The organism is Buttiauxella izardii, assembly GCF_003601925.1.
Classification (GTDB): Bacteria; Pseudomonadota; Gammaproteobacteria; order Enterobacterales; family Enterobacteriaceae; genus Buttiauxella; species Buttiauxella izardii.
The window spans coordinates 1-50,885 of sequence record NZ_QZWH01000030.1 but is presented as its reverse complement, the minus strand read 5'-3'; the positions used below and the strand labels follow the sequence as shown (position 1 = coordinate 50,885).

The window sequence follows — 50,885 nt, the reverse complement described above, 5'->3', positions numbered from 1 at the left end:
AACTTGCCCCGAGATGAGTTCTCCCTGACTCCTTGAGAGTCCTGAAGGAACGTTGAAGACTACGACGTTGATAGGCTGGGTGTGTAAGCGTAGCGATACGTTGAGCTAACCAGTACTAATGAACCGTGAGGCTTAACCTTACAACACCGAAGGTGTTTTGGTTGAGAGACTAAGATATTTGATTTTCAGCTTGAACCGAGATTTTAAGTTAATGGTTACAGATAAGACTGTGACGGTTGATGAAACAGAATATGCCTGGCGGCACTAGCGCGGTGGTCCCACCTGACCCCATGCCGAACTCAGAAGTGAAACGCCGTAGCGCCGATGGTAGTGTGGGGTCTCCCCATGCGAGAGTAGGGAACTGCCAGGCTCCAAATAAGTGGAAAGCCCTGTACTGACGTACAGGGCTTTTTGCTGTCTGCGATTTGTGAAATTTCCTCGCGATACACTCCAAAAGATTAGCTTGCTCACAATTTTTTAAGTAACTACATTGAAACAGATAACTCTGAGTCGCATCTGTTTTATCTCCTGCTTTACTGGATCTTTGGGCCTTTGCCTATTCAGGAAGACAGGAGAAAATAAAATGACTGAAATAGCAACAACACATCAGGATAAAGCAGCACTTACAGGTTCAGATACACGCCGTCGTATTTGGGCAATTGTAGGGGCATCGTCAGGGAATTTGGTTGAGTGGTTTGATTTCTACGTCTACTCATTCTGTTCGCTTTATTTCGCACACATATTTTTCCCTTCAGGTAATAGCACCACTCAGCTTCTACAAACGGCAGGTGTATTTGCCGCTGGTTTCTTAATGCGCCCAATTGGTGGCTGGTTATTTGGCTATATTGCCGATAAACATGGCCGCAAAAATTCAATGCTAATATCGGTTTGTATGATGTGCTTTGGTTCTTTAGTTATCGCCTGTTTACCCGGTTACTCAACGATTGGTACCTGGGCTCCGGCGCTACTTTTACTGGCTCGCTTATTTCAGGGATTGTCTGTCGGAGGTGAATATGGAACCAGTGCCACATATATGAGTGAAGTTGCGGTAGAAGGCCGAAAGGGATTTTATGCTTCCTTTCAGTATGTAACGCTTATTGGCGGGCAACTGTTAGCGCTTTTAGTTGTCGTTGTGCTACAACAGGTTCTCAGTGAGGGCGAGCTACGTGAATGGGGATGGCGAATTCCGTTTGCGCTTGGAGCTGTGCTGGCTGTGGTCGCACTGTATCTGCGCCGCTCGTTAGATGAAACCTCAGACAAAGCGACTCGGGAACATAAAGATGCCGGGACATTGGGCGGGCTTTGGAAAAATCGCCGTGCTTTTATTATGGTTCTCGGTTTTACTGCCGGTGGTTCGTTAAGTTTTTATACCTTCACGACTTATATGCAAAAGTATTTGGTTAACACTGCCGGGATGCATGCAAATACTGCCAGCGCATTAATGACCTTCGCATTGTTTATATTTATGTTGGTACAACCTTTCTTTGGGGCGTTATCAGATAAGATTGGCCGTCGCAATTCAATGCTCTGCTTTGGTGGATTAGCGACGATAATGACCGTACCAATTCTTACCGCCTTACAAAACGTCACCTCTCCCTACGCGGCATTTGGCCTTGTCATTTTCGCAATGCTGATCGTCAGTTTTTATACATCGATTAGTGGAATTTTGAAGGCTGAAATGTTCCCGCCTGAAGTCCGGGCTTTAGGTGTTGGTTTATCTTATGCAGTCGCAAATGCGCTGTTTGGTGGTTCCGCAGAATACGTCGCGCTGTCCCTCAAATCCGTAGGAATGGAGACGGCATTTTTCTGGTATGTTTCCGGAATGGGAGCCCTGGCATTCCTGGTGTCGTTACTACTGCATCGTAAAGGGAAGGGAATAAAACTCTAATTCGCTAACTGCCATATTGCATAGCCGGTGGCAGCACCGGCTACATCCCACGTGAAATCTTTCCAACTCCAACCGCTCCCAGCCTCGCGGCTATCCCAAAGCTCTTTCGTCGCACCAAGACTTACGGAAAATAAGAATCCAAAGTTTGCGCTACGGGAATCGCTCCAGTTCTGATGGTGTCCATATTCATTCCCTGCAGCGGATAGAATTGCCGAGGCGATAAAGTGCTGAGCTTTATCTTGCCCGTGCCATTGGTCTTGCGCCATATGGCTACAGCCGCTGAGTAGGAATACAGATGGGAGTAAGAAACGGAACATTCACTATCCTCTGACGATAAAAAACCCTGCAAGCAGGGTTTATCAGTATAGCGATGAACTACAGAATACGGCTGATTAACCGGTCGATACGGATTCGGCGCAGGCGGCGAATGAGCTTACGCACTTTTACGGGATATTCCGCAATACTCTGCAAATCACGATAGTGTTGAACGACAGTCGTATGAGTGCGGATCAATTCCAGTTCATGATCGCGTTGTGTCGTGAGCTCATGCTTCGGATCATGAATCAGAATCGCATTCTCCAGATCCAACCGCCATGCTCTTGGGTTCAGGTTATTCCCCGTCAGCAACATCCACTCGTCATCAACCCACATACCTTTCAGGTGGTAACTGTTATCTTCATCTTTCCACAAGCGCACAATTAATTGCCCGCTATTAACGTAATATTGTAAACGGCTAAGGAAGCGGCGAAGGTTTATTTCATAGAGATAAGGTAACGCGCCGATTATCTTAAATGGCTGATCTTCTGGAATATAAAAATCATTCGCCGTTTTGTCACCGACGATAATTTCGACCTGCTTACCTTCACGAAGCAGCTGGATAATATTACGTACCAGCACCGCCGGAAGGTTGAAATAAGGCGTGCAGATAACAAGCTTTTGCTCGGTGCACGGCATCAAATGATAGATAGTTTTATTGAGCAAACTCGTTTTGCCCAGGCCGACTAAAGGCGTAACGGCAAGCTGCTCGTTATCGGCATTTCCCTGAAAATGGAAACTCGCGTCCCGCAATTCCTGGCGGAATAAACGAATATCGTTTTTAATCTCAGGGCTTTTTGGTCTGTGCTGTCTATCGAGGCGATGTACCGCGCGTCCGCGCACCAGATTTTCCTGCATCCACTTATACATAATGTCGGAAAGCTGCGGGTTACAGATAACCTGATAACGGTCATAACGATATTTATCATGCTGATGCAGATAGACATCATTCACACTAGCACCGCTATAAATCACGCAATCATCAACGATAAAACCTTTGAAGTGCAGAACGCCCAACGCTTCTCGAGTATTCACTGGCACGCCGTGAACCGGGATATCGACACCGGGATGTTCCTCGGACATGCGATGATACCAGTCGGCGTTCGTGTTAGTCGCAGCGGCTCCAATTCGGCCACGCTGCGCACGGTGCCAGTCAACCAGAATGGTCACTTCGATTTCCGGGCGTTGCTCTTTTGCCTGGTAAAGGGCCGCTAACACTGCTTGACCCGCATCATCTTGCTCAAGATACAGAGCAACAATACAAATGCGGCGAGTTGCACCAGCAATTTTTTGCAGCAGGACTTCACGGAAATCCGCTGGGGAGAAAAGGGTCTCTACATCATCAACTGACTGAGAAAGCTTCGGCAATTGGGCAAGGTGTTGTTGATGTTTATTGCGTTTAAATTTAGACAACATCACAGTGCGTATCTTCTCTATTCATTGGATGGCCTTCTGCAAAATCCAGACGTCAGAACCTGCTGATAATACCACTACTGACCCGCAAAGTGAGTAAGTTTTCCAGTACCTTACTCACGAATCCATGCTTTTTATCAATGGAAGAGTCAGGCTGACAATGCCATCTTCGAGTTGTATATCGACATCGAATCCCAGTTTTCGAGCCAATGAGACCATGCCACGATTATTTGGCATCGTAATACCGTTCAGACGTTGAAGCCCATGTTCGCCCGTATAGACGATAAGCTTTTCCAGCAGTCGACGGCCTAATCCCAGTCCTTTTAAATCTGAACGTACCAACACGGCAAATTCAGCATCAATGTTATCGGGATCGGAGATTGCTCGCGTTACGCCGATGATCTCATTAGCGCCATTTTGTTGCCGGACAGCAACGAAAGCCATTTCTCGATCGTAGTCGATCTGGGTCATGTTGGCTAAGTCTTCATGGGTAAATTCGTTGATCTCACTGAAATAGCGGTAATAAAGATCTTCTTTGGTCACCAGGGAAATAAACTGTTGGAGCAGCGGTTCATCTTCCGGAAGGATCGGGCGAAACAGGCACTGTTCGCCATTCTTGAGCACCACATTTTCTTCAAGCTGATATGGATAAGGGCGGATAGCCAGCCGTGTTTCCGGGTCGCCCTCGAATTCACCGAGTTGCAATGTGACATCCAGCAATGTGAATTCATTTCCAGAAGCGAGAAGCGGGTGAATATCCAGGCGGCGGATTTCCGGGCAATCGACTATCAGGTTTGAAACCTGAACCAGAATCTGACTGATACCAGGAACGTCCAGAGGGCGTAATGCGCTGCGCCCACGAATTTTACCACTTTTAATCGCCTGGATAACCAGATAGCGAGCGAGGTTCATATTCAACGGAGGTAATGCGACAACCGCTTGCTGATCGGGTCGCCACTCAACGCCGCCTTCGCCCAACATAATCAATGGTCCAAACACGGGATCATGTTCAACCACGATCCTTAGTTCCTGAGCACCAGCGCGATTTGCCATGCTTTGTACTAAAAGCCCGTGGATACGAGCTTGCGGCCAGGCCATCTTTACACGGTCAACAATGGCATCAGCGGCTTGCTGAACCTCTGCGGCGGTTCGCAAATAGAGCATGACGCCCTGAACTTCAGACTTATGAGGGATATCTGGAGAACGCAACTTCAGCGCAACGGGATAACCAATTTGTTCAGCAATATGCACCGCTTCTGCGCTATCGCCAGCAATCCAGGTTGGCAGAGTATTTAATCCATATGCTTGCAAAATAGGGCGGACTTCATGAGTGTCGAGAGAGGTCGCACCTTCATTCAACGCTTGCTGGATAAGTTGGTGTGCCTCACTGGCATTTGCTTTCAGATTGGCAGGCAACGCGGGTGTTTCACGCAGTTGTTTTTGATTTCGACGATATTCCACCATGTGCATAAAAGCGGTAACCGCACCTTCAGGCGTTCGATAGGTGGGTATGCTGGCATCACTGAATAACCGCCTGGCTTCCTGAGACGAAAACTCACCGCACCAGTTGGTGATTAAAGTGATGTATTTCCCACGCGGATGTTTGCGGATTAAGTCGATCAGCGCGGTAGCGCTTTCAGTACCTGGAGCCGCAGCACTCGGCGCATGGATAATCATCAGCGCATCAAAATCCTGGCTATCAAGCAAGATCTCCACGGCGCGAAGATAACGTTCAGGAGTCGCGTCATCACGTAAATCTAATGGATTACCACTCTCAACACTGACGGGTAGAGCACTTTTCAACTTGCCGAGGATTTCGTCATTCAACGTTGCCAGCTTGCCATTACGTAACCACAATTCGTCCAACGCCAGTGCGGCTGGAGCGGCACCATTGCTGATAATCATTAAACGCTCGCCGCGAAGCGGTCGCATATGGCTTAACGTTTCTACTGCCGAAAATAACTCATGCGTGTCCTGAACCCGTAACAAGCCTGCACGCTGAATTGCGGCATCCCAGGCAGCATCAAGGCCAGTATGTGTTTTCAGCAGTTCTTGCGCTCTGGCACTGCGGCCGCTTTTAATCACCAGAATGGGTTTGTTACGTGAAGCACTACGTGCCGCAGACACAAAACGGCGTGCATCGCTCAAATGTTCGAGATAAAGCAAAATGGCGCTGGTTTTAGTATCGCGAGCCAGGTAATCAAGCAATTCATCAACGTCAATATCAAGGCTATCGCCCAGCGCGATGAACCATGAGAAGCCCATTTCACGTTGCTGCGCCCAGTCCAGAATGGTGTTGGAAACGGCGGCTGATTGCGAGATGAAAGCCAATTTACCTTTTTGGATGGGAACCGGTGAGAAGCTCGCATTGAGGCCCTGCCACGGAGCAAGTAAACCCAGGCTGTTTGGCCCAAGTAAACGTATTTGCCACTGTGCAGCGCAGGCCAATAAATCAGGTAATTGCTCAGGGGGAGCCGAGAGAATAATGCAGGCTTTGCAGCCTTTCTCACCAAGCGATTGCAATAATTCCAGGTTACGTTTTGAGTGAGTGCAGATGACAGCGAGATCGGGCGCAAAGGGAAGGCTTGGAATATCTGGCCAGGCCAACACGCCGCAAACCGCTTTATGGCTCGGCGTCACAGGCATTACCGGGCCATTAAAACCGCCAGCCAGAAGATTGCGCATCATTAAATAACCTGCGCGGTCTGTTTTTGCAGAAGCTCCGATTACCGCTATTGATTTGGGGCGCAGTAACGCCTCCAGCCCACGTTGACTCATAGCTCTCTCTCCTGAGAATTAACTCAGTGAGTTTAAACGCTTTCTGGTTCCACTGCTGTGATGCTGGATTGATGATGAGGTTTGCCTGCCAGATACCGCTCACGAAACAGCGTGAAATGTTCGGTCAGGCCAAGGGCTGCTTGTTCATCATCTGCCAGTGCGAGCAATGCCGCAGCGACTTCAGCGGTGCAATATTGCCCGTCAGCATGAGGAACACGCAGGCGATAGGCCGAAACAATACTCAAATCGACTGAAATCACCGGCAGACTATCGAGGTAGGGGCTTTTGCGGAACATCTTGCGTGCTTCGGTCCATGTGCCATCAAGCATAATGAACAGTGGAGGCTTGCCTGATTTTGGCGGAGTCGTTAGCACTTCGCGGCCTTCACTTGCATAAGATGCGGGGAAAACCACCATCGGTTGGTAATCCGGGGAGCTGACTAAATCGATCAGAGCCTGCGGTGGTTCGGTCCGTGACCACTGAAAGGCTTCAGTATCCGGCAAAATATCAGCAATTAATCGCCCGGTATTGCTTGGCTTCATGGGTTCTGTATCGAACATCACCAGGCAAAAACGGCTGCGTGCATTCTGGGGTTGGAGTGTTTCGCACAGGCACTGTTTTAGCGGCAGCAGGCAACGCTGGCAACGGCGTATGCGATTACCACGAGCAAGAAAGGGACGAGTTGCACGCGCCAGGCGTTCAGCGCGAAGACGTAAGACGGCGTTTTCAGTCATCAGATAAACAAGCTTAAAAACGCCATTCTAACGTAGATGATTTCACCAGGCACATTAAACGTGTCCGTGAACTTAGATGTTTTCGTTTAACCAGCTATCAAACGGAGCTTTTGGCATCGCGCCGTTGAGCATGTCGACCATTTCACCTTTTTTAAACACCATAATGGTTGGAATGCTGCGGATACGGAAACGAGCGCTCAGCTCAGGTTCTGCCTCAGTATTCACTTTGACGAAACGGACTTTGCCGCTGCGCTCTTCGGCCACGTCTTCGAATATTGGCGCGAAGTTTACACAAGGGCCGCACCATGGCGCCCAAAAATCGACAACAACCGGCAAGTCGTCTTGCAGCAATTTATCGAGCGTTTGGCTGGTGGCATTGATGACCTCACCGTCAAACAGTTCATGACCACAACGACCACATTTGGCACCGTCGTCAATACGTTCTTCGGGAATGCGATTTATGGCCTGGCAGGCGGCACAAACGGTATTCATAACTAACCTCTTAAGGATGTATCGTCCAACAATGACGATATTCACAAACAATGTTTCTTGTATGTTAAATATTATCGGCGATTAATTAACTGCCAGCCAAGTGATTTATTCGATGAATACAATAGTTATTGGCTTTCGAGCAAAGTTAATGGCTAACCAGTGCCACATCGGGTAATCTGCGCGCCACGCGCTCAGCCAGGTGGAGAAAAGCATGAACGACGAATTTAAAGGTAAAAGCGGCAAGGTCAAAGTGATGTATGTCCGCGGTGACGATGACAGCGAAAAACGCAGCCAAAACCCGCGCACAGGTAAAGGTGGTGGGCGTCCGGCAGCAGCGTCACGTGGTGAGGGCCGTCGTGGTCCACGTCGCGATGATAAACCTGGCGCAGGGCGCGATCGCAATCGTAGCGACGATCGTGACGATCGCGGGGATAACCCGTGGCGTACCGTTTCACGGCCACCAAGAGAAGAAACATTTGAAGCGGGCGAACAAATGGGTGCCAATGGCAGACCTATTGTTGACCCAGAAATCATCCGCCGCCAGCGTGCGGAAGAAACGCGTGTATACGGTGAGAACGCTTGTCAGGCTCTGTTCCTGAGCCGTCCTGATTGCATCGTTCGCGCCTGGTTTATCCAGAGCGTAACCCCACGTTTTAAAGAAGCACTGCGTTGGATGGCGGCAAACCGTAAAGCCTACCATGTGGTTGATGATGCGGAACTCGTTAAAGCATCTGGTACTGAACACCACGGTGGCGTTTGCTTCATCATTAAAAAACGTCGCGGTATCACCGTTGATAGCTGGTTATCTAAAGCGGGTGATGAAGATTGTGTTCTGGCGTTGGAAAACGTAGCTAACCCGCACAACCTCGGCGGCATTATGCGCAGCTGTGCACACTTCGGTGTGAAAGGTTTGCTGGTGGAAGACGCAGCAATGCTGGAGTCCGGCGCTGCAGTTCGTACTGCCGAAGGCGGCGCGGAACACGTTGAAGCGATCAGCGGTGAGACTTTCAACGAAGGTCTGGAGCAATTCCGCAAAGCTGGATATGCAATTGTCACAACATCAAGCCACAAAGGGACTCCGCTGTTTAAAGCTGAGCTGCCTAAGAAAATGGTTCTGGTATTAGGGCAAGAGCGTGAAGGCGTTTCTGATGCGACATTTGAAAGTGCTGACATGAGCGTTGCTATTAACGGCACCGGGAATGTTGAAAGCCTGAACGTTTCAGTGGCAACCGGTGTGTTGTTGGCTGAATGGTGGCGTCAGAACAAAGCGTAATGCTTGTGAGTGAACGCTTTAAAGAGCCAGCGAAAGCTGGCTTTTTTGTCTCTTTATTCTGGTAAAACGGGCATCCAGTCAATGGCGGCTTGGCTTCGTTCAGTCAGATACTGATTGGTTTTAGAGAAGTGCCCGCAGCCGAGAAAACCGCGATGTGCTGAGAGAGGCGAAGGATGAGGTGCCTGCAATACGTGGTGGCGGTTGCGGTCAATAAAGCTTCCTTTCTTCTGCGCATGCGATCCCCACAGCAAAAAGACGACGCCTTCGCAGTGTTCGTTAATTAGCGCAATCACTTTATCGGTGAATGTCTCCCAACCTAATTTTGCATGTGAGTGCGCGTTACCCGCCTCGACAGTGAGTACCGTGTTGAGTAACAGCACGCCCTGACGCGCCCAACTCTCCAGATAGCCGTGGTTGGGTTGCACAAAATCGGCAATGTCACTCTGCAACTCTTTATACATATTCTTTAAAGAAGGTGGCACTGCAACACCAGGCAGAACAGAGAATGCCAATCCGTGTGCCTGTCCCGGGCCGTGATAGGGATCTTGCCCAAGGATGACCACTTTCACATCAGCCAGCTCGGTAAATCTGAACGCATTGAACACGTCTTTCTGCGGAGGATACACCGTGACGCCAGCAGCGCGCCGTTCAGCAACGGTTGTCAGCGTATTAATGAAATAGGGTTGTTGCTTTTCTTGAGCCAGCACATCGTGCCAGGTGAGTGCGTTAGTCATCTCGCTCTCCTGCGATTTGGAATGTGACTAGCTTAACGGCTTCTTTCTCTTAAACAAAATGGATGAGTTGATGATGAGACTCAAACCTAAAAAAAGTTGAAAATTTACATAATTTTTAATTTTAGCTGGCTGCGCTAAGTTGATGTAAAACAAATAAATGATATCATAGGCACATTGATGGCATGGATTTAATTGATTTAAATCAAAGTTTGAAGCCAGTTTGGCTAGTATAAAGATCAGTAACGCAACAATGGTTTTACCAATGAGCCAGTTTATGGCCCGAAATAGAATCACAAAATTAGCCCATAGGGAGAAATAAAATGATTACTGGTATCCAAATTACTAAAGCTGCAAATGATTCACTCCTGAACTCTATCTGGCTGCTGGACAGCGAGAAAGGTGAAGCGCGTTGTGTCTGTGCTAAAGCAGATTTCGCAGAAGACGAAATTGTTCCAGTAAGCAAACTGGGCGAAATTGAATATCGTGAAATCGGTGTGGAAGCAAAACCTGAAGTTCGTGTAGAAGGTGGTCAGCACCTGAACGTGAACGTTCTGCGTCGTGAAACTCTGGAAGATGCTGTTAAACACCCAGAAAAATACCCACAGCTGACTATTCGTGTGTCCGGCTATGCAGTGCGTTTCAACTCACTGACTGCTGAACAGCAGCGTGACGTTATTGCTCGTACTTTCACAGCAAGCCTGTAATTTATAAGCTGTAATCCCGAAAGTACAAAAAGCCGGTGGCATCTGCCTCCGGCTTTTTTTATGGGTTTGATTCAGTAAGTGTTATGAAAGCGTTAAAACCCAAGCTCAAAGCATAAAAAAACCGCCTCATTTGAGACGGTTTTCATAGTGGCTGATGAATTATTCAGCTGACTCGGTTTTCGCGCTGCTTGGTTTACGGCGTTTACCGACATTCTTCTTATCGCGCAGACGAACTTTCACACGCGGTTTCTCTTTCTCGTCTTTTTTCTTCTCTTCACGCTTAGCGAGCACTTTCTTCGACGGCTTGCCAGTGAGTTTCTCACTTGGTGCGCGGGTCGTTGGGCGCAGCTCATCAATCACGCGAGATTTCATTGGTTCTTTCATATAGCGAGTGACTTTGCCGAGCAGCAAATGGTCATGCGCTTCAACCAGAGAAATCGCAGTGCCTTTGAGGCCAGCACGGCCAGTACGTCCGATACGGTGCAGATAGGTATCAGCAGTACGCGGCATATCGAAGTTAAACACGTGGCTGACTTCTGGAATATCAATCCCACGCGCGGCAACATCGGTCGCAATCAGAACGTTCACGCGGCCATCAGTCAAACGCTTGATAGCTTCGGTGCGTTTCATCTGCACCATTTCGCCTTCGAGATAACAGGTGTTAATTCCCGCTTCACGAAGCCACGCAACCAGCTCATGCACACGATCGCGCTTACGCACAAAGACGATTGAACGCGTGGTATCCGGTTGGTTCAGCAAATGCACCAGCAGGGCAGTTTTATGCTCAACGTTGTCGGCACGGTAGTACCACTGGTGGATCTTCTTGCGCTCGCGAGTTGAAGACGTTGCAGAAACTTCAACTGGATCTTCTAACAAACGCTCTGCGAAGTTCTTAATGGCATCGCCTTCAAGCGTTGCAGAGAACAACATAGTTTGTTTGCGCCAGCGAGTTTCAGCCGCAATGGTTTCGATATCCTGCGCAAAGCCCAGATCCAACATGCGATCGGCTTCATCAAGAATCAGTGTCTCAACCGCACGGCAATCAAAGTTTTCTTCTTTGATGTATTGCAGCAGGCGGCCCGTCGTTGCCACGACGATATCCTGATTTTCGCTGAACACTTCAGCGTGGTTCATATAAGCCACGCCACCAGTGATGGTTGCGATATCAAGATGAGTATGTTTTGCCAGTTCACGAGCGTGATCGGCCACTTGCATTGCTAATTCACGCGTTGGCGTGACGATCAAAACACGTGGCGGGCCAGATTTTTTACGCGGGAAATCGACCAAATGCTGTAACACAGGCAGCAAATAAGCGGCTGTTTTACCGGTACCGGTTGGTGCGGAACCGAGGACATCACGCCCTTCAAGTGCAGGTGGAATGGCGGCAGCCTGAATAGCTGTCGGGCGGGTAAAGCCCTTGTCCTGGAGCGCGAGCAACAAGCTCTCGTCAAGTTCCAGTTCGGAAAAAGTGGTTACAGTCATGGTCTTCCTCTATGTAGGGCGCCGATTATAGACGTTATGGCTGCGATCTTCATCTGTTTGTGTGGATAACTGGCGCTTTTCCTGGCAGCAAGTTTCCCCTATGCTACACCCGTTTCTCTACAGGGTAGCTAAGATGTGCAGTCAAAGAGCAGTATTGCGTCGTGATGGATTCACCTTTAAACAATTCTTTGTCGCGCACGACAGATGCGCAATGAAAGTTGGTACTGATGGCACGTTGCTGGGCGCGTGGGTGCCTGTGGCAAATGTGAAAAACGTATTGGATATCGGTACCGGGAGTGGTTTGCTGGCGTTAATGCTGGCGCAACGCACGCCTGATAGCGTCACTATTGATGCTGTGGAGCTTGACCCTGTTGCGGCTGAGCAGGCCGCAGAAAACGCTGCTGGATGCAAGTGGGCTTCACGCATAACCGTTCATTGCGCGGATATTCGCGAGTGGGCGCAACAAGCTACGCAACGCTACTCACTCATTGTCAGTAACCCGCCGTTCTTCTCGCAGGGAAGTGACTGTGCGTCACTTGAACGTGCTCAGGCTCGCTACACCACAACGCTTGATCACAGCGCTTTGTTAAGCAGCGCCGCGCAACTGATTACAGAAGATGGTTTTTTCTGTGTGATCATGCCTGAAACGTCGGGAACCGCGTTTACTGAACTGGCAAAAGCACAGGGATGGTTTGTTCGTTACCGTAACGATATTGCAGACAATGAAACGCGTTTGCCACATCGGGTGATGTTGGCGCTATCACCGACAGACGGTGAGTATTTTACCGAGCGATTAACGATTCGTGGGCCAGACCAACAATATTCCGAAGGTTATTGCAGCCTGACCCAGGATTTCTACTTATTTATGTAGAGCGGCGAAAGAATGCTTGGCCCGGAGTTTTCAGCCAAATCCGGGTAGTCCAGCGTGTAATGCAGACCCCGGCTTTCTTTGCGCATCATCGCGCAGCTCACGATTAACTCGGCAACCTGCACAAGGTTGCGCAGTTCCAGCAGGTTGTTCGACACGCGGAAGTTTGCGTAGTACTCGTCGATTTCCTGCTGCAACATCGTAATCCGCCGTAATGCGCGTTCCAGACGGCGCGTTGAGCGCACAATCCCAACGTAATCCCACATAAACAGGCGCAGTTCATGCCAGTTATGTTGAATCACAACTTGTTCATCTGGGTTGTCGACGCGGCTGTCATCCCACTCCGGTAACTTTCTGGAAATACGGGCATATGGCATACGCTTGATAATGTCTTCCGCGGCAGACCAGCCATAAACCAGGCATTCTAACAGCGAGTTAGAGGCCATGCGGTTTGCGCCATGCAGACCGGTATAAGTGACTTCACCAATTGCATAGAGTCCATCAACATCGGTGCGACCATTTTCATCGACCATCACGCCGCCGCAGGTATAGTGCGCAGCTGGCACAATCGGAACCGGCTCTTTAGTGAGATCGATACCCAACCCCATCAATTTTTCATAAATAGTCGGGAAGTGGTGGCGCACAAACTCTTCCGGCTTGTGGCTGATATCCAGGTACATGCAATCCGCACCCAGGCGTTTCATTTCATGATCGATAGCGCGTGCCACGATATCTCGCGGAGCAAGCTCGCCACGTTCATCAAAATCAGGCATGAACCGTGAGCCATCCGGGCGTTTGAGATACGCACCTTCCCCGCGTAATGCTTCGGTCAGCAGGAAGTTGCGCGCTTGCGGATGGAACAAAGCGGTAGGGTGGAACTGATTAAATTCGAGGTTAGCAACGCGACAACCCGCTCGCCAGGCCATGGCAATGCCATCGCCGGAGGAAATATCTGGATTGGTTGTATATTGATAAACTTTTGATGCGCCGCCGGTGGCCAGTACCACGGATTTCGCACGACAAGTTTCTACTTTTTCGCGATTACGGTTCCAAATCCACGCACCGACTACGCGGCGAGTGCCTGGCAAACCGATTTTGTCAGAAACAATCAAATCGACCGCATTACTGCGCTCGATAACACGAATATTCGGATGGCTCAATGCTTTGCCGACCAGCGTGGTTTCTACTTCTTTACCCGTCGCATCTGCCGCATGAAGAATTCGACGATGGCTATGCCCGCCTTCGCGAGTCAAATGGTAGCTTTCAGCACCATTCGCCTGAACTTCGGTATCAAATAATACGCCTTGATCAATCAGCCACTGCACGCAATGACGTGCGTTACTGGCGACAAACTCCACCGCGTCACGGTCACAAATTCCAGCGCCTGCAATGAGAGTATCTTCTACATGTGAGTCGATGCTGTCCGTTTCATCAAACACAGCGGCAATGCCGCCCTGAGCATATAAGGTAGAGCCTTCGTTAATTGGCCCTTTACTCAGAACAATAACTTTGCAGTTTTCGGCAAGCCGTAAAGCAAGAGATAGGCCAGCAGCTCCGCTACCGACGATTAATACATCACAAGTGAGTTCGGAATTTGCGTTCATCGTGTTTAATTTACTAAACAATGGTTGGGCCAGCATATCACCCGATGTGGGCTGCAACACGCTTTTTTTAAAGTTGTGTTATATGAACTAAACAAGAGGTGGCGGAGATGCCAGTTTCATCTGAATTATGTGCTGAAGAGACCATAATTGTAGTCAGGGCGGCGTTAGTGGCAGATTTTCTGATGAAAAATCATGATTCATGCGATACTCTGCATGCAGTTTAGCGATCGCCTTTTAGGATAAAAAAGGTGCCACCATTTGTGCCATGAAACTTATAATCAAGAAGAGATAATTCGTGGAACAGATCAGGAAAACAAAGGCGTAAGGGAACTTTGCTCAATTCGAGCGTTCCAACCGTGAACTTGCTCATATATGCAGAGTTCGGTTGGCTTTTCAATTACGCGTGGAAATAGGTTTGGGGAGACATTACCTCGGATGAGCGAGCAGTTAACGGATCAGGTCCTCGTCGAACGGGTCCAGAAGGGAGATCAGAAGTCATTCAATTTACTGGTAATTCGTTATCAGCATAAAGTGGCGAGTCTGGTTTCCCGCTATGTACCTTCAGGGGATGTCCCTGATGTGGTGCAGGAGTCTTTCATTAAAGCTTATCGTGCGCTGGATTCATTCCGTGGCGATAGCGCGTTTTACACATGGTTGTACCGCATCGCGGTCAACACGGCAAAAAATTATCTGGTTGCTCAGGGACGTCGTCCTCCATCAAGCGATGTGGACGCAATTGATGCGGAAAACTACGAAAGTGGCAGCGCATTGAAAGAAATATCGAACCCTGAGAACTTAATGTTGTCTGAAGAACTGAGACAAATAGTTTTCCGTACTATTGAGTCACTTCCGGAAGATTTACGTATGGCAATTACGTTGCGGGAGTTGGATGGTTTGAGCTATGAAGAAATAGCCGCCATCATGGATTGCCCGGTAGGGACAGTGCGTTCGCGTATTTTCCGTGCACGGGAAGCTATTGATAATAAAGTTCAACCGCTTATCAGGCGTTGACGATAGCGGGTTACTGGAAGGGTAATTAGGCATGCAGAAAGAACAGCTTTCCGCTTTAATGGATGGGGAAACTCTGGATAGCGAGCTGCTAAGCATTTTGTCGAAAGACGAATCAATGCAGCAAAGCTGGGAGAGCTACCACCTAATCCGCGATACAATGCGCGGCGATACCAGTGAATTACTTCATTTTGATATTGCAGCCAATGTCATGGCAGCGATTGAAAATGAGCCAGTGCGTCATGTCACGCCACTCATTACTGAACAGCAACCAAAACCAGAGCAATGGCAGAAAATGTCGTTCTGGAACAAGGTGCGTCCGTGGGCAAGCCAACTGACCCAAATGGGCGTTGCTGCATGCGTATCGCTTGCAGTAATCGTTGGTGTGCAGCACTATAATGGCCAGTCTGACAACCCTGCTCAACCTGAAGCTCCGGTGTTTAACACTTTGCCTATGATGGGTAAAGCGAGTCCGGTAAGTTTAGGTGTGCCGTCTGATAGCACAGCCAGTACGGGTCAGCAGCAGGTACAGGAACAGCGTCGACGTATCAATGCCATGTTGCAAGATTACGAATTGCAGCGTCGTTTACACGCCGAGCAACTCCAGTTTGAACAGGCACAAACCCAGCAAGCTGCGGTACAAGTGCCAGGAAACCAAACTTTAGGAACTCAATCGCAGTAATGAAGCAACTTTGGTATGCACTGTCTCTTATGACAAGCAGCCTGTTGTTCAGCTCAAATGCCTCGGCGGACACTGTTTCGTCCGGGGCATTGTTGCAGCAAATGAACCAGGCAAGTCAGTCACTCAATTATGAGTTGGCATTTATCAGCATTAATAAGCAAGGCATAGAATCTTTACGCTATCGCCATGCAAGGCTTGATAATCGTCCGCTTGCTCAATTGCTTCAGATGGATGGACCTCGCCGGGAAGTTGTCCAGCGTGGCAGTGAAATCAGCTACTTTGAACCTGGGCTTGAGCCGTTTACGCTCACCGGTGATTACATCGTTGATTCGCTTCCATCAATCGTCTACACCGATTTCAAACGCTTAACGCCATATTACGACTTCATTTCTGTCGGACGCACTCGTATTGCCGATCGCTTATGCGAAGTGATTCGCGTGGTGGCACGAGACGGTACGCGTTACAGCTATATGGTGTGGATGGACTCAGAAACCAAATTACCGCTGCGGGTAGATTTGCTGGATCGCGATGGCGAAACGCTGGAACAATTCCGCGTGATCTCCTTCAACGTCAGCAAAGAAGCCAATGGCATGATGCAAAGCCTGTCAAAGGCGAGTTTGCCGCCATTACTGTCAGTTCCTGGTGCTGAAAAAATCAACTTTACCTGGGCACCGACCTGGTTGCCGCAAGGTTTTAGCGAAGTCTCCAGTAGCCGCCGTCCGTTGCCGACTGTTGATGTGCCTATCGAATCCCGTCTGTATTCCGATGGTTTATTTAGCTTCTCGGTAAATATTAGTCGTGCTGCAAGTAATAGCACCGACCAGATTCTGCGTACCGGGCGCCGCACCGTAAGTTCTGAAATTCGTGATAAAACAGAAATCACGATTGTTGGTGAACTCCCGCCGCAAACGGCAAAACGTATCGCCGACAGCATCAAATTCAGGAACGGGCAATGATCAAAGAGTGGGCAACCGTCGTCTCCTGGAGTCAGGGTGAAGCGTTGTTGAGCTGCGATGTGAAGGCATCTTGCAGTAGCTGCGCTTCACGCGCGGGCTGCGGCAGTCGCATCCTCAATAAGCTTGGCCCGCAAACCAGCCACACCTTATCGGTTGCCTGCGATACTCCGCTGGTGGCCGGTCAAAAAGTCGAATTGGGTATTGCTGAAGGCAGCCTGCTAGGTTCGGCATTGCTGGTTTACATGTCGCCACTGGTGGGTTTGTTTATTGTCTCGGCTCTTTTCCAGGCGATGTTTGGTACAAACTTAGCTGCGATATGTGGTGCGTTGCTGGGAGGTGTGGGTGGTTTTCTGATCGCGCGCGGGTTCTCTTTAAAACTCAGCCGTCGTGAAAACTGGCAGCCTGTTATTCTCAGCGTGGCCCTGCCGCCAGATGCGCTCAGAGTCGAAACCGTGACCTCTACGGACAACCCTTGAAGCCTCCAATACCCGCTATCTGTTCGACACTCATTCCTTCGGCTTTTCATCACTCAGCTAAGCTTGCATGATGACCTGTTTCCTCGCTTTCTGGTTGTAGTGTAGAATGCGGCGTTTCAGGCAAAAGACAGCCATTGACATCATGCTCTGTACAGCGCGTAGCGCCGAGCTTTCCCGGATTTGTAAGGCATAAAAACCTCTAACTATGAAGAATATACGTAACTTTTCTATTATTGCCCACATCGACCACGGCAAATCGACGCTGTCTGACCGTATTATCCAAATTTGCGGCGGCCTGTCCGATCGTGAAATGGAAGCCCAGGTTCTTGACTCTATGGATCTGGAGCGTGAACGTGGAATTACCATCAAAGCGCAAAGCGTTACCCTGGATTACAAAGCAAGTGATGGCGAAACTTATCACTTGAACTTTATCGACACCCCTGGCCACGTTGACTTCTCTTATGAAGTTTCCCGCTCCCTTGCGGCGTGTGAAGGTGCGTTGCTGGTGGTTGATGCCGGGCAGGGCGTTGAAGCTCAGACCCTGGCAAACTGCTACACCGCCATGGAAATGGATCTGGAAGTGGTTCCAGTTCTGAACAAAATTGACCTGCCAGCAGCCGATCCTGAACGTGCAGCGCAGGAAATTGAAGATATCGTTGGCATCGACGCGGCTGATGCCGTACGTTGCTCGGCGAAAACCGGTTTTGGCGTAACGGATGTTCTTGAACGTCTGGTACGCGATATTCCAGGTCCAGAAGGTGATCCGGAAGCGCCATTACAAGCGCTGATCATCGACTCCTGGTTCGATAACTACCTCGGTGTTGTCTCTCTGGTCCGTATCAAAAACGGCACCATGAGAAAAGGCGACAAAATCAAGGTGATGAGTACCGGCCAGGTTTATAACGCTGACCGTCTGGGCATCTTCACACCGAAACGTGTTGATCGTGATGTGCTGGGCTGCGGTGAAGTAGGCTGGTTGGTCTGTGCAATCAAAGACATCCTCGGCGCGCCAGTTGGCGATACCTTGACGCTTTCACGTAACCCGGCAGATAAAGCCTTGCCAGGCTTTAAAAAAGTGAAGCCGCAGGTTTATGCGGGCCTGTTCCCGGTTAGCTCTGACGACTACGAAAATTTCCGTGATGCGTTGGGCAAACTGAGCCTGAACGATGCCTCCCTGTTCTTTGAACCAGAAAGTTCAACCGCGTTAGGCTTTGGCTTCCGCTGTGGCTTCCTTGGTCTGCTGCACATGGAAATCATCCAGGAACGTCTGGAACGTGAATACGATCTGGATCTGATCACCACTGCGCCAACCGTAGTTTACGAAGTGGAAACCACCACCGGCGAAACGATTTATGTTGATAGCCCATCGAAGCTGCCAGCACTGAATAACATCACGGAACTGCGTGAGCCGATTGCCGAATGCCACATGCTGATGCCTCAGGAATATCTGGGCAGCGTGATCACTCTGTGTATCGAAAAACGTGGTGTGCAGACCAACATGGTTTACCACGGTAACCAGGTTGCGCTGACTTATGAAATTCCAATGGCTGAAGTGGTGCTCGACTTCTTCGACCGTCTGAAATCGACCTCCCGTGGTTATGCGTCGCTGGACTATAACTTCAAACGTTTCCAGGCGTCAGACATGGTGCGTGTTGATGTTCTGATTAACGGCGATCGTGTTGATGCTCTGGCATTGATTACTCACCGTGGCAACTCGCAGTTCCGTGGCCGCCAACTGGTTGAGAAAATGCAAGAACTGATCCCGCGTCAGCAATTTGATATTGCGATTCAGGCGGCTATCGGCGCACACATTATTGCGCGTTCTACCGTTAAACAATTGCGTAAAAACGTTCTGGCAAAATGCTACGGCGGCGATGTTAGCCGTAAGAAAAAGCTGTTGCAGAAACAGAAAGACGGTAAGAAGCGTATGAAGCAAGTCGGTAACGTCGAACTGCCTCAGGAAGCGTTCCTTGCCATTCTGCATGTCGGCAAAGACAGCAAATAAATTAAGGAGTTGGCATGGCGAATATGTTTGCGCTAATCCTCGTGATAGCGACGCTGGTAACGGGCATTTTATGGTGCATCGATAAATTCATCTTTGCGCCAAAGCGCCGTGAAAAACAGTTGGCAGCGCAAGCTGCCACTGGTGATGCGCTTGATAGCAAAACGCTGAAAAAAGTGGGACCGAAACCAGGTTGGTTAGAAACGGGGGCATCCGTATTCCCGGTGCTCGCGATTGTCTTGATCGTGCGTTCATTTGTTTATGAGCCGTTCCAGATCCCGTCGGGTTCAATGATGCCAACGTTATTAATCGGCGATTTTATTCTGGTAGAGAAATTTGCCTATGGCATTAAAGATCCTATTTACCAGAATACGCTCATCGAAACCGGCCATCCGAAACGCGGCGATATTGTGGTGTTCAAATATCCACAAGATCCACGTCTTGATTACATCAAGCGCGCCGTTGGTTTACCGGGCGATCGCGTCAGTTACGATCCTGTTGCCAAAGAAGTCACAATTCAGCCAAATTGCAGTTCCGGTCAGGCATGTGATAACGCGTTGCCAATCACCTACAGCAATGTAGCACCAAGTGATTTTGTGCAGACGTTTGCACGTCGTAACGGCAGTGAAGCGAACTCGGGTTTCTTCCAGTTGCCGCAAGACCAGACCAAAGAAAACGGTATTCGTCTGGCTGAACGTAAAGAGACGCTGGGCGATGTAACTCACCGTATTCTGACCGTGCCAATTGCTCAGGACCAACTGGGGATGTATTACCAGCAACCAGGGCAACAACTGGCGACCTGGATTGTGCCACCGGGCCATTATTTCATGATGGGTGATAACCGCGATAACAGCGCTGATAGCCGTTATTGGGGCTTTGTTCCTGAGGCGAATCTGGTGGGTAAAGCGACCGCAATTTGGATGAGTTTCGAGAAACAAGAAGGTGAATGGCCGACGGGTGTTCGTTTAAGTCGTATTGGCGGAATTCATTGATCAATTAAATCCATTCAGATAACGACTTTCCACGTCGTTATCTATAGAATATCCCCCCGTATTAAGGTTGGCTCCTCTTTGAGGAGCCACGGCAAACGAAACAGCGTTGGTTCTCTTTTTCAGGTCTGTTCCGTGTGCTGAATAATTGACGCATTCATTAATTGGTATCGCATGAACCCCATCGTAATAAATAGGCTGCAGCGTAAGCTGGGCTACACTTTTGTACATCAGGATCTGTTGCAGCAGGCATTAACGCATCGCAGTGCCAGCAGCAAACACAATGAGCGTCTGGAATTTCTGGGTGACTCCATTCTTAGCTATGTTATTGCAAACGCGCTTTACCATCGTTTCCCTCGTGTAGACGAAGGTGATATGAGCCGTATGCGTGCGACGCTGGTACGCGGAAATACGTTGGCAGAAATTGCCCGTGAATTTGAGTTAGGTGAATGTCTGCGCCTTGGCCCGGGTGAGTTGAAAAGTGGCGGATTCCGTCGCGAATCTATTCTGGCCGATACCGTAGAAGCCTTAATTGGTGGCGTTTTCCTCGACAGCGATATCCAGAATGTTGAGCGTTTAATTCTTTCCTGGTACCAATCTCGTCTGGATGAAATTAGCCCAGGCGATAAGCAAAAAGACCCTAAGACGCGTCTGCAAGAGTATTTGCAGGGTCGCCACTTGCCACTGCCATCTTATTTGGTGGTGCAGGTTCGTGGTGAAGCGCACGATCAGGAATTTACCATTCACTGTCAGGTGAGTGGCCTGCCTGAGCCGGTAGTAGGTACCGGTTCAAGCCGCCGTAAAGCGGAACAGGCTGCAGCTGAGCAGGCGCTTATCAAGCTGGAGCTGGAATAATGAGCGAAGAACAAACCTTTTGCGGATTCGTGGCCATCGTTGGTCGCCCGAACGTCGGCAAATCCACGCTGCTAAACCAGTTGCTTGGGCAAAAAATCTCTATCACTTCCCGTAAAGCGCAGACCACGCGTCACCGCATTATGGGTATCCATACCGAAGGCCCGTATCAGGCAATTTATGTTGATACCCCAGGGCTGCATATGGAAGAAAAACGCGCGATCAACCGCTTGATGAACAAAGCGGCGAGTAGCTCCATCGGTGATGTTGAACTGGTTATTTTCGTTGTTGAAGGGACCAAGTGGACCGCCGACGACGAAATGGTACTCAACAAACTGCGTGACGCGCGTGCGCCGGTTATTCTGGCAGTGAATAAAGTCGATAATGTGCAGGATAAAGGCATTCTGCTGCCGCATCTGCAATTCCTCGGCAGCCAGATGAACTTCCTCGATATCGTGCCTATTTCTGCTGAACACGGCATGAACGTCGACACTATCGCCAGCATCGTGCGTAAACGTCTGCCAGAAGCGACTCATCACTTCCCTGAAGAGTACGTGACTGACCGTTCACAGCGTTTCATGGCCTCCGAAATCATCCGTGAAAAGCTGATGCGCTTCCTGGGTGCGGAACTGCCATATTCTGTCACCGTGGAAATCGAACAGTTCGTGAGTAACGCCCGTGGCGGTTATGACATCAATGGTTTGATTCTGGTTGAACGTGAAGGCCAGAAGAAAATGGTGATTGGAAACAAGGGCGCCAAAATCAAAACCATCGGTATCGAAGCGCGTAAAGACATGGAAGAGATGTTTGAAGCGAAAATTCACCTGGAGCTGTGGGTGAAGGTGAAATCCGGTTGGGCAGACGACGAACGTGCACTGCGTAGCCTGGGCTATACCGACGATCTGAAGTAATAAAATGGAAGGCTGGCAACGGGCTTTTGTCCTGCATAGTCGCCCCTGGAGCGAAACCAGCCTTCTGCTTGACCTCTTTTCTGAAGAGTCAGGGCGCGTTCGAGTTTTAGCGAAAGGCGCCCGTTCTCGCCGCTCCAACCTTAAAGGCACCCTCCAACCTTTTACCCCCTTGCTGGTTCGCTGGGGCGGACGTGGCGATGTTAAAACGCTACGTAGCGCCGAAGCTGTCTCGCTGGCACTTCCCTTAAGTGGTATTACGCTTTACAGCGGCCTGTACGTGAATGAACTGGTTTCACGCGTGCTGGAAGATGAAACGCGTTTCTCTGAATTATTCTTCGATTACCTCCATTGTATTCAGGCTTTAGCGGGAACCAACGGTTCACCGGAACCGGCATTGCGTCGTTTTGAACTGGCACTGCTTGGGCATTTGGGATACGGCGTGGATTTCCTGCATTGTGCCGGTAGCGGTGAAGAAGTCAGCGACACCATGACGTACCGTTATCGCGAAGAGAAAGGTTTTATCGCCAGCCTGGTGGTGGATAATCGCACTTTCACCGGCCATGAACTGAAAGCGCTCGCCAACCGCGAATTTCCTGATGTTGTCAGTTTACGCGCCGCTAAACGCTTTACCCGCATGGCGTTAAAACCTTATCTGGGTGGAAAACCGCTCAAAAGCCGCGAATTGTTCCGCCAGTTTGTGCCCAAAAAACCACCACTCAAATCACCTCAAGACCTGCAATAACGCACGGCCGTAGCCATGGTTTCCTCTCACGGTGTAAACTGCCAGAACTCAAACCGTTCTGACCCCGAGGAAAGGCATGTCTGAATTACTGTTAGGCGTCAACATCGATCACATCGCCACTCTGCGTAACGCACGCGGCACGGCATATCCCGATCCTGTGCAGGCTGCATTCATTTGCGAGCAGGCAGGGGCAGACGGTATTACGGTTCACCTGCGTGAAGATCGTCGCCACATCACCGATCGCGATGTGCGCATTCTTCGCCAGACCCTCGACACGCGTATGAACCTCGAAATGGCGGTTACCGAAGAGATGATCGGTATTGCCTGCGAAACCAAACCTCACTTCTGCTGCCTGGTGCCGGAAAAGCGTCAGGAAGTGACCACTGAAGGCGGCCTCGACGTTGCAGGCCAGCTGGATAAAATGCGCGACGCCTGCAAACGCCTGGCGGATGCCGGTATTCTGGTTTCCCTGTTTATCGACGCTGACCACGCGCAAATTGATGCCGCCGTGGCCGTCGGTGCGCCGTATATCGAAATCCATACGGGTTGCTACGCTGATGCAAAAGACGAAGCGACTCAGGCCAAAGAACTGGCGCGCATTGCGGAAGCGGCAACGTACGCCGCCGGTAAAGGGCTGAAAGTCAACGCCGGGCACGGTCTGACTTATCACAACGTGAAAGCTATTGCGCGTCTGCCGGAAATGCACGAGCTGAATATCGGCCATGCGATTATTGGCCGTGCGGTAATGAGCGGTTTGAAAGAAGCGGTCGCAGAAATGAAACGCCTGATGCAGGAAGCGCGTAGCTAATGGCAATTCTTGGCCTGGGCACTGACATCGTAGAGATAGCGCGAATTGAAGGGGTTATCTCACGTTCGGGCGACCGCCTGGCGAAGCGGGTGCTCAGCGCCAATGAATGGCTGCAATACCAGGCGCACCAGCAACCGGTGCGCTTTTTGGCTAAACGTTTTGCAGTAAAAGAAGCGGCGGCGAAGGCGTTCGGAACGGGGATTCGCAACGGCCTGGCGTTTAACCAGTTTGAAGTGTTTAACGATCCTTTGGGTAAACCGCAATTACGTTTTTGGGAAGAGGCCGAGCGAGTCGCGCAAAAATTAGGTGTGCGTTCAGTGCATGTGACGCTTGCTGATGAGCGCCACTATGCTTGCGCAACAGTCATTATTGAGAGCTAAAGCTTGTGGGCGTGATGCAACTGGACAAACTTATCCCACAGTTGCTCTTCGTTTTCCTGATGTGCCGGATCGCTGATAATCGTGTTTGGGATCGGGCAGACTTTCTGGCAGGTTGGCGTTTCATAATGCCCGACGCACTCGGTACAGCGATCGGTATTGATCTGATAAATGCTATCCCCCATGGAAATGGCCTCGTTCGGGCACTCCGGCTCGCACATATCGCAGTTGATACATTTTTTAGTGATAAGTAGCGCCATGGGGAAATCTCGATAACAACAGAAACAGGGCGGGCATTATACGCCCAATCCTCGATCAAACCAGTTTTTTTACCAGCGCTTCGCTATGGCGAATACGCTCTGGCGCACGTTCCAGATCCCGTTGTACCAACGCCATAAACAGCAAATCGGTCAGCATCATTTGCGCGCTGGTGGAAGAGATAGCCGCACTTCGCGTCGCTTGTTCTTCGGCGATGGTATACAGGCAAAGTGTGGCGCGTTGCTGTAACGCATTCGGAGTAAAACCGGTAATGGCGAGGATTTTCGCGCCGGTACGCAGCGTTTCATCCGCCGCAAGATTTATCTCACGTCGTTCACCAGAATAAGAAATCGCCAGCAGAACATCCTCAGGGCTTGATGCCTGAGCGGTTGCCAATAAGGCGTGCATATCTTGTTCTGCCACCGCATTAATGCCAATTTTCATTAGCTTCCAGGCAAAGTTCTTGGCAACCAGGCCGGATGCGCCAATCCCAACCAGCAGCACTCGCCGCGCACTACGCAACATATTCACGCTCGCCAGCAGCTTTTCTTCGCTATTAACATCAAGCGTGGCATGCATCGCAGCCATATTGTCTTTAATGAGCTTTTCACCGACCAGGCGCAGCGGGTCATCCCCAAGAATCAGGTTATGAACCGGAACCGATTGTGGATCCTGGCCGCTTGCCAACGCTTCGCTGATAGCCAGTTTCAGGGCGGGGAAGCCTTTGAAACCCAGCTTTTGGGAAAACTTCACCACACTTGACTGACTCACCCCGGCTTCAGCTGCAAGCTGCTGCGAACTTAAATGACGTGCGTGATCGGGTTGTTCCAGCAGAAAATCGGCCAGTTTACGGTCACTCTGTGCCAGGGTGGAATAACGGCTTCGGATTCGCAGTAAACAGTTCATTTCCTCTCCAGTGTGCCGGGTCAATTGCCCTGGCGGCTCAATAATAGCGTAAATTCACTCGCCTGAATTCATTGTATATTCCATTATTACCAAACCTGAAGGAATTAATTATTCAAACCCCACGCGCACAAACGTTAGTGTCCGTAACCGGAAAAGTGAGGTTCTATCTGTTAGGCTTACTGATAGCCCTTATTGACTGAATAACGATTCAGAGGAGAAACGTTTGACCACTCAGAGTGAGCGTCGGGTAGTATTTTTCGATTTAGATGGCACGCTGCATCAGCAGGACATGTTCGGCAGCTTCTTGCGCTACCTGTTGCGCCATCTGCCCCTCAATCTGTTACTTGTCATTCCGCTTTTGCCGGTGATAGGAGGGGCGCTGCTGATTAAAGGACGTGCCGCGCGCTGGCCGATGAGCCTGTTACTGTGGGGCGCGACGTTTGGTCATAGCGAAACGCGCCTCAAACAACTGGAAACGGACTTTGTCACCTGGTTCCGTGGGCGCGTTACTGCCTTCCCGGTCGTTCAGCAACGGCTGACGGATTACCTGACCAGTTCCGATGCGGATGTTTGGTTAATCACCGGCTCACCGCAGCCGCTGGTTCAGCAGGTTTATTTCGATACGCCGTGGCTCCCAAAAGTTAAGCTGATTGCCAGCCAGATTAAGCGCTCTCACGGTGGGTGGGTACTGACCATGCGCTGCCTGGGTCATGAGAAAGTGGCTCAACTGGAACAGAAAATTGGCACGCCGTTACAGCTTTATAGCGGCTATAGCGACAGCAACCAGGATAACCCGCTGCTCTATTTTTGCCAGCACCGCTGGCGCGTCACACCGCTTGGGCAATTGCAGCAGCTTGAGTAATACCCTTCATACTTCGAGTTGCGGGTGTGTATAATGCGCCGCCCGAAACAGCCTTTGCCCGGAGAGTCCCTTGTCAGAAAGTGAATTTACCCATGAATACTGGATGCGCCACGCGTTAACACTCGCTCGTCGCGCATGGGATGAAGGTGAAGTTCCGGTTGGGGCGGTGCTGGTTCATAACAATCAAGCGATCGGGGAAGGCTGGAATCGCCCGATTGGCCGACACGATCCCACTGCTCATGCAGAAATCATGGCGCTCCGTCAGGGTGGGGTTATTTTGCAAAACTACCGTCTGCTGGATACCACGCTGTATGTCACTCTCGAACCTTGCGTTATGTGTGCAGGCGCGATGGTTCACGGGCGAATCGGCAACCTGGTATTTGGCGCGCGCGATGCTAAAACCGGGGCGATTGGTTCTTTAATGGATGTGCTTGGGCATCCTGGTATGAATCACCAGGTTAGTGTGACTGAGGGTGTTTTGGCAGAAGAGTGCTCGGCAATGTTAAGCGATTTTTTTCGAGCACGTCGGCTGGAGAAAAAGGCCCTAAAGGAAAAGGCCCGTAGCGCGGAGTAGCCAGCTCTACCGGCGAAACCACCGGATAAGCCTCTGCGTATTTTGCTTCCTGTGCTTCCTGCTTCTCTTGTTCGAGTAAATACCCAGCCAGGCTGATGTGATACTTGCGGATATTTTCCACGTACGCATACGCCTCATGGCCGCGAGCATAGCCGTAGGTCGTTTTGCTGTAATACGGTTTCAGGCTCAGCAGCGGCAGCCGCATTTTGACATCCGCCCAGCTATCCGGATTGCCTTTTTGCTTCGCCGTCAGTTGGCGGGCATCCAGCATATGGGCATAGCCCATGTTATATGCCGCCAGCGCAAACCAAATCCGCTCTTCTTCCGGCACGCTTTCCGGCACTTTCGCCATCATATCTTTCAGATAACGACTCCCGCCTTCGATGCTTTGCTCCGGGTCCAGTCGGTCGGTTACGCCGAGACTTTGCGCCGTGTTTTTGGTCAGCATCATCAAACCACGCACACCAGTTGGCGACGTCGCCTGGTTATCCCAGTGTGATTCCTGGTAAGAAATCGCCGCCAGCAAACGCCAGTCTATTTCGGTGGCATACTTTTCGAATAACGGCTGAAGCTCAGGCAGCACGGAATCCACGGCTTTGAGGAACGTGCGAGTGTCAACGTAATCAAAATCCCCAACATGGCCGAGATATTTTTCTTCCAGCCGCGCAAACGTCCCGTCGCTATTGAGTTTGTTATAAAAGTCGAGAAGGGCCGCAGAAAGGCTATCGTCGCTGTCCAGCGCACTAAACCATGTCACCGGCTGTTCATCCGTCACGTCTAAAGCGACGGCAAGTTGTGGATGGACGCGCTGGAAGGTGCTTATCGCAACAGAATCCGCAATCGTAAACGCAATTTTGCCATCGACAACTTGTTGCAGCAGTTCAGTGCTGCTGTGCTGATCGTCGATACGCCAGCTCAAATCCGGGTACTTTTCTTCTTTAAGCTTTTTCAATGCGTTGAGAGACGTTACGCCAGGGGAAAGCACCAGCTGATTTTCTTTCACCCCAGCCAGCGTTTTCGGGCGCGGGCTACCCATGCGATAAACCATCTGCTGTGAAACAGAATAGTAAGCAGGCCCGGCCTGGTACTTTTGACTGCGTTGCGTGTTGTAGACCAGCCCCGCGGCAATCACATCGGCGTTGTCATTATCAATGTCATCAAACAGTTCTTGAATGTTTGGGCGAACGGTCACTTCCAGTTTCACGCCGAGATAACGGGCGAACTGTTCGGCCATCTCGTAATCGAGGCCAATTTCCTTGCCCTGATACTGGGTATAGGTGAGCGGAGATTGAATGGTACTGACGCGCAAAACCCCCCGCGCTTGAATGGCGGCGATTCGGTTTTCGGCTTGTCCGAACCAGGGAATGGAGGGCCAGAGCGCCACTGCCAGCAACACGGTTACGGCACCGATCAGCAGATAATTAATTTTAAATCTTTTCAAATAGTTAATCTGCAACGAGGCGTCGAATTTTCGCTAACAACAGGCTTCAAAAATAGAGGTACCATTAAAAGGTGTGGCGCATTTTGCTTAACAAAACGCCACTGTGCAACATATTCAATATTTATGGATAAAATTTCGCCAACGAAAACTATTCCTTTTATTTATACGCAAACGGTTTCGTCAAGGCGGCGGATTCTCTATAATGGCGCCCGTTTTCCCCTTGCGCCCACTGAAGCGTCCCCCTGGCGTTTCGAAGACGAGAGATCTTTGATGATGGAAATTCTGCGTGGTTCGCCCGCTTTATCGGCATTTCGTATTAACAAATTACTGGCCTGCTTTAATGACGCCAACCTTCTGGTCAGCGACATTTATGCCGAGTATGTTCACTTTGCCGATCTCGACGCGCCGTTAACGGCTGAAGAGCACGCCCGTCTGCAACGGTTGTTAAAATATGGTCCAACCCTTGCCGACCACGCCCCGACCGGCGACCTGATTCTGGTCACGCCGCGTCCTGGCACCATCTCCCCCTGGTCCTCCAAAGCTACCGACATTGCCCACAACTGCGACCTGGCTAAAGTTAAACGCCTTGAACGCGGCGTGGCGTATTACATCACTGCCAGCACATTGACCGATGCACAGCGCCAGGACGTTGCCGCGCTGCTGCACGACCGCATGATGGAAAGCGTGTTTGGTGCGCTTAATGACGCGCAGCAACTTTTCTCTCAACACCAGCCTGCGCCGGTACAAAGCGTGGACCTGTTAACGCAAGGTCGCGAAGCGCTGGTTGAAGCCAATATCCGTTTAGGCCTGGCTTTGGCGGAAGACGAAATTGATTACTTGCAGGATGCGTTCACCAAACTGGGGCGCAACCCGAACGATATCGAGCTGTACATGTTCGCGCAGGCCAACTCCGAACATTGCCGCCACAAAATCTTTAACGCCGACTGGGTTATTGACGGCGTAGAACAGCCTAAGTCGCTGTTCAAAATGATTAAAAACACCTTTGAGAAAAATCCTGAGTACGTGTTATCGGCTTACAAAGATAACGCCGCAGTGATGGAAGGCTCACAGGTCGGGCGCTTCTTTGCCGACCACGAAGCGGGGCGTTACGACTATCACCAGGAAGATGCGCATATCCTGATGAAAGTTGAAACCCACAACCACCCGACGGCAATTTCCCCATGGCCGGGTGCGGCGACCGGTTCCGGTGGCGAAATCCGTGATGAAGGTGCAACGGGTCGTGGCGCTAAACCGAAAGCCGGTCTGGTCGGTTTCTCGGTGTCCAACTTGCGCATTCCTGGTTTTGAACAGCCGTGGGAAGAAGATTTCGGCAAGCCGGATCGCATCGTCACCGCGCTGGATATCATGACTGACGGCCCTCTGGGCGGCGCGGCATTTAACAACGAATTTGGTCGACCGGCGCTGACCGGCTACTTCCGTACCTACGAAGAGCAAGTTAACAGCCACAACGGCGTTGAACTGCGTGGCTACCACAAGCCAATCATGCTGGCAGGCGGTATCGGCAACATTCGAGCTGACCACGTTCAGAAAGGCGAAATCACCGTTGGCGCGAAACTTATCGTGCTCGGCGGCCCGTCGATGAACATTGGTTTAGGCGGCGGTGCGGCTTCTTCTATGGCGTCCGGCCAGTCTGATGCGGATCTGGATTTTGCTTCCGTCCAGCGCGATAACCCAGAAATGGAGCGTCGTTGCCAGGAAGTGATCGACCGTTGCTGGCAGTTAGGCGACGCCAACCCAATCCTGTTTATTCACGACGTCGGTGCCGGTGGCCTTTCCAACGCCATGCCAGAGTTGGTGAGCGATGGCGGGCGCGGTGGCCGTTTCGATCTGCGCAGCATTCTCAACGACGAGCCGGGCATGAGCCCGCTGGAAGTGTGGTGTAACGAATCCCAGGAACGTTACGTTCTGGCGGTCGCACCTGACCAGTTGCCGCTGTTCGACGAGTTATGCCGCCGTGAACGTGCGCCGTACGCCGTTATCGGTGAAGCGACTGAAGAAAAACACCTGACACTCAACGACAGCCATTTCGACAACCAGCCAATTGATATGCCGCTGGACGTGTTGCTCGGCAAAACGCCGAAAATGGAACGTAACGTTGAAACCCTGAAAGCGAAGGGCGATGCGCTGGACACTCGCAATATCACCATTGCGGATGCGGTAAACCGCGTGCTGCACTTGCCGACTGTTGCCGAGAAAACCTTCCTGGTGACCATCGGCGACCGTTCTGTGACCGGCATGGTGGCGCGTGATCAAATGGTTGGCCCGTGGCAGATCCCGGTCGCTAACTGCGCGGTCACCACCGCAAGCCTGGATAGCTATTACGGTGAAGCGATGTCGCTTGGCGAGCGTGCTCCGGTTGCACTGCTCGACTTCGCAGCATCCGGTCGCCTGGCCGTTGGTGAAGCGCTGACTAACATTGCGGCGACGCAAATTGGCGAACTCAATCGCATTAAACTCTCGGCAAACTGGATGTCCGCAGCCGGTCATCCGGGTGAAGACGCTGGCTTGTATGAAGCGGTGAAAGCTGTCGGTGAAGAACTTTGCCCGACGCTCGGCCTGACCATTCCGGTCGGCAAAGATTCGATGTCGATGAAAACCCGCTGGCAGGAAGGCAACGAACAACGCGAGATGACTTCGCCGTTGTCGTTGGTGATTACTGCGTTTGCGCGTGTTGAAGATGTGCGTCGTACCGTCACGCCGCAACTGCAAACCGAAGATAACGCCTTGCTGCTGATTGATTTGGGCGCAGGCCACAACGCACTTGGCGCTACCGCGCTGTCTCAGGTTTACCGTCAGTTGGGCGACAAACCCGCCGATGTGCGCAGCGCCGAGCAGCTAAAAGGCTTCTTTAACGCGATTCAGGCATTGGTTGCAGAGCAGAAATTGCTGGCCTACCACGACCGTTCCGACGGTGGTTTATTGGTTACGTTGGCTGAAATGGCCTTCGCCGGTCACTGCGGTGTCGAAGCAGATATCGCGACTTTGGGCAAAGATCATCTGGCAGCGCTGTTCAACGAAGAGTTGGGCGCGGTGATCCAGGTTAAAGCGGTAGATCGTCAAGCCGTTGAGCAAACTCTTGCGGATCACGGCCTGGCAGATTGCGTTCATTTCCTCGGCAAAGCCGTGGCGGGTGACCGTTTCACGTTGACCGCTGACGGTCACGCGGTATTTAGCGAAAGCCGCACCACGCTTCGCATGTGGTGGGCAGAAACCACCTGGCAGATGCAGCGCCTGCGTGATAACCCTGAGTGTGCCGATCAAGAACATCAAGCGAAAGCTAACGACAACAATCCTGGCCTGAACGTTAAACTGAGCTTTGATATTAAAGAAGATATCGCCGCGCCGTTTATCGCCAAAGGTGCGCGTCCGAAGGTTGCCGTGCTGCGCGAGCAAGGCGTTAACTCCCACGTTGAAATGGCTGCGGCCTTCCACCGTGCGGGCTTTGATGCCATCGACGTGCATATGAGCGATTTGCTGGCGGGCCGTCGTGGTCTGGAAGATTTCCAGGCGCTGGTGGCGTGTGGCGGTTTCTCTTACGGTGACGTGCTGGGCGCGGGCGAAGGTTGGGCGAAGTCCATTCTCTTCAACTCGCGCGTGCGTGACGAGTTCGAAACCTTCTTCCACCGCCCGCAAACTCTGGCGCTGGGCGTATGTAACGGTTGCCAGATGATGTCGAACCTGCGTGAACTGATTCCGGGCAGCGATTTGTGGCCACGCTTTGTGCGCAACGAATCAGACCGCTTTGAAGCGCGTTTCAGCCTGGTAGAAGTGACTTCCAGCCCGTCGCTGCTGCTGCAAGGGATGGTTGGTTCGCACATGCCAATCGCGGTTTCTCACGGCGAAGGGCATGTAGAAGTACGCGATGCGGCACATCTCGCCGCCCTGGAAAGCAAAGGGCTGGTCGCTCTGCGCTTTATCGACAACTTCGGCAAAGTGACGCAAAGCTACCCGGCGAACCCGAACGGTTCACCAAACGGGATTACGGCGGTGACCAACGAAAGCGGACGTGTGACGATTATGATGCCGCACCCTGAGCGCGTGTTCCGTACCGTAAGCAATTCCTGGCACCCGGCAGAGTGGGGCGAGGATAGCCCGTGGATGCGCATTTTCCGTAATGCGCGTAAGCAATTGGGTTAATTGTAAAGACCGCCCTCATCCTAACCTTCTCCCTGAGGGAGAAGGGATCACCTTGTTTTCTCCCTCTCTCTCCCTCTCCCTCTCCTGGGGGAGAGGGCTGGGGTGAGGGCATTATTGTCACCCATTCCCGACAATATCACTTTTCAGGTGTCTCTATTTTGAGACACTTAACCCATTGATTTTAAATGACGTAAAAATTCCACGTTTTTAGTGTTGCTAAATAGCGACATAACGAACAATAAACAATCAATTTAAACCCTACTCGAAAATACAAATAAACATAATAGAAACATCGATGTATAGAATGTGTAGCAAACATGGCACAAAGTATGCATAATACTGTGCAGTGGCTCATTCACCCTCCTATGTCAGCCCCCGCAAGGGTTGTGCTACATAAAATTTAGAATGACGCACACCAGGTGCCTGCCGTCCACCTTTTGATTATTGTCAGTCTCGTACTGCTTTATCATGCTCCGGGCGAAACGTTGAGTAAGGCACCGCCTGATTCCAGAACAAAGGCAGAGATTATTCTCTGCCTTTGTCGTTTCTGAACTTTAAACTCCTGCCAATCCCCGCTAGCATCGAATCATTCAGGTAGACAATGAGATGAAGCTATTGAACCAGTGGCATTTTTTCCCGCGATCCCTACGTCAGCTCGTCATGATGGCATTTTTGCTGGTGCTAGTACCGCTCCTGGTTCTGGCGTGGCAGGCCTGGCAAAGCCTTAACGCGCTAAGCGACCAGGCGGCAATGACCAATCGCACCACGCTGGTTGACGCCCGTCGCAGCGAAGCGATGACCAACGTGGCGCTGGAAATGGAACGTAGCTATCGCCAATACTGCGTGCTGGACGATGCGACTCTTGCGAAGGTTTATCAGGGGCAGCGTAAACGTTACGCACAAATGCTCGAAGCCCACGCCGCCGTTCTGCCTGACAATCATCTCTATCAAACCTTAAGCCAGTCGCTAAAAGATCTTGCCGAAATTCAATGCAAAAACAGTGGGCCAGATACCGCTGCGGCCGCGCATCTGGAAACCTTCGCAACGGCTAATGCCGAAATGGTTCAAGCCACGCGCGCGGTGGTGTTTTCTCGCGGGCAACAGCTCCAGCAAGAAATCGCTGAACGTGGGCAGTTCTTCGGCTGGCAGGCGCTGGTGCTGTTTCTGCTCAGCGTCGCGTTGGTGATTATCTTTACGCGCATGATTATCGGCCCGGTTAAAGGCATCGAACGGATGATTAACTTGCTGGGCGAGGGGCACTCTTTGAACAATGCGGTGTTGTTTAAAGGGCCGCGTGAATTGCGCTCGGTAGGGCAACGCATTGTCTGGTTGAGCGAGCGTCTTTCCTGGCTTGAATCCCAGCGCCATGAATTTTTGCGTCACATTTCCCATGAGTTAAAAACCCCTCTCGCCAGCATGCGCGAAGGCACCGAACTGCTGGCCGACCAGGTTGTCGGGCCGCTCACCAACGACCAAAAAGAGGTCGTGGAAATCCTCGATAACAGCAGCCGCCACCTACAAAAATTGATAGAGCAACTGCTGGACTACAACCGCAAACTGGCGGATGTTCCGGTCGAACTTGAAAAAGTTGCACTCGCTCCGCTGGTGGACGTGATTATTGCCGCTCACAGTTTGCCAGCACGGGCTAAAATGATGCGTACCGAATGCAATTTCAGCCCGGCGGCGGTGCTTGCCGAACCCATGTTGCTGATGAGCGTGCTGGATAATCTCTATTCCAATGCGGTGCACTATGGGTCTGAATCCGGTACCATTTATCTACGAAGCGCGCAGGTGGGGGACTTACTCCATATTGATGTCGGTAATACCGGCGACCCCATTCCGGATGCGGAGCGCGAGATGATTTTTGAACCTTTTTATCAGGGAAGCCACCAACGCAAAGGTGCGGTTAAAGGAAGTGGTCTGGGCCTGAGTATTGCCCAGGATTGTATCCGTCGTATGCACGGCGAATTGCATCTGATTGACGATGAAACGGTCGATGTTTGCTTCCGTATCGAGTTGCCTGTTTTTCCCGAGAACAAATAAAAAATGAAAGTGACTATATTTCGCCCTTTGTCAGCATTGTTAGTGCCCTTGTTGCTGGCGAGTTGTGTGCAACACACAGCGACCAAAGACGTAAAACATCCACCGTTGGCAGAAGAACCTAAGCAACAACTGGCGGATTACCTGTCGACCGATTGCGAAGATATCTGGCAAAACCAGAGCCACGACTCCATGAGCAACCCGCTTTACTGGCTGCGGGCGATGGATTGTGCCGAGCGTTTAGCGCCTGCGCAGGCGCGAGCAGAAGCGCGTCGTTGGCCGTCCGATAGCTGGCGCGACACTTTCAAGCGCGGCATCTTGCTGGCGAATGCCAAAATCACCCCGACCGAACGCCGCCGCTATATGGTGAAACTGGATGCGATGACGACGGAAGTCCCGTCGCAGGTGCGTTCCTTGTTCCAGGTGTGGCGCGATGGCCAGGCTTCTCTGCTGGCGCTGTCAGACGAACGCACGCGCTACAGCAAATTACAGCAAAGCTCAGACAGCGAGTTGGACACATTGCGTGAGCAGCAGCAACGGCTCAGAAGCCAGCTCAGTTTGACGACCCGAAAACTGGAAAACTTAACCGACATTGAACGTCAGCTTTCCAGCCGTAAACCTGCCAGCACAGAATTGCCGGATAACACCAAACCCGCGCAGGAGGCGAAACCATGACGCAACGTAAACCCGCAAGATTACTGCTGGTGGATGACGATCCAGGCCTGCTGAAACTCCTCGGCATGCGCCTGACGAGCGAAGGCTACACTGTCTCGACCGCCGAAAGCGGGGCCGAAGGGTTGCGTCTGTTAGGGCGTGAAAAAATCGACCTGGTGATAAGCGATTTGCGCATGGACGAAATGGACGGCATGGCGCTGTTCGCTGAAATCCAGAGAGCGTTTCCGGGAATGCCGGTGATTATTCTTACCGCTCACGGTTCGATTCCTGATGCCGTCGCCGCGACGCAGCAGGGCGTGTTTAGCTTCCTGACCAAACCGGTGGATAAAGACGCGCTGTACAAGGCAATCGACGATGCGCTGGTGCATTCGGTGATCGCCGGGGATGACATGTGGCGCGACACCATCGTCACGCGCAGCCCGGCAATGTTGCGTTTGCTGGAGCAGGCGCGCATGGTTTCGCAGTCCGATGTCAGCGTGCTGATCAACGGGCAAAGCGGCACTGGTAAAGAGATTCTGGCGCAGGCGATTCACAACGCCAGCCCACGTAGCAAAAAAGCCTTTATCGCGATTAACTGCGGCGCGCTGCCGGAACAGTTACTGGAATCAGAGCTTTTTGGTCACGCCCGTGGCGCGTTCACCGGCGCGGTCAGTAGCAGAGAAGGATTGTTCCAGGCCGCAGAAGGCGGAACGCTTTTCCTCGATGAAATCGGCGACATGCCGATTCCTTTGCAGGTCAAATTATTGCGTGTCTTGCAGGAGCGCAAAGTGCGTCCGCTCGGCAGCAACCGCGACCTGGATATCGACGTGCGCATTCTTTCCGCCACGCACCGCGATTTACCCAAAGCAATGGAGCGCGGCGAATTTCGTGAAGACTTGTTTTACCGCCTCAACGTGGTGAGCCTGAAAATTCCTGCACTGCAAGAACGCGCGGAAGATGTGCCGTTGCTGGCGAATCATTTGCTGCGCCAGTCTGCGGATCGCCATAAGCCGTTTGTGCGCAGTTTCTCAACCGATGCCATGAAACGCTTAATGGCGGCGAGCTGGCCTGGCAACGTGCGCCAGTTGGTCAACGTCATTGAACAATGCGTGGCGTTGACGTCTGCTCCGGTTATCAGTGAAGCGCTGGTTCAGCAGGCGCTGGATGGTGAAAACACGGCACTCCCGACGTTCGTCGAAGCGCGTAATCAGTTTGAGCTGAACTACCTGCGCAAATTGCTGCAAATGACCAAAGGGAATGTGACTCAGGCGGCGCGTGTTGCGGGGCGTAACCGCACAGAATTCTACAAATTACTCTCACGGCATGAGCTCGATGCCAATGACTTTAAAGAGTAGTCTGTGGTAAGTTTGGGCTATCGATGAAGTGCGGGATGACAGAGAAAATTATGAAAAAAATTGATGCGATTATTAAACCGTTCAAGCTGGATGACGTTCGTGAAGCACTGGCAGAAGTTGGCATCACTGGCATGACGGTCACCGAAGTGAAAGGTTTTGGGCGTCAGAAAGGGCATACCGAACTGTACCGTGGCGCTGAGTACATGGTGGATTTCCTGCCAAAAGTGAAAATTGAAATTGTCGTGACCGACGACATCGTTGATACCTGCGTGGACACCATCATCCGCACCGCGCAAACCGGTAAAATCGGCGATGGTAAAATCTTTGTCTTTGATGTTGCGCGCGTGGTGCGTATCCGTACCGGCGAAGAAGACGACGCCGCGATTTAATCTTTGCCCCTCATGCCAGCCTTCTCCGTCAGGGATAAGGCCGGGATGAGGGTTGTTTTAAAATCACATCACTTTATGCGGGCCAAAACATTCGTAATGAATCCGGTCTTGCTCAACGCCCAAATTCACTAGCTGCTCCGCCGCAAAGCGCATAAAACTCACCGGGCCACACAGATAAAACTGCATATCCGGCGCGCTGATTTTGCTTTCCAGCGCCAGCAAATCCATCAAACCTTCGCTATCAAATTTCGCCTGTGCACGGCAATTTTCACCCGGTGCGCGATACCAGACGTGGCGTTCAAAGCGCGGCAACTGTTCGCCCAGCACATTCACTTCATCGGCAAACGCATGCACATCACTGTGTTCTGCGGCGTGGAACCAGTTTACTTGGGCGGTGTGTTTGGTTTTCGCCAGCGTATCCAGCATGGCTAACATTGGCGTCTGGCCAACGCCTGCTGAAATCAACGTCACAGGAGTTTGCGCGTTGACATCCATAAAGAAATCACCGGCAGGCGCGGCAAGATGCACTTCATCGCCGACTTGTGCGTGATTATGCAACCAGCTTGAAACCTGGCCCAGATCTTCACGTTTCACCGCGATGCGATAGCTTTTGCCATCGGACTTGCGGGTCAGGGAATATTGACGAATTTCCTGGTGCGGGAAACCTTCTGGCTTCAGCCACACGCCGAGGTATTGACCCGGCTGATAATCGGCGACCGCTTTGCCGTCGACTGGCTCAAATTCAAAACTGGTGATCAGCGTGCTTTGCGGCTCTTTCGCCACAATACGGAATGCGCGCGTGCCTTCCCAGCCGCCATTTTTCGCGGCGTTATCCTGGTAGATTTCAGATTCGCGATTGATAAACACGCCCGCCAGCACGCCATATGCTTTGCCCCAGGCATCCAGCACTTCCTGGCCTGGGCTGAACATTTCATCCAGCGTCGCTAATAAATGACCGCCAACAATATCGTACTGCTCAGGTTTGATCTGGAAACTAGTGTGCTTCTGGGCGATTTTTTCCACCGCAGGCAACAGCACCGCGAGGTTTTCAATGTTGGTGGCATACGCGCAAATAGCATTGAACAGCGCTTCACGCTGATCGCCGTTGCGCTGGTTGCTCATATTAAAGATCTCTTTCAGCTCAGGGTTATGGCTGAACATACGATCGTAAAAATGCGCGGTGAGTTTTGGGCCGGTGGCGGCAAGCAGGGGAATGGTGGATTTCACGACAGCGATGGTTTGTGCATCAAGCATGGTATAGCTCCATTTTTAACAGCGAAAGTTAATGTTGTATTTTGAATGCATCTTATAAAACTCTCCGCAGAAAAAAAAGCACTACATTGTAAATGGGTACTTCTTTAGGTCGATATGAGTCACAGAACGTGAAATTCATTCATGTGGATGATGAAATAAACTCCGTTGAAATAGCCGATGACTTTTGCCTTCAAACCCTTGCAGGACGCCAAGCCAATCGTTTGCGTAAAAACCTCTGTCAAGGCCTATCACGTAGCACTGTTTCGGTTTACACTGTTGCCCGTTGTATTTAAGGCGGCCTTAAAGCTGTTCAAATATTTACCGTTAGCTGAGTTTAGGAGATGCGGATGTTAAAGCGTGAAATGAACATTGCCGATTATGATGCCCAACTGTGGCAGGCTATGGAGCAAGAAAAAGTACGTCAGGAAGAGCACATTGAACTGATCGCCTCCGAAAACTACACCAGCCCGCGCGTCATGCAGGCTCAGGGTTCTCAGTTAACTAACAAATACGCAGAAGGCTACCCAGGCAAGCGTTACTACGGCGGCTGTGAATACGTCGACGTGGTTGAGCAACTGGCTATCGACCGTGCAAAAGAGCTGTTCGGCGCTGATTACGCTAACGTGCAGCCGCACTCCGGTTCTCAGGCTAACTTTGCGGTTTACACCACATTGTTGGAACCAGGCGACACCGTTCTGGGTATGAACCTGGCACACGGCGGCCACCTGACTCACGGCTCCCCGGTAAACTTCTCCGGCAAGCTGTACAACATCGTGCCTTACGGCATCGATGAAACCGGTCATATCGATTACGCAGACCTGGAAAAACAAGCCAAAGAACACAAACCGAAAATGATCATCGGTGGTTTCTCAGCTTATTCCGGCGTGGTTGATTGGGCAAAAATGCGTGAAATCGCCGACATGGTTGACGCAAAACTGTTCGTTGATATGGCGCACGTTGCTGGCCTTATCGCCGCAGGCGTTTACCCGAACCCGGTTCCACATGCTCACGTTGTGACCACCACAACGCACAAAACGCTGGCAGGCCCACGCGGTGGTTTAATCCTCGCGAAAGGCGGCAGCGAAGAGCTGTACAAGAAACTGAACTCCGCGGTATTCCCAGGCGCGCAGGGCGGCCCACTGATGCACGTCATCGCGGGTAAAGCTGTGGCACTGAAAGAAGCCATGGAACCTGAGTTCAAAACTTATCAACACCAGGTAGCTAAAAACGCGAAAGCGATGGTTGCTGTGTTCCTTGAGCGCGGCTACAAAGTAGTTTCTGGCGGTACTGACAACCACCTGTTCCTGCTGGATCTGGTTGATAAAAACCTGACCGGTAAAGAAGCTGACGCCGCTCTGGGCCGTGCAAACATCACTGTTAACAAAAACAGCGTGCCAAACGATCCGAAGAGCCCGTTTGTGACTTCCGGTATCCGTATCGGTACACCAGCAGTGACTCGCCGTGGCTTCACCGAAGCGGATGTTCGTGAGCTGGCTGGCTGGATGTGTGATGTGCTGGACAGCATCAACGACGAAGCGGTTATCGAACGCACTAAGCAAAAAGTTCTCGATATCTGCGCGCGTCTGCCTGTTTACGCATAATATCGTCTGACTGTGGAAACCCCGGCTCGCCGGGGTTTTTTTATATCTGTCACTACACGTCATTCAACGCGTCTTCTGCGTACAAATAGCCAATTCCCATAACTTGCTGTGGCCGGGTTAATTGCCCAAAACTGATCTGAGTTGCATTTGCTTTGAGTGAATCGCCATGATCAAACGGGTTAAACCCAATTTGCTTATCGATGGTCGCAAGCCAGCTTTCCCCAAACCCGCAGCTTCTGCCATAAAATAAAATCTTATTAATATTCAAGATGTTGAGAAAGTTATATAGGCTTAAACCAATAGCGTTGGCGGAGTTTTCTACCCAACGGCGAACGTGATCGTCACCTTCGTGCCAGGCGGTAATGAGCTGAGTTGAAGTAATAGACTCCGGATCCAGTTTTGGCGATTGAGGTTGTGATTTCAGCCAAATTCGCGCCTGCTTTTTTAATGCCGTCAGCGAGGCGACAGTTTCCAGGCAACCGTAACGCCCGCAGTCACAGGCCATGCCGTCAGGGTTAACAATCGTATGGCCGATTTGTCCGCTACCATAAAGGCTGCCGCGATAAATTTGCCCATTTATAACGAATGACGAACCGATGCCGTAATCGACGTTTATCACACAGAAATCCTGGCGATTACCTGGATTCTGCCATTTCTCAGCCAGCGCCAGCATTACGCAGTCGTTATCCACTCTGACTGTTACGCCGAGCTTTTCTTCCAGCAGATATTTGATTTCTACCGGTTCGCGCCACGGCGCTTGTGGCATGGTTTGCGAAACGCCTGTGACGGGGTCAACCTGCCCATGAATCCCCAATGCCAGGTTGATGGTTTTCTTCGGCCAGGTTTTACGCTGGTTGCGCCAGATACCTTCAATGGCCGCCAATAATGCCTGCGGTGTTTTTGCGTTGATGGGTATCCGCTCAAACTGCCCCTGCGCTGAAAGTTGCGCGTCGCAAAGTTGGCTTTCAATGCTGGTGGGGGTGACATTCATGCAAAGAATGAAATCGCCATCGGGCGGGATTTGGTAACTGCCGCTGTTAATGCCGCGGTTGCTTAGATTTTCGCTGGAATGGCTCAGTTTTCCATCGCTGACCAACTCTTCAAGGATCTTGCTTACCGCTGGAATCGACAACCCGGTGTACTGTGCAAACTGCGATTTGCTCAGCCGCTTATGCTGCCACACCAGCTTCATAATCGTCCGGCGATTGACTTGTCGCACCCGCTGGTTATTCAGCCCTGAATCATTCATTTCACTAAACTCCGTTAACTTTATTGTGTGAGCATTAAGCACTCTAAGCCGTAATGAGTTCTCTACACTGCAAACATAACGTATTTCACTGTTGTTTGTTTACTGGAGAACCGAAATGTACGGAGCCGTTAAGGTTACACAAGAAACGATCTCTCTCCCCACCTGGACGACCGGTGCGGAAGACCCGAATCCCATGTTTCTGGAAAACCGTGTCTACCAGGGGTCTTCCGGTGCGGTTTATCCCTACGGCGTCATCGACACGCTCACTGGCCAGCGTGAGATGCGCGACTACAACGCCGTGTGGATTGAAAACGACTTTATTCGCGTGATGCTGCTGCCAGAATTAGGCGGACGTATTCACCGCGCCTATGACAAAGTGATGGAGCGCGATTTCGTTTACTACAACGAAGTGGTGAAACCGGCGCTGGTGGGATTGGTCGGGCCGTGGATTTCTGGCGGTATCGAATTTAACTGGCCGCAGCACCATCGCCCGACCACTTTTATGCCCGTCGACGTGACTTTCCAGAAACATGAAAACGGTGCGCAAACCGTGTGGCTCGGTGAAGTGGAGCCAATGCGTGGCTTGCAGGTGATGACGGGCTTTACGCTGTACCCGGAAAAAGCGTTGATTGAAATTACTGGCAAAGTGTTCAACGGCAACCCTACGCCGCGCCATTTCCTGTGGTGGGCGAACCCGGCGGTAAAAGGCGGCGACGAGCACCAAAGCGTGTTCCCGCCTGATGTCACGGCGGTATTTGACCACGGCAAGCGTGATGTTTCGGCCTTCCCGATAGCCCACGGCACTTACTACAAAGTCGACTATTCCGCAGGCGTCGATATCTCTCGCTACAAAAACATCCCAGTGCCAACGTCTTACATGGCGGATAAATCAGAATACGATTTTGTCGGCGCTTACCATCACGGCGAGCAGGGCGGTTTGCTGCACATTGCCGACCACCATGTTTCACCGGGCAAAAAGCAGTGGACGTGGGGCAACTGCGATTTCGGTCAGGCGTGGGATCGCAACCTGACTGATGAAAACGGCCCGTATATCGAACTGATGACCGGCGTGTTCACCGATAACCAGCCGGATTTCACCTGGATTGTGCCTTACGAAGAAAAAGTCTTCGTGCAAAACTTCCTGCCTTATAGCCAGCTTGGCACGCTGCAAAATGCCAACACTCAAGCGGCGATAAAACTCGAACGCCACAATGGTGAACTGCAGCTCGGCGTGTACGCCATTGCGCCGCTGGAAGGCGTCACGCTGAGCATCGAATCGGCGGGAAGCACTTTGTGGAAAACCATACTTTCGCTGCAACCGGCGCAGGCGTGGCAAGAAGCTATCAGCGACAACTGGCCGCAGCGCCTGACGCTGAATCTACGTGATGCGCAGGGCAAACTGATTCTCAGTTATTGCGAACATGTTCCAGAAGATTTGCCGCTACCACAGCCCGCCAGCGTTCCGGCGAAACCGCAGGACATCACCAATTGCGACGAGCTGTATTTTATCGGCCAGCATCTTGAGCAGTATCTGCATGCCAGCCGCTCGGCGTTTGATTATTACCAGCGTGCACTGGCCTTGGATGCTGAAGATTACCGCTGCAACGTCGCACTCGGGCAGCTTGAACTTAACCGCGGCAACTGGGCGCTTGCCGAAAAACACGCCGATGCCGCGCTGAAACGCGCGCATCGCCTGAACAAAAACCCACAAAACGGTGATGCCAGCATGTTGCGTGGTGCCGCTAAAGAGAAGCAGGGCGACGTTGACGGCGCGTTCGACGATTACTTCAAAGCAAGCTGGAGCGGTAACTGCCGTGACGCGGCGTTTTACGCCCTCGCTCGCCTGGCGCTGCGTAAGGGCGAAGTTTCTCAGGCGCTGGCGTTTGTGAATCAAAGCCTGAAATTCAACGCCAGCAACAATCTGGCTATGGGGCTAAAAGCGCTGATATTGCCGCAACCGCAGGCGCTTGCCTGGATTTCCCAGCAGCTTGAAGAATATCCGCTGAGTTACGTGCTGCATTACGCTCGCTGGGCGCTGACACAAAGTGAAACTGACCGCGCTGAACTGTTGCGTGTTACTGGCAAACGCGGCGTGAATGCCAGCGTGTTAGCGGGCTGGCTGGTGAGTATGGGTAGAGAGGCGGCGGCGAAAGAATTACTCAAAGTGCTCGATTCCCAGGAAGCAATGCCGCTTCTGTGGCGTGCAGCACTGGAAACGGATCACGCCCAGCAACATGCGTTTGTTCAGCAGGCGCAGGACAATTTTGCCCGCAAAGTGCGCTTCCCAAACACGCTGGACGAAGTGCAAATGCTGCAACGCCTGCCGCACGACGGCTTCGCGCAATATCTGCTCGGCTGTTTCTGGTACAGCAAACGCCGCTATAACGAAGCGGTTGCCTGCTGGCAATTCGCCGCGCAGCAACTTCCTGAGTTTGCTGCGGTGCAGCGCGTTCTCGGCATTCATGCCTGGAATAAACAACACGATGCCAAACTGGCAGAGCAATATCTGCAACGTGCAGTCGAACTGGAGCCTGACAACGCCCGCTTCCTGTTTGAACTCGATTTCCTGCAAAAACTCAGCGGTCGCTCCACCGAGCTGCGCCTGGCGCATCTTGCCCCTCGCCGCGATGTGGTGCTTAAACGCGATGACTTGACCGCTGAATTGCTCAGCCTGTGGAACATCCATGGTGAAACTGACGCCGCCGCACACGTTTTAGCGCGGCGCAAATTCCACCCGTGGGAAGGGGGCGAGGGCAAAGTCACCGGGCAATATCTGATTAACCTGCAACGCCGGGCGCTGGCGTGTATCGCTGAACAACAGTTTGGAATAGCCGAAGAGTTACTCCAGCAGGCGCTGCATTACCCGGAAAACCTCGGCGAAGGGCGCTTAGTCGGCCAGAGCGATAACGATATCTGGTATCTGCTCGCCTGGTGCGCGCAGCAAAACCAACAGCCTGAACGGGCGCAGCAATATTACCAACGTGCGCTGGAAGGCGGTTCCACTCTGGAAGCCGGGCGTTACTACAACGACCAACCTGTCGATTACCTGTTCTATCAGGCGATGGCGCTGGCACGTATCGGCGAAAAAGAGCAAGCCGAGCTGCAATTCCACAGCTTTATTTCCTGGGCTGATGCGCACTTTAACGACCCGTCTGAACCCGATTTCTTTGCGGTTTCACTGCCGGATTTGGTGGCGTTGGATGCCGACCGCCAGGCCGCGCATAAACAGCATTGCCTGTTTGTCGCTGCGCTGGGGCATTTGGGATTGGGCGAAGTCACCGAGTTCGAAGCGGCACTGAAAGCTTTACTGTCACAAAACCCGGCACACGACAAAGCACACTTGTTGCAACGGGCAATGCAGTGCGGCGTCTTTGCTGAATAACAATAAACGGCGGGATAAAAATCCCGCTCCTCTGTATCTCTACAAGATTGAAATGAGGAAACACAATGAACACGACACAGACACAATTACGCATGGGGTATGTCTGGACAATCTGTCTGGTAGCCGCCTGCGGAGGTTTGCTGTTCGGTTACGATTGGGTGGTTATTGGTGGGGCGAAACCGTTCTACGAAGCCTACTTCTCGATTACCGACCCGGCGCAATCCGGCTGGGCGATGAGTTCCGCACTGGTGGGCTGTATTTTTGGCGCAATCATTTCTGGCTGGTGTGCCGATAAATTTGGGCGCAAAACGCCGTTGATTATGTCGGCGATACTGTTTACCGCATCGGCCTGGGGAACGGCGATGGCGAGCAACTTCGACATGTTTGTGGTGTATCGCATTGTCGGCGGCGTGGGGATCGGCCTCGCATCGGCGCTCAGCCCGATGTATATCGCGGAAGTCAGCCCGGCAGAAAAACGCGGCAAGTTTGTCGCCATCAACCAGTTAACCATTGTGATTGGCGTGCTGGCAGCACAGCTTATCAACCTGATGATTGCCGAACCGGTTAGCTCAGCCGCCACCATGCAGCAAATTACTGAAAGCTGGAACGGGCAGGTTGGCTGGCGCTGGATGTTCGGCGCGGAACTGGTTCCGGCGCTGGCGTTTTTAGTGTTGATGTTCTTTGTGCCGGAATCGCCACGCTGGTTGGCTCGTGCCGGTAAAAACGAACGCGCGCACCAGATGCTTAAACGCATCGGCAACCAGAAATATGCTGACGATACGATGAGCGACATTCTGCAAACCCTGAACAACGACACGCAAAAAGTTTCCTGGAGTGCGCTGTGGCAGCCGCAGGTGAAGCCGATCATTATCATCGGGATGGTGCTGGCGGTGTTCCAGCAGTGGTGCGGGATTAACGTGATCTTTAACTATGCGCAGGAGATTTTTGCTTCCGCAGGTTTTGATATCAACAGCACGCTGAAATCCATCGTCGCCACTGGTTTGATTAACCTTATCTTTACCCTCGCCGCACTGCCGCTGGTGGACAAAATTGGCCGCCGCAAACTGATGCTGTTTGGTGCTGCTGGCCTGACGATTATCTATGCGTTAATTGGTGCGGCATACGGCCTGGGAATTATGGGGCTTCCGGTGTTAATTCTGGTGCTGGCGGCGATTGCGATTTACGCCCTGACGCTGGCTCCGGTGACCTGGGTTCTGCTGTCTGAAATCTTCCCGAACCGCGTGCGCGGGCTGGCGATGTCGGTCGGCACGCTGGCGTTGTGGATTGCCTGTTTCTTACTGACTTACACCTTCCCGTTACTCAACGCGGGGCTTGGCGCGGCGGGGAGCTTCCTGCTTTATGGCGTGATTTGCGCGGCAGGTTTTGTCTATGTGCGTCGTTACGTTCCTGAAACCAAAGGTGTGAGCCTTGAAGCACTGGAAAAACGCATGGCCGAACAACACGGTGCGGCGGCGAAAGCTCGCGCAGAAAGAACGGCACATTAATGATGGCAACCTTACTGCTCGAAAATGAGTATCTGAGCCTGGAGGTCGTCCTACAGGGGGCGACTATCCTGCGCCTGGATTCACTCACGCACCAACAGCCGGTTCTTTATGCCGGTGAGAAAGCATTATTCCCGATGCTGCCGCTGGCGAATCGTGTTGCCGGAAATAGTTTTCCACTGCATGGCGAAACGGTCGAATTGCCGAAGAGTCCGGTGGATGAGCAATTCTTTCTGCATGGCGACGGCTGGCTAAAAACCTGGGAAGTTGAAAAGCATGAGCCTTTGGAACTCGTGCTGGCAATGGAAAGCCAGCACGACTGCGGCTTTGATTATCAGGCTCGGCTGGTTTATCGGCTGGAAGGGGCGCGGTTTATTGCTGAACTGGAATTAAGCCATCGGGGAAGCAAGCCGATGGTTTACGGCGTGGGTTTCCATCCATTCTTTCATCTGACGGAGTCTACCCGCGTGCAGTTTGGCGCAACGGGTTTCTGGCCGGAAGGCGAGAGTCATTTACCGTTGGAATGGCAGGGTGAACTGACCGCGCAAACCGATTTCATTCATGCCAAAACCCCGGATAACTCGTGGCTGAATGTGGGTTATTCCGGCTGGAATGGCAAAGCGTTAATAGAAAGCGGGGAAATGCGGGTGCAGCTAAATTGCGCCACGCCGTATTTGATGGTGTTCCGCATGAAAGACGAACCGTTTATTTGCCTTGAGCCGCAAACTCACCCGGTGAATGCCCATAATATGGCCGGGCAGCCGGGGTTGGTGTTGTTGAGGCAAGGGGAGACGACACGGTTGCAGATGGAAATAATGGTGTTGTAGGTCGGATAAGCGCAGCGTCATCCGACAATCCAATGACCATAACCATACTATTTCAACGTGTTATTAGTCTGTTAATGATTGCTTGCATGCCAGCCTACGCTCGGACACACTAACGCCTCCAAAACGGGAGGGATCATGGTTTTGCATTCAACGCGCTGGCTGGCGCTCAGTTATTTTACCTACTTCTTTAGCTACGGGATTTTCTTACCATTCTGGAGCGTATGGCTCGCCGGAGTAGGACTACCGCCTGAAACCATCGGGCTGTTATTAGGGGCAGGATTAATCGCCCGTTTCCTTGGCAGCTTGTTGCTGGCACCTCGAGTTACCGACCCCTCCCGACTTGTCTTTGCACTTAGAATCCTCGCCTTACTCACTTTACTTTTCGCCGTCGCCTTCTGGTTTGGGCAAACCGCCACCTGGCTGTTGATTGTGATGGTCGGCTTTAACCTGTTCTTCTCGCCACTCGTACCGTTGACCGATGCGCTGGCAGGCACCTGGCAAAAACAAATCACCATGGATTATGGGCGCGTGCGCCTGTGGGGATCGCTGGCGTTTGTGATTGGTTCGGCGATGACCGGCAAACTGGTGAGCGTGTTTAGCTACCAGGCGATTCTGGTGCTGCTGAGTATCGGCGTTGCGTCGATGCTCATCGGCATGATGTTGCGCCCATCGGTGATGCCGCAGGGTGAAACTCGGCACAGCGAAGGTGCGGGCTGGCCGGCGTGGAAGAAACTGGTGCTTAGTTCGTGGCGCTTCCTTGCCTGCGTGACATTGCTGCAAGGCGCGCACGCGGCGTATTACGGATTCAGCGCGATCTACTGGCAGGGCGCGGGATATTCCGCCTCGGTTGTTGGCTATTTATGGTCGCTGGGCGTGGTCGCGGAAATCGTGATTTTTGCCCTGAGCAACAAGCTGTTCCGCAACTGGAGCGCGCGCGATTTGCTGCTGCTTTCCGGCGTGACGGGGATTTTGCGCTGGAGCCTGATGGCGTACACCACCGATTTACCGTGGCTGATTGCCGCACAAATCCTGCACTGCGGCAGCTTTACCGTCTGCCACCTGGCGGCGATGCGCTATATCTCGGCCCGTGAAGGTAACGAAGTGATTCGTTTGCAGGCGGTATATTCGGCAGTCGCCATGGGCGGCGGCATCGCGATCATGACCATGTTCTCCGGCTTCCTGTACCAGCATATGCAGGGCGGGGTGTTCTGGATTATGGCGTTAGTCGCGGTTCCGGCGTTGTTCATTCGCCCGCGCCCGGTTTCTTATTGCGTTAACACTCAATAATTTTACGAATTTGCTGCTGCTGGTGTTCACCCAGCGGCAGCTCAACGTGAATGAGCGGCGGCGAGTAGAGCGGCAGAGTGGTGGAATAGGGCGTAATCACCAGCACCACTTCTTTTGGCGCTCCCTCTTTTTGGTAACTATGAATCGTCAGATGTTTAATATTGAGCGGCAGTAGCGTTAGCTCGCGTAACTGTTGTTCAATATTTTGCTCAAGCTCAGCGTTATTCCCCGTCAGCAGCAACACTTGTTTCTCGTGCAGATCGTTTTCCTGCATCAGCCACGCGCCGAAAATCACGGCGACTAGCCCGACTTCCTCATCCGAAAAACGCATCTCAAAGTGAGACTCAAAATCGCTAAACGCTTCACGCGTGGTGCGCATCAGGCGCGGGTATAAACGGGTAATCTCCTCCGGCAAGCTGTTATCAATGCCAATCCCAAACTGGCAGCGATCCAGCGCCTGGGCGAGATGAATATAGAGCTGGTCGCTCAACCCTTGTTCATCACTAAACGACATTCCTGCCTGCTCGCGAAAGCGCGCAATCATGGTGGCTATCGCAGCGCGCAGCCGTAAATCTTGTTCATGATTGTCGTTAATCGGGTCGGGCATGCGCATTAACTGGAACAGTAGCGCGAGGAATAATTGCTCGTTTTCATTGGTCGATTGCATGGCGCGGCGCTTCCAGTGGCGGGCAATTTCAAGCGCGGCCAGAAACTCCGGGCGGATTTGCGTCCACGCCCGTTGCTGCTCGGTAAACTCAGGCGTAATTCCCGCATGATGCTGATGCAGGCAATACTGCAAAAACAGCGTCAAAAACTGCACATCTCGGGTATCAAACTGGCGCTGCAAACGCCGTGCGCACAGGCTGATAAGCGCCTGGAGATTTTTCTCGTCGTAAAGCGCCGTCAGGATCCCTTGCTGTTTAAGCTGGGTTTTGAGAGCCGGAGTAAAATGCTGCTGCACGAAGTGCGGGCAAAGTCGCAATGCGCGACGCAACCAGTGCAATAAGCACAGGCGATGGTCTAAAGGCGTGCCCTCAATCCGGTAGCTGCCGTCCTGTTGTGTGATGAGCCTCAGCCGGTGATAGCGCTGGATTTCATCGCCGGTGTCGGCTATATCTTGCAGGGCTTTGGCGTCATCGACCCCGTTGAGTCTGGCTAAGATCTCTGGAGTGACGGTTTGGCCCGGTAAGTAAAGCAACAAAAGCAGGTGGCAGCGACGCTGCGGACTGGAGAGTACAGATGGTGTTGGGGAAAGCAGTGTCATCATCCGCATAACCAAGTCAAAGTTTATTAATGCTAAGAGTAGCTAAAGCTTTTGGCGTAGAGATCGACATTTAAGTTTTTTAATTACGGAATTCTGACTAGCTCACAGAATTTTAATCTTGAGGGAATAATAAGCAGGAAAATGTGTAACAGAATTGCGTTTTTCGCCCTGTCTACGGCGCTTTTTAGCCCGTTAGCTTTGGCACATCCGCACAGTTTTATTACCCTCGTCACCACGGTCATGGCTGAAAACGATCAACTCACCGGCCTGAAGATGCAGTGGACGATGGATGAAATTACTTCAGCCGATCTACTGTATGACGCGGGCGATGCGAAGCCCGGATCGCCGGTCTGGAAGAAGCTGGCGGCGGAAGTGATGGCTAATGTTTTGGGGCAACATTACTTCACCGAATTTTGGCATAACGGCCAAAAAGTGACGTTTAACAACCTGCCGCCTGAGTACGGACTCGCGCGGGTTGGGCATCAGGCGGTTTTAACCTTTATTTTACCGCTGGCGCATCCGCAGCCATTAAAAGGCCAGACCTACCAGTTCGCGACATTTGATCCGACCTATTTTGTCGATATGAGTTACGACCATAATAGCGATGCCAAAGTGCCGGAAACATTAGCCAAACAATGCAAAATCTCAGTGAAAACGCCCAAGCCGACGGAAGACATGCAGGCGTTTGCACTCTCTTTAGATAAGGCCGACGCACCGCCTGAAGATATGGAATTGGGTAAACAGTTTGCTCAACAGGTGATATTGCAATGTCAGTAATGCCCTCAGTTCGAACCTCATCCCGTCGCTGGCTTCATATGTGGCCGCTGGCTTTCTTCCTTATTATCTGCGCCGTTGCTCTTTACAGCCTGTGGCACTTCTGGCCGCAAATCATCCTTAATAGTGCGATGTGGCAGAAATCAATTAACCAGCAAATGAGTGGGCTTATGCGCGAGGTGGCTGAAAACCCGGCGCGTGCGGGTTGGTCGTTACTGTCGTTTAGCCTGGTGTATGGCGTATTGCATGCGTTGGGGCCGGGGCATGGAAAAGTGGTGATCGCCACCTGGCTTGCCACGCATCCCTCACGCCTGAAAAGCAGCCTTAATCTGACGTTTGCCGCTTCCTTATTACAAGGGCTGGTGGCGATTGGTTTAGTGACGGTGGTGCTGGGCGTTCTGGCGCTTCCTTCGCGGCAACTGCATATGAGCAGTTTCTGGCTGGAGAGGGGCAGTTACTTGCTGGTTGGGATTCTGGGTTTGATGCTCTGTGGCCGAGCGCTGGGCAATCTACGACGGGTGCTGCGCAAACCGGTACGCTTCAACTCCTTCACGCCGTATCATGTTCATGATGAAAAATGCGGCTGCGGCCATCAGCATTTGCCGACTGAACAGCAACTTGAAGCCGGAGAGGACTGGCGCGCTCGGGCAATGATTGTGTTGTCGATGGGAATGCGCCCGTGTTCAGGAGCCATTATGGTGCTGCTGTTTAGCAAAGTGATGGGCGTGTATAGCTGGGGAATGTTGTCGGCGCTGGCGATGGCGGCGGGAACGTCGATGACGATTTCCGCGCTGGCCGTAATGGTTCACAGCTTCCGCAAACTGGCGGTGCGCTTAAGCGGGAATAAAGCCCCGGTTTTATGGCGACAAGTGGCCTGGGCGACGTTAGCGCTAGCGGGCGGTGGGATTCTGGTTTTAGCGGCGGTAGTGATGTGGTTGAGTGCTCAACCGGTGATGCGTGGGATACGGCCGTTTTGACTTTTAAAACAACCCTCACCCCGGCCCTCTCCCTGAGGGAGAG

At 51.8% G+C, this 50,885-nt stretch carries 44 protein-coding genes and 2 rRNA genes; 32 read left to right on the top strand and 14 right to left on the bottom strand.

From position 1 onward, the window contains the following. From D6029_RS14105 to D6029_RS14095, 3 genes are all read left to right on the top strand, one after another. A 23S ribosomal RNA gene (locus D6029_RS14105) occupies positions 1–140 on the top strand; the annotation flags it as partial. Positions 141–254: 114 nt separating this feature from the next. Continuing rightward, positions 255–370 (top strand): 5S ribosomal RNA (rrf, locus tag D6029_RS14100). Positions 371–583: 213 nt separating this feature from the next. Next, positions 584–1,888, top strand: a complete 1,305-nt coding sequence (locus tag D6029_RS14095) for an MFS transporter (RefSeq protein WP_120065357.1) — start codon at positions 584–586, stop codon at positions 1,886–1,888. Here D6029_RS14095 and D6029_RS14090 read toward each other — a convergent pair. From D6029_RS14090 to trxC, 5 genes are all read right to left on the bottom strand, one after another. After that, positions 1,885–2,205, bottom strand: a complete 321-nt coding sequence (locus tag D6029_RS14090; protein ID WP_120065356.1) for a YfiM family lipoprotein — start codon at positions 2,203–2,205, stop codon at positions 1,885–1,887. The genes D6029_RS14095 and D6029_RS14090 overlap by 4 nt on opposite strands. Positions 2,206–2,263: 58 nt before the next feature. Then, entirely contained in the window at positions 2,264–3,619 is a 1,356-nt protein-coding gene (gene pssA / locus D6029_RS14085; RefSeq protein ID WP_120065355.1) for a CDP-diacylglycerol--serine O-phosphatidyltransferase, read from the bottom strand. Positions 3,620–3,733: 114 nt separating this feature from the next. Continuing rightward, positions 3,734–6,394, bottom strand: coding sequence for a bifunctional acetate--CoA ligase family protein/GNAT family N-acetyltransferase (locus D6029_RS14080; protein ID WP_120065354.1), 2,661 nt, complete (start codon positions 6,392–6,394; stop codon positions 3,734–3,736). 32 nt (positions 6,395–6,426) lie between these two features. Then, positions 6,427–7,128, bottom strand: coding sequence for a tRNA-uridine aminocarboxypropyltransferase (locus D6029_RS14075; RefSeq protein WP_120065353.1), 702 nt, complete (start codon positions 7,126–7,128; stop codon positions 6,427–6,429). Between the two features lie 72 nt (positions 7,129–7,200). Further along, on the bottom strand, positions 7,201–7,620 hold the full coding sequence (trxC, locus tag D6029_RS14070) for a thioredoxin TrxC (protein WP_120065352.1): 420 nt from the start codon (positions 7,618–7,620) through the stop codon (positions 7,201–7,203). A gap of 211 nt (positions 7,621–7,831) precedes the next feature. On the opposite strand from trxC, the gene D6029_RS14065 reads away from it, so the two are divergent. Further along, on the top strand, positions 7,832–8,893 hold the full coding sequence (locus D6029_RS14065) for a tRNA/rRNA methyltransferase (RefSeq protein ID WP_120065351.1): 1,062 nt from the start codon (positions 7,832–7,834) through the stop codon (positions 8,891–8,893). Between the two features lie 53 nt (positions 8,894–8,946). Here D6029_RS14065 and ung read toward each other — a convergent pair whose 3' ends face one another. Further along, on the bottom strand, positions 8,947–9,627 hold the full coding sequence (gene ung, locus D6029_RS14060; protein WP_120065350.1) for a uracil-DNA glycosylase: 681 nt from the start codon (positions 9,625–9,627) through the stop codon (positions 8,947–8,949). A 320-nt stretch (positions 9,628–9,947) separates the two neighbouring features. Here ung and grcA point away from each other — a divergent pair, with 320 nt between their 5' ends. Beyond that, positions 9,948–10,331 carry an autonomous glycyl radical cofactor GrcA gene (gene grcA / locus D6029_RS14050; protein ID WP_120065348.1) on the top strand — a complete coding sequence of 128 codons (384 nt, stop codon included), beginning with the start codon at positions 9,948–9,950 and terminating at the stop codon, positions 10,329–10,331. 159 nt (positions 10,332–10,490) lie between these two features. Here grcA and srmB read toward each other — a convergent pair whose 3' ends face one another. Further along, positions 10,491–11,813, bottom strand: coding sequence for an ATP-dependent RNA helicase SrmB (srmB, locus tag D6029_RS14045; protein ID WP_120065347.1), 1,323 nt, complete (start codon positions 11,811–11,813; stop codon positions 10,491–10,493). Positions 11,814–11,946: 133 nt separating this feature from the next. On the opposite strand from srmB, the gene trmN reads away from it, so the two are divergent. Next, positions 11,947–12,684 (top strand): tRNA(1)(Val) (adenine(37)-N(6))-methyltransferase TrmN, encoded by a 738-nt coding sequence (trmN, locus tag D6029_RS14040; protein ID WP_120065346.1) that lies wholly within the window; start codon positions 11,947–11,949, stop codon positions 12,682–12,684. Here trmN and nadB read toward each other — a convergent pair. Beyond that, a complete protein-coding gene (gene nadB / locus D6029_RS14035; protein WP_120065359.1) occupies positions 12,669–14,285 on the bottom strand; it encodes an L-aspartate oxidase in 1,617 nt (538 codons plus the stop codon). The genes trmN and nadB overlap by 16 nt on opposite strands. A 356-nt stretch (positions 14,286–14,641) precedes the next feature. On the opposite strand from nadB, the gene D6029_RS22850 reads away from it, so the two are divergent. The 12 genes from D6029_RS22850 to acpS all read left to right on the top strand — a co-directional run bounded on the left by D6029_RS22850 (position 14,642) and on the right by acpS (position 24,091). Next, positions 14,642–14,698 (top strand): hypothetical protein, encoded by a 57-nt coding sequence (locus D6029_RS22850; protein ID WP_370090880.1) that lies wholly within the window; start codon positions 14,642–14,644, stop codon positions 14,696–14,698. A 22-nt stretch (positions 14,699–14,720) separates the two neighbouring features. After that, the gene (gene rpoE, locus D6029_RS14030) at positions 14,721–15,296 is read left to right on the top strand and encodes an RNA polymerase sigma factor RpoE (protein ID WP_034497749.1); all 576 of its coding nucleotides are present in this window, start codon (positions 14,721–14,723) and stop codon (positions 15,294–15,296) included. 31 nt (positions 15,297–15,327) lie between these two features. After that, a complete protein-coding gene (gene rseA, locus D6029_RS14025; protein ID WP_120065345.1) occupies positions 15,328–15,975 on the top strand; it encodes an anti-sigma-E factor RseA in 648 nt (215 codons plus the stop codon). Continuing rightward, positions 15,975–16,931: a sigma-E factor regulatory protein RseB gene (rseB, locus tag D6029_RS14020; protein ID WP_120065344.1), complete on the top strand. Its 957-nt coding sequence runs from the start codon at positions 15,975–15,977 to the stop codon at positions 16,929–16,931. The genes rseA and rseB overlap by 1 nt, the downstream gene beginning before the upstream one ends. Next, on the top strand, positions 16,928–17,407 hold the full coding sequence (gene rseC / locus D6029_RS14015; RefSeq protein WP_120065343.1) for a SoxR-reducing system protein RseC: 480 nt from the start codon (positions 16,928–16,930) through the stop codon (positions 17,405–17,407). Before rseB ends, rseC begins: the two co-directional genes overlap by 4 nt. A 205-nt stretch (positions 17,408–17,612) precedes the next feature. Further along, on the top strand, positions 17,613–19,412 hold the full coding sequence (gene lepA / locus D6029_RS14005; protein ID WP_120065342.1) for a translation elongation factor 4: 1,800 nt from the start codon (positions 17,613–17,615) through the stop codon (positions 19,410–19,412). Positions 19,413–19,426: 14 nt separating this feature from the next. Beyond that, positions 19,427–20,401, top strand: coding sequence for a signal peptidase I (gene lepB / locus D6029_RS14000; RefSeq protein WP_120065341.1), 975 nt, complete (start codon positions 19,427–19,429; stop codon positions 20,399–20,401). A gap of 171 nt (positions 20,402–20,572) precedes the next feature. Then, positions 20,573–21,253: a ribonuclease III gene (rnc, locus tag D6029_RS13995; RefSeq protein WP_064513123.1), complete on the top strand. Its 681-nt coding sequence runs from the start codon at positions 20,573–20,575 to the stop codon at positions 21,251–21,253. Continuing rightward, positions 21,253–22,161, top strand: coding sequence for a GTPase Era (gene era / locus D6029_RS13990; RefSeq protein WP_120065340.1), 909 nt, complete (start codon positions 21,253–21,255; stop codon positions 22,159–22,161). The genes rnc and era overlap by 1 nt, the downstream gene beginning before the upstream one ends. A 4-nt stretch (positions 22,162–22,165) precedes the next feature. Continuing rightward, positions 22,166–22,903: a DNA repair protein RecO gene (recO, locus tag D6029_RS13985; protein WP_120065339.1), complete on the top strand. Its 738-nt coding sequence runs from the start codon at positions 22,166–22,168 to the stop codon at positions 22,901–22,903. 76 nt (positions 22,904–22,979) lie between these two features. After that, positions 22,980–23,711 carry a pyridoxine 5'-phosphate synthase gene (pdxJ, locus tag D6029_RS13980; RefSeq protein WP_120065338.1) on the top strand — a complete coding sequence of 244 codons (732 nt, stop codon included), beginning with the start codon at positions 22,980–22,982 and terminating at the stop codon, positions 23,709–23,711. Continuing rightward, positions 23,711–24,091, top strand: a complete 381-nt coding sequence (gene acpS, locus D6029_RS13975; RefSeq protein WP_120065337.1) for a holo-ACP synthase — start codon at positions 23,711–23,713, stop codon at positions 24,089–24,091. Before pdxJ ends, acpS begins: the two co-directional genes overlap by 1 nt. Here acpS and D6029_RS13970 read toward each other — a convergent pair. Together D6029_RS13970 and D6029_RS13965 are read right to left on the bottom strand one after the other, a co-directional pair. After that, positions 24,088–24,348: a YfhL family 4Fe-4S dicluster ferredoxin gene (locus tag D6029_RS13970; protein WP_120065336.1), complete on the bottom strand. Its 261-nt coding sequence runs from the start codon at positions 24,346–24,348 to the stop codon at positions 24,088–24,090. The two genes, acpS and D6029_RS13970, sit on opposite strands and share 4 nt — an antisense overlap. Before the next feature lie 55 nt (positions 24,349–24,403). Further along, positions 24,404–25,252, bottom strand: coding sequence for a MurR/RpiR family transcriptional regulator (locus D6029_RS13965; protein WP_120065335.1), 849 nt, complete (start codon positions 25,250–25,252; stop codon positions 24,404–24,406). A 223-nt stretch (positions 25,253–25,475) separates the two neighbouring features. Here D6029_RS13965 and yfhb point away from each other — a divergent pair, with 223 nt between their 5' ends. Beyond that, a complete protein-coding gene (gene yfhb / locus D6029_RS13960) occupies positions 25,476–26,114 on the top strand; it encodes a phosphatidylglycerophosphatase C (RefSeq protein ID WP_120065334.1) in 639 nt (212 codons plus the stop codon). Positions 26,115–26,217: 103 nt separating this feature from the next. Further along, positions 26,218–26,688, top strand: a complete 471-nt coding sequence (gene tadA, locus D6029_RS13955) for a tRNA adenosine(34) deaminase TadA (RefSeq protein WP_244212412.1) — start codon at positions 26,218–26,220, stop codon at positions 26,686–26,688. On the opposite strand, the gene mltF is transcribed toward tadA, so the two are convergent. Then, a complete protein-coding gene (gene mltF, locus D6029_RS13950) occupies positions 26,573–28,129 on the bottom strand; it encodes a membrane-bound lytic murein transglycosylase MltF (RefSeq protein WP_120065358.1) in 1,557 nt (518 codons plus the stop codon). The two genes, tadA and mltF, sit on opposite strands and share 116 nt — an antisense overlap. Before the next feature lie 270 nt (positions 28,130–28,399). On the opposite strand from mltF, the gene purL reads away from it, so the two are divergent. The 5 genes from purL (at position 28,400) to glnB (ending at position 36,725) form a co-directional block, all read left to right on the top strand. After that, a complete protein-coding gene (gene purL / locus D6029_RS13945) occupies positions 28,400–32,287 on the top strand; it encodes a phosphoribosylformylglycinamidine synthase (protein ID WP_120065332.1) in 3,888 nt (1,295 codons plus the stop codon). A 606-nt stretch (positions 32,288–32,893) separates the two neighbouring features. Continuing rightward, positions 32,894–34,330, top strand: coding sequence for a sensor histidine kinase (locus D6029_RS13940; RefSeq protein ID WP_120065331.1), 1,437 nt, complete (start codon positions 32,894–32,896; stop codon positions 34,328–34,330). A 3-nt stretch (positions 34,331–34,333) separates the two neighbouring features. Beyond that, entirely contained in the window at positions 34,334–35,002 is a 669-nt protein-coding gene (gene qseG / locus D6029_RS13935; RefSeq protein ID WP_120065330.1) for a two-component system QseEF-associated lipoprotein QseG, read from the top strand. Beyond that, a complete protein-coding gene (gene glrR / locus D6029_RS13930; RefSeq protein ID WP_120065329.1) occupies positions 34,999–36,336 on the top strand; it encodes a two-component system response regulator GlrR in 1,338 nt (445 codons plus the stop codon). Before qseG ends, glrR begins: the two co-directional genes overlap by 4 nt. 50 nt (positions 36,337–36,386) lie before the next feature. Continuing rightward, positions 36,387–36,725, top strand: coding sequence for a nitrogen regulatory protein P-II (glnB, locus tag D6029_RS13925; RefSeq protein ID WP_002438074.1), 339 nt, complete (start codon positions 36,387–36,389; stop codon positions 36,723–36,725). Between the two features lie 63 nt (positions 36,726–36,788). Here glnB and hmpA read toward each other — a convergent pair whose 3' ends face one another. After that, the gene (gene hmpA / locus D6029_RS13920) at positions 36,789–37,979 is read right to left on the bottom strand and encodes an NO-inducible flavohemoprotein (protein WP_120065328.1); all 1,191 of its coding nucleotides are present in this window, start codon (positions 37,977–37,979) and stop codon (positions 36,789–36,791) included. A gap of 347 nt (positions 37,980–38,326) precedes the next feature. Here hmpA and glyA point away from each other — a divergent pair, with 347 nt between their 5' ends. Next, positions 38,327–39,580, top strand: coding sequence for a serine hydroxymethyltransferase (gene glyA / locus D6029_RS13915; RefSeq protein ID WP_034497731.1), 1,254 nt, complete (start codon positions 38,327–38,329; stop codon positions 39,578–39,580). A 52-nt stretch (positions 39,581–39,632) separates the two neighbouring features. Here the strand turns inward: glyA and D6029_RS13910 are convergent, their stop codons facing one another. Then, entirely contained in the window at positions 39,633–40,829 is a 1,197-nt protein-coding gene (locus D6029_RS13910; RefSeq protein WP_120065327.1) for an ROK family protein, read from the bottom strand. Positions 40,830–40,944: 115 nt separating this feature from the next. On the opposite strand from D6029_RS13910, the gene D6029_RS13905 reads away from it, so the two are divergent. The 4 genes from D6029_RS13905 to D6029_RS13890 all read left to right on the top strand — a co-directional run bounded on the left by D6029_RS13905 (position 40,945) and on the right by D6029_RS13890 (position 47,827). Then, positions 40,945–44,211: a DUF5107 domain-containing protein gene (locus D6029_RS13905; protein WP_120065326.1), complete on the top strand. Its 3,267-nt coding sequence runs from the start codon at positions 40,945–40,947 to the stop codon at positions 44,209–44,211. A 65-nt stretch (positions 44,212–44,276) separates the two neighbouring features. Beyond that, positions 44,277–45,716, top strand: a complete 1,440-nt coding sequence (locus D6029_RS13900; RefSeq protein WP_120065325.1) for a sugar porter family MFS transporter — start codon at positions 44,277–44,279, stop codon at positions 45,714–45,716. Next, on the top strand, positions 45,716–46,540 hold the full coding sequence (locus D6029_RS13895) for an aldose 1-epimerase (RefSeq protein WP_120065324.1): 825 nt from the start codon (positions 45,716–45,718) through the stop codon (positions 46,538–46,540). Before D6029_RS13900 ends, D6029_RS13895 begins: the two co-directional genes overlap by 1 nt. Positions 46,541–46,675: 135 nt before the next feature. Then, complete coding sequence (locus tag D6029_RS13890) at positions 46,676–47,827, top strand: 3-phenylpropionate MFS transporter (RefSeq protein ID WP_120065323.1); 1,152 nt, start codon at positions 46,676–46,678, stop codon at positions 47,825–47,827. On the opposite strand, the gene csiE is transcribed toward D6029_RS13890, so the two are convergent. Next, a complete protein-coding gene (gene csiE / locus D6029_RS13885) occupies positions 47,814–49,094 on the bottom strand; it encodes a stationary phase inducible protein CsiE (protein WP_120065322.1) in 1,281 nt (426 codons plus the stop codon). The genes D6029_RS13890 and csiE overlap by 14 nt on opposite strands. Positions 49,095–49,232: 138 nt before the next feature. On the opposite strand from csiE, the gene D6029_RS13880 reads away from it, so the two are divergent. Then, complete coding sequence (locus tag D6029_RS13880; protein WP_120065321.1) at positions 49,233–49,868, top strand: DUF1007 family protein; 636 nt, start codon at positions 49,233–49,235, stop codon at positions 49,866–49,868. Further along, on the top strand, positions 49,859–50,842 hold the full coding sequence (locus tag D6029_RS13875) for a nickel/cobalt transporter (protein ID WP_120065320.1): 984 nt from the start codon (positions 49,859–49,861) through the stop codon (positions 50,840–50,842). The genes D6029_RS13880 and D6029_RS13875 overlap by 10 nt, the downstream gene beginning before the upstream one ends. Positions 50,843–50,885: the final 43 nt, after the last annotated feature.

What these genes read in the sequence shown, in the direction of transcription:
- D6029_RS14095 (WP_120065357.1), top strand. Translation starts at nt 584, where the DNA reads ATGACTGAAATAGCAACAACACATCAGGATAAAGCAGCACTTACAGGT.
- D6029_RS14090 (WP_120065356.1), bottom strand. Translation starts at nt 2,205, where the DNA reads ATGTTCCGTTTCTTACTCCCATCTGTATTCCTACTCAGCGGCTGTAGC.
- pssA (WP_120065355.1), bottom strand. Translation starts at nt 3,619, where the DNA reads ATGTTGTCTAAATTTAAACGCAATAAACATCAACAACACCTTGCCCAA.
- D6029_RS14080 (WP_120065354.1), bottom strand. Translation starts at nt 6,394, where the DNA reads ATGAGTCAACGTGGGCTGGAGGCGTTACTGCGCCCCAAATCAATAGCG.
- D6029_RS14075 (WP_120065353.1), bottom strand. Translation starts at nt 7,128, where the DNA reads ATGACTGAAAACGCCGTCTTACGTCTTCGCGCTGAACGCCTGGCGCGT.
- trxC (WP_120065352.1), bottom strand. Translation starts at nt 7,620, where the DNA reads ATGAATACCGTTTGTGCCGCCTGCCAGGCCATAAATCGCATTCCCGAA.
- D6029_RS14065 (WP_120065351.1), top strand. Translation starts at nt 7,832, where the DNA reads ATGAACGACGAATTTAAAGGTAAAAGCGGCAAGGTCAAAGTGATGTAT.
- ung (WP_120065350.1), bottom strand. Translation starts at nt 9,627, where the DNA reads ATGACTAACGCACTCACCTGGCACGATGTGCTGGCTCAAGAAAAGCAA.
- grcA (WP_120065348.1), top strand. Translation starts at nt 9,948, where the DNA reads ATGATTACTGGTATCCAAATTACTAAAGCTGCAAATGATTCACTCCTG.
- srmB (WP_120065347.1), bottom strand. Translation starts at nt 11,813, where the DNA reads ATGACTGTAACCACTTTTTCCGAACTGGAACTTGACGAGAGCTTGTTG.
- trmN (WP_120065346.1), top strand. Translation starts at nt 11,947, where the DNA reads ATGTGCAGTCAAAGAGCAGTATTGCGTCGTGATGGATTCACCTTTAAA.
- nadB (WP_120065359.1), bottom strand. Translation starts at nt 14,285, where the DNA reads ATGAACGCAAATTCCGAACTCACTTGTGATGTATTAATCGTCGGTAGC.
- rpoE (WP_034497749.1), top strand. Translation starts at nt 14,721, where the DNA reads ATGAGCGAGCAGTTAACGGATCAGGTCCTCGTCGAACGGGTCCAGAAG.
- rseA (WP_120065345.1), top strand. Translation starts at nt 15,328, where the DNA reads ATGCAGAAAGAACAGCTTTCCGCTTTAATGGATGGGGAAACTCTGGAT.
- rseB (WP_120065344.1), top strand. Translation starts at nt 15,975, where the DNA reads ATGAAGCAACTTTGGTATGCACTGTCTCTTATGACAAGCAGCCTGTTG.
- rseC (WP_120065343.1), top strand. Translation starts at nt 16,928, where the DNA reads ATGATCAAAGAGTGGGCAACCGTCGTCTCCTGGAGTCAGGGTGAAGCG.
- lepA (WP_120065342.1), top strand. Translation starts at nt 17,613, where the DNA reads ATGAAGAATATACGTAACTTTTCTATTATTGCCCACATCGACCACGGC.
- lepB (WP_120065341.1), top strand. Translation starts at nt 19,427, where the DNA reads ATGGCGAATATGTTTGCGCTAATCCTCGTGATAGCGACGCTGGTAACG.
- rnc (WP_064513123.1), top strand. Translation starts at nt 20,573, where the DNA reads ATGAACCCCATCGTAATAAATAGGCTGCAGCGTAAGCTGGGCTACACT.
- era (WP_120065340.1), top strand. Translation starts at nt 21,253, where the DNA reads ATGAGCGAAGAACAAACCTTTTGCGGATTCGTGGCCATCGTTGGTCGC.
- recO (WP_120065339.1), top strand. Translation starts at nt 22,166, where the DNA reads ATGGAAGGCTGGCAACGGGCTTTTGTCCTGCATAGTCGCCCCTGGAGC.
- pdxJ (WP_120065338.1), top strand. Translation starts at nt 22,980, where the DNA reads ATGTCTGAATTACTGTTAGGCGTCAACATCGATCACATCGCCACTCTG.
- acpS (WP_120065337.1), top strand. Translation starts at nt 23,711, where the DNA reads ATGGCAATTCTTGGCCTGGGCACTGACATCGTAGAGATAGCGCGAATT.
- D6029_RS13970 (WP_120065336.1), bottom strand. Translation starts at nt 24,348, where the DNA reads ATGGCGCTACTTATCACTAAAAAATGTATCAACTGCGATATGTGCGAG.
- D6029_RS13965 (WP_120065335.1), bottom strand. Translation starts at nt 25,252, where the DNA reads ATGAACTGTTTACTGCGAATCCGAAGCCGTTATTCCACCCTGGCACAG.
- tadA (WP_244212412.1), top strand. Translation starts at nt 26,218, where the DNA reads ATGCGCCACGCGTTAACACTCGCTCGTCGCGCATGGGATGAAGGTGAA.
- purL (WP_120065332.1), top strand. Translation starts at nt 28,400, where the DNA reads ATGATGGAAATTCTGCGTGGTTCGCCCGCTTTATCGGCATTTCGTATT.
- D6029_RS13940 (WP_120065331.1), top strand. Translation starts at nt 32,894, where the DNA reads ATGAAGCTATTGAACCAGTGGCATTTTTTCCCGCGATCCCTACGTCAG.
- qseG (WP_120065330.1), top strand. Translation starts at nt 34,334, where the DNA reads ATGAAAGTGACTATATTTCGCCCTTTGTCAGCATTGTTAGTGCCCTTG.
- glrR (WP_120065329.1), top strand. Translation starts at nt 34,999, where the DNA reads ATGACGCAACGTAAACCCGCAAGATTACTGCTGGTGGATGACGATCCA.
- glnB (WP_002438074.1), top strand. Translation starts at nt 36,387, where the DNA reads ATGAAAAAAATTGATGCGATTATTAAACCGTTCAAGCTGGATGACGTT.
- hmpA (WP_120065328.1), bottom strand. Translation starts at nt 37,979, where the DNA reads ATGCTTGATGCACAAACCATCGCTGTCGTGAAATCCACCATTCCCCTG.
- glyA (WP_034497731.1), top strand. Translation starts at nt 38,327, where the DNA reads ATGTTAAAGCGTGAAATGAACATTGCCGATTATGATGCCCAACTGTGG.
- D6029_RS13910 (WP_120065327.1), bottom strand. Translation starts at nt 40,829, where the DNA reads ATGAATGATTCAGGGCTGAATAACCAGCGGGTGCGACAAGTCAATCGC.
- D6029_RS13905 (WP_120065326.1), top strand. Translation starts at nt 40,945, where the DNA reads ATGTACGGAGCCGTTAAGGTTACACAAGAAACGATCTCTCTCCCCACC.
- D6029_RS13900 (WP_120065325.1), top strand. Translation starts at nt 44,277, where the DNA reads ATGAACACGACACAGACACAATTACGCATGGGGTATGTCTGGACAATC.
- D6029_RS13895 (WP_120065324.1), top strand. Translation starts at nt 45,716, where the DNA reads ATGATGGCAACCTTACTGCTCGAAAATGAGTATCTGAGCCTGGAGGTC.
- D6029_RS13890 (WP_120065323.1), top strand. Translation starts at nt 46,676, where the DNA reads ATGGTTTTGCATTCAACGCGCTGGCTGGCGCTCAGTTATTTTACCTAC.
- csiE (WP_120065322.1), bottom strand. Translation starts at nt 49,094, where the DNA reads ATGATGACACTGCTTTCCCCAACACCATCTGTACTCTCCAGTCCGCAG.
- D6029_RS13880 (WP_120065321.1), top strand. Translation starts at nt 49,233, where the DNA reads ATGTGTAACAGAATTGCGTTTTTCGCCCTGTCTACGGCGCTTTTTAGC.
- D6029_RS13875 (WP_120065320.1), top strand. Translation starts at nt 49,859, where the DNA reads ATGTCAGTAATGCCCTCAGTTCGAACCTCATCCCGTCGCTGGCTTCAT.